This window comes from Humibacillus xanthopallidus, from assembly GCF_006717145.1.
Classification (GTDB): Bacteria; Actinomycetota; Actinomycetes; order Actinomycetales; family Dermatophilaceae; genus Humibacillus; species Humibacillus xanthopallidus.
This window is the reverse complement of record NZ_VFQF01000003.1, coordinates 1,137,445-1,194,988: the sequence shown is the minus strand read 5'-3', so window position 1 is coordinate 1,194,988 and position 57,544 is coordinate 1,137,445. Positions and strand designations below refer to the sequence as shown.

Annotated in this window: 50 protein-coding genes (2 of these 50 running past the window's edge); 21 read left to right on the top strand and 29 right to left on the bottom strand. The window is 71.7% G+C overall.

The genetic code is table 11. The features are described from left to right. From FHX52_RS23470 to FHX52_RS23455, 4 genes are all read right to left on the bottom strand, one after another. Nucleotides 1–480 carry the 5' portion of a ferritin gene (locus FHX52_RS23470; RefSeq protein ID WP_141824715.1) on the bottom strand. It extends 45 nt beyond the left edge of the window, so 480 of the gene's 525 nt are visible here — the first part of the coding sequence; it begins with the start codon at nucleotides 478–480; its stop codon lies off the left edge, out of view. A 175-nt stretch (nucleotides 481–655) separates the two neighbouring features. Next, complete coding sequence (locus FHX52_RS23465) at nucleotides 656–1,972, bottom strand: MFS transporter (protein WP_141824714.1); 1,317 nt, start codon at nucleotides 1,970–1,972, stop codon at nucleotides 656–658. Further along, complete coding sequence (locus tag FHX52_RS23460; RefSeq protein ID WP_141824713.1) at nucleotides 1,969–2,418, bottom strand: MarR family winged helix-turn-helix transcriptional regulator; 450 nt, start codon at nucleotides 2,416–2,418, stop codon at nucleotides 1,969–1,971. The genes FHX52_RS23465 and FHX52_RS23460 overlap by 4 nt, the downstream gene beginning before the upstream one ends. A gap of 188 nt (nucleotides 2,419–2,606) precedes the next feature. Then, nucleotides 2,607–4,121, bottom strand: a complete 1,515-nt coding sequence (locus FHX52_RS23455; RefSeq protein ID WP_141824712.1) for an NCS2 family permease — start codon at nucleotides 4,119–4,121, stop codon at nucleotides 2,607–2,609. 71 nt (nucleotides 4,122–4,192) lie between these two features. On the opposite strand from FHX52_RS23455, the gene FHX52_RS23450 reads away from it, so the two are divergent. Continuing rightward, on the top strand, nucleotides 4,193–4,456 hold the full coding sequence (locus FHX52_RS23450) for a DUF2530 domain-containing protein (protein ID WP_246070358.1): 264 nt from the start codon (nucleotides 4,193–4,195) through the stop codon (nucleotides 4,454–4,456). Between the two features lie 96 nt (nucleotides 4,457–4,552). Here FHX52_RS23450 and FHX52_RS23445 read toward each other — a convergent pair whose 3' ends face one another. After that, a complete protein-coding gene (locus FHX52_RS23445; RefSeq protein ID WP_246070357.1) occupies nucleotides 4,553–5,524 on the bottom strand; it encodes a DUF3027 domain-containing protein in 972 nt (323 codons plus the stop codon). After that, complete coding sequence (locus FHX52_RS23440; protein WP_141824711.1) at nucleotides 5,521–5,916, bottom strand: cold-shock protein; 396 nt, start codon at nucleotides 5,914–5,916, stop codon at nucleotides 5,521–5,523. The genes FHX52_RS23445 and FHX52_RS23440 overlap by 4 nt, the downstream gene beginning before the upstream one ends. A gap of 166 nt (nucleotides 5,917–6,082) precedes the next feature. Here FHX52_RS23440 and FHX52_RS23435 point away from each other — a divergent pair, with 166 nt between their 5' ends. From FHX52_RS23435 to FHX52_RS23415, 5 genes are all read left to right on the top strand, one after another. After that, nucleotides 6,083–7,324 carry a sensor histidine kinase gene (locus FHX52_RS23435; RefSeq protein WP_141824710.1) on the top strand — a complete coding sequence of 414 codons (1,242 nt, stop codon included), beginning with the start codon at nucleotides 6,083–6,085 and terminating at the stop codon, nucleotides 7,322–7,324. A gap of 16 nt (nucleotides 7,325–7,340) precedes the next feature. Beyond that, complete coding sequence (locus FHX52_RS23430) at nucleotides 7,341–8,015, top strand: response regulator transcription factor (protein ID WP_141824709.1); 675 nt, start codon at nucleotides 7,341–7,343, stop codon at nucleotides 8,013–8,015. Nucleotides 8,016–8,196: 181 nt separating this feature from the next. Further along, a complete protein-coding gene (locus FHX52_RS23425; protein ID WP_141824708.1) occupies nucleotides 8,197–9,117 on the top strand; it encodes an ABC transporter ATP-binding protein in 921 nt (306 codons plus the stop codon). Then, on the top strand, nucleotides 9,114–9,992 hold the full coding sequence (locus FHX52_RS23420; RefSeq protein ID WP_141824707.1) for an ABC transporter permease: 879 nt from the start codon (nucleotides 9,114–9,116) through the stop codon (nucleotides 9,990–9,992). The genes FHX52_RS23425 and FHX52_RS23420 overlap by 4 nt, the downstream gene beginning before the upstream one ends. Nucleotides 9,993–10,013: 21 nt before the next feature. Next, nucleotides 10,014–10,505, top strand: coding sequence for an SRPBCC family protein (locus tag FHX52_RS23415; protein ID WP_141824706.1), 492 nt, complete (start codon nucleotides 10,014–10,016; stop codon nucleotides 10,503–10,505). Here the strand turns inward: FHX52_RS23415 and FHX52_RS23410 are convergent. Continuing rightward, nucleotides 10,492–11,439, bottom strand: a complete 948-nt coding sequence (locus tag FHX52_RS23410) for an aldose 1-epimerase family protein (protein WP_141824705.1) — start codon at nucleotides 11,437–11,439, stop codon at nucleotides 10,492–10,494. The two genes, FHX52_RS23415 and FHX52_RS23410, sit on opposite strands and share 14 nt — an antisense overlap. Nucleotides 11,440–11,530: 91 nt before the next feature. Here FHX52_RS23410 and FHX52_RS23405 point away from each other — a divergent pair, with 91 nt between their 5' ends. Both FHX52_RS23405 and FHX52_RS23400 read left to right on the top strand, forming a co-directional pair. Next, on the top strand, nucleotides 11,531–13,942 hold the full coding sequence (locus FHX52_RS23405; RefSeq protein WP_141824704.1) for a helicase-associated domain-containing protein: 2,412 nt from the start codon (nucleotides 11,531–11,533) through the stop codon (nucleotides 13,940–13,942). A 6-nt stretch (nucleotides 13,943–13,948) separates the two neighbouring features. Beyond that, nucleotides 13,949–14,338: a DNA polymerase ligase N-terminal domain-containing protein gene (locus FHX52_RS23400; protein WP_141824703.1), complete on the top strand. Its 390-nt coding sequence runs from the start codon at nucleotides 13,949–13,951 to the stop codon at nucleotides 14,336–14,338. A gap of 8 nt (nucleotides 14,339–14,346) precedes the next feature. Here the strand turns inward: FHX52_RS23400 and FHX52_RS23395 are convergent, their stop codons facing one another. Further along, the gene (locus tag FHX52_RS23395; RefSeq protein ID WP_141824702.1) at nucleotides 14,347–15,279 is read right to left on the bottom strand and encodes a hydroxymethylglutaryl-CoA lyase; all 933 of its coding nucleotides are present in this window, start codon (nucleotides 15,277–15,279) and stop codon (nucleotides 14,347–14,349) included. 70 nt (nucleotides 15,280–15,349) lie between these two features. Between FHX52_RS23395 and FHX52_RS23390 the strand changes: the two genes are divergently transcribed. The 7 genes from FHX52_RS23390 (at nucleotide 15,350) to FHX52_RS23365 (ending at nucleotide 23,403) form a co-directional block, all read left to right on the top strand. Then, nucleotides 15,350–17,002 (top strand): DNA repair helicase XPB, encoded by a 1,653-nt coding sequence (locus FHX52_RS23390; protein ID WP_141824701.1) that lies wholly within the window; start codon nucleotides 15,350–15,352, stop codon nucleotides 17,000–17,002. Nucleotides 17,003–17,092: 90 nt separating this feature from the next. Then, a complete protein-coding gene (locus FHX52_RS24040; RefSeq protein ID WP_185747444.1) occupies nucleotides 17,093–17,269 on the top strand; it encodes a hypothetical protein in 177 nt (58 codons plus the stop codon). Between the two features lie 59 nt (nucleotides 17,270–17,328). Then, nucleotides 17,329–18,048: a response regulator transcription factor gene (locus tag FHX52_RS23385; protein WP_141824700.1), complete on the top strand. Its 720-nt coding sequence runs from the start codon at nucleotides 17,329–17,331 to the stop codon at nucleotides 18,046–18,048. A gap of 8 nt (nucleotides 18,049–18,056) precedes the next feature. After that, nucleotides 18,057–19,610: a sensor histidine kinase gene (locus FHX52_RS23380; protein ID WP_246070356.1), complete on the top strand. Its 1,554-nt coding sequence runs from the start codon at nucleotides 18,057–18,059 to the stop codon at nucleotides 19,608–19,610. Nucleotides 19,611–19,652: 42 nt separating this feature from the next. Then, nucleotides 19,653–20,927, top strand: coding sequence for a S1C family serine protease (locus FHX52_RS23375; RefSeq protein ID WP_141824699.1), 1,275 nt, complete (start codon nucleotides 19,653–19,655; stop codon nucleotides 20,925–20,927). Nucleotides 20,928–21,257: 330 nt separating this feature from the next. Then, nucleotides 21,258–22,748 (top strand): SDR family NAD(P)-dependent oxidoreductase, encoded by a 1,491-nt coding sequence (locus FHX52_RS23370; RefSeq protein WP_141824869.1) that lies wholly within the window; start codon nucleotides 21,258–21,260, stop codon nucleotides 22,746–22,748. A 232-nt stretch (nucleotides 22,749–22,980) separates the two neighbouring features. After that, nucleotides 22,981–23,403 (top strand): VOC family protein, encoded by a 423-nt coding sequence (locus FHX52_RS23365; protein ID WP_141824698.1) that lies wholly within the window; start codon nucleotides 22,981–22,983, stop codon nucleotides 23,401–23,403. 46 nt (nucleotides 23,404–23,449) lie between these two features. On the opposite strand, the gene FHX52_RS23360 is transcribed toward FHX52_RS23365, so the two are convergent. From FHX52_RS23360 to htpX, 4 genes are all read right to left on the bottom strand, one after another. After that, on the bottom strand, nucleotides 23,450–23,971 hold the full coding sequence (locus tag FHX52_RS23360; RefSeq protein WP_141824697.1) for a GNAT family N-acetyltransferase: 522 nt from the start codon (nucleotides 23,969–23,971) through the stop codon (nucleotides 23,450–23,452). Continuing rightward, complete coding sequence (locus FHX52_RS23355) at nucleotides 23,968–24,807, bottom strand: nucleotidyltransferase family protein (protein ID WP_141824696.1); 840 nt, start codon at nucleotides 24,805–24,807, stop codon at nucleotides 23,968–23,970. Before FHX52_RS23355 ends, FHX52_RS23360 begins: the two co-directional genes overlap by 4 nt. Before the next feature lie 5 nt (nucleotides 24,808–24,812). Beyond that, a complete protein-coding gene (pepN, locus tag FHX52_RS23350) occupies nucleotides 24,813–27,311 on the bottom strand; it encodes an aminopeptidase N (protein ID WP_141824695.1) in 2,499 nt (832 codons plus the stop codon). Between the two features lie 73 nt (nucleotides 27,312–27,384). Beyond that, nucleotides 27,385–28,257 (bottom strand): zinc metalloprotease HtpX, encoded by an 873-nt coding sequence (gene htpX, locus FHX52_RS23345; RefSeq protein WP_141824694.1) that lies wholly within the window; start codon nucleotides 28,255–28,257, stop codon nucleotides 27,385–27,387. Nucleotides 28,258–28,484: 227 nt separating this feature from the next. Between htpX and FHX52_RS23340 the strand changes: the two genes are divergently transcribed. Then, nucleotides 28,485–29,081, top strand: a complete 597-nt coding sequence (locus FHX52_RS23340) for a hypothetical protein (RefSeq protein ID WP_141824693.1) — start codon at nucleotides 28,485–28,487, stop codon at nucleotides 29,079–29,081. Between the two features lie 75 nt (nucleotides 29,082–29,156). On the opposite strand, the gene FHX52_RS23335 is transcribed toward FHX52_RS23340, so the two are convergent. From FHX52_RS23335 to FHX52_RS23290, 10 genes are all read right to left on the bottom strand, one after another. Continuing rightward, entirely contained in the window at nucleotides 29,157–30,806 is a 1,650-nt protein-coding gene (locus FHX52_RS23335; protein ID WP_246070355.1) for an NADH-quinone oxidoreductase subunit N, read from the bottom strand. After that, the gene (locus tag FHX52_RS23330; RefSeq protein WP_141824692.1) at nucleotides 30,806–32,419 is read right to left on the bottom strand and encodes a complex I subunit 4 family protein; all 1,614 of its coding nucleotides are present in this window, start codon (nucleotides 32,417–32,419) and stop codon (nucleotides 30,806–30,808) included. Before FHX52_RS23330 ends, FHX52_RS23335 begins: the two co-directional genes overlap by 1 nt. Then, nucleotides 32,410–34,356 carry an NADH-quinone oxidoreductase subunit 5 family protein gene (locus FHX52_RS23325; protein WP_141824691.1) on the bottom strand — a complete coding sequence of 649 codons (1,947 nt, stop codon included), beginning with the start codon at nucleotides 34,354–34,356 and terminating at the stop codon, nucleotides 32,410–32,412. The genes FHX52_RS23330 and FHX52_RS23325 overlap by 10 nt, the downstream gene beginning before the upstream one ends. Beyond that, nucleotides 34,353–34,733, bottom strand: coding sequence for an NADH-quinone oxidoreductase subunit NuoK (nuoK, locus tag FHX52_RS23320; RefSeq protein ID WP_221630691.1), 381 nt, complete (start codon nucleotides 34,731–34,733; stop codon nucleotides 34,353–34,355). The genes FHX52_RS23325 and nuoK overlap by 4 nt, the downstream gene beginning before the upstream one ends. Next, entirely contained in the window at nucleotides 34,730–35,281 is a 552-nt protein-coding gene (locus tag FHX52_RS23315; RefSeq protein ID WP_141824690.1) for an NADH-quinone oxidoreductase subunit J family protein, read from the bottom strand. The genes nuoK and FHX52_RS23315 overlap by 4 nt, the downstream gene beginning before the upstream one ends. Beyond that, nucleotides 35,278–36,051 carry a NuoI/complex I 23 kDa subunit family protein gene (locus FHX52_RS23310; RefSeq protein WP_246070354.1) on the bottom strand — a complete coding sequence of 258 codons (774 nt, stop codon included), beginning with the start codon at nucleotides 36,049–36,051 and terminating at the stop codon, nucleotides 35,278–35,280. Before FHX52_RS23310 ends, FHX52_RS23315 begins: the two co-directional genes overlap by 4 nt. A 400-nt stretch (nucleotides 36,052–36,451) precedes the next feature. Beyond that, nucleotides 36,452–37,411, bottom strand: coding sequence for an NADH-quinone oxidoreductase subunit NuoH (gene nuoH, locus FHX52_RS23305; protein ID WP_141824689.1), 960 nt, complete (start codon nucleotides 37,409–37,411; stop codon nucleotides 36,452–36,454). Further along, nucleotides 37,408–37,989, bottom strand: coding sequence for an NADH-quinone oxidoreductase subunit C (locus FHX52_RS23300; protein WP_141824688.1), 582 nt, complete (start codon nucleotides 37,987–37,989; stop codon nucleotides 37,408–37,410). Before FHX52_RS23300 ends, nuoH begins: the two co-directional genes overlap by 4 nt. Then, on the bottom strand, nucleotides 37,986–38,639 hold the full coding sequence (locus FHX52_RS23295; protein ID WP_342777990.1) for an NADH-quinone oxidoreductase subunit B: 654 nt from the start codon (nucleotides 38,637–38,639) through the stop codon (nucleotides 37,986–37,988). The genes FHX52_RS23300 and FHX52_RS23295 overlap by 4 nt, the downstream gene beginning before the upstream one ends. Then, a complete protein-coding gene (locus tag FHX52_RS23290) occupies nucleotides 38,639–38,998 on the bottom strand; it encodes an NADH-quinone oxidoreductase subunit A (RefSeq protein WP_141824687.1) in 360 nt (119 codons plus the stop codon). Before FHX52_RS23290 ends, FHX52_RS23295 begins: the two co-directional genes overlap by 1 nt. Before the next feature lie 189 nt (nucleotides 38,999–39,187). Between FHX52_RS23290 and FHX52_RS23285 the strand changes: the two genes are divergently transcribed. From FHX52_RS23285 to rarD, 3 genes are all read left to right on the top strand, one after another. Then, on the top strand, nucleotides 39,188–41,086 hold the full coding sequence (locus tag FHX52_RS23285) for a 2-oxoacid:acceptor oxidoreductase subunit alpha (RefSeq protein ID WP_141824686.1): 1,899 nt from the start codon (nucleotides 39,188–39,190) through the stop codon (nucleotides 41,084–41,086). 8 nt (nucleotides 41,087–41,094) lie between these two features. Beyond that, nucleotides 41,095–42,198, top strand: coding sequence for a 2-oxoacid:ferredoxin oxidoreductase subunit beta (locus FHX52_RS23280; RefSeq protein ID WP_425460128.1), 1,104 nt, complete (start codon nucleotides 41,095–41,097; stop codon nucleotides 42,196–42,198). Nucleotides 42,199–42,281: 83 nt separating this feature from the next. Continuing rightward, a complete protein-coding gene (gene rarD / locus FHX52_RS23275) occupies nucleotides 42,282–43,229 on the top strand; it encodes an EamA family transporter RarD (protein ID WP_141824864.1) in 948 nt (315 codons plus the stop codon). Between the two features lie 99 nt (nucleotides 43,230–43,328). On the opposite strand, the gene FHX52_RS23270 is transcribed toward rarD, so the two are convergent. Beyond that, nucleotides 43,329–45,071 (bottom strand): sialidase family protein, encoded by a 1,743-nt coding sequence (locus FHX52_RS23270; protein WP_141824685.1) that lies wholly within the window; start codon nucleotides 45,069–45,071, stop codon nucleotides 43,329–43,331. A 173-nt stretch (nucleotides 45,072–45,244) separates the two neighbouring features. Here FHX52_RS23270 and FHX52_RS23265 point away from each other — a divergent pair, with 173 nt between their 5' ends. Further along, entirely contained in the window at nucleotides 45,245–46,741 is a 1,497-nt protein-coding gene (locus FHX52_RS23265) for an MFS transporter (RefSeq protein WP_141824684.1), read from the top strand. 8 nt (nucleotides 46,742–46,749) lie between these two features. Beyond that, nucleotides 46,750–48,159, top strand: coding sequence for a class II fumarate hydratase (locus FHX52_RS23260; protein ID WP_141824683.1), 1,410 nt, complete (start codon nucleotides 46,750–46,752; stop codon nucleotides 48,157–48,159). A gap of 198 nt (nucleotides 48,160–48,357) precedes the next feature. Here the strand turns inward: FHX52_RS23260 and FHX52_RS23255 are convergent, their stop codons facing one another. The 6 genes from FHX52_RS23255 to nuoL form a co-directional block, all read right to left on the bottom strand. Beyond that, nucleotides 48,358–49,674 (bottom strand): D-arabinono-1,4-lactone oxidase, encoded by a 1,317-nt coding sequence (locus tag FHX52_RS23255; RefSeq protein WP_246070353.1) that lies wholly within the window; start codon nucleotides 49,672–49,674, stop codon nucleotides 48,358–48,360. A gap of 1 nt (nucleotide 49,675) precedes the next feature. Next, nucleotides 49,676–50,848 (bottom strand): alanine racemase, encoded by a 1,173-nt coding sequence (locus FHX52_RS23250; RefSeq protein ID WP_141824681.1) that lies wholly within the window; start codon nucleotides 50,846–50,848, stop codon nucleotides 49,676–49,678. A 452-nt stretch (nucleotides 50,849–51,300) separates the two neighbouring features. Further along, complete coding sequence (locus FHX52_RS23245; protein WP_141824680.1) at nucleotides 51,301–52,311, bottom strand: polyprenyl synthetase family protein; 1,011 nt, start codon at nucleotides 52,309–52,311, stop codon at nucleotides 51,301–51,303. 34 nt (nucleotides 52,312–52,345) lie between these two features. Beyond that, the gene (gene nuoN, locus FHX52_RS23240; RefSeq protein ID WP_281288051.1) at nucleotides 52,346–53,965 is read right to left on the bottom strand and encodes an NADH-quinone oxidoreductase subunit NuoN; all 1,620 of its coding nucleotides are present in this window, start codon (nucleotides 53,963–53,965) and stop codon (nucleotides 52,346–52,348) included. Next, nucleotides 53,962–55,569 (bottom strand): NADH-quinone oxidoreductase subunit M, encoded by a 1,608-nt coding sequence (locus FHX52_RS23235; RefSeq protein ID WP_141824862.1) that lies wholly within the window; start codon nucleotides 55,567–55,569, stop codon nucleotides 53,962–53,964. Before FHX52_RS23235 ends, nuoN begins: the two co-directional genes overlap by 4 nt. A gap of 8 nt (nucleotides 55,570–55,577) precedes the next feature. Next, nucleotides 55,578–57,544, bottom strand: the 3' portion of a protein-coding gene (nuoL, locus tag FHX52_RS23230) for an NADH-quinone oxidoreductase subunit L (RefSeq protein ID WP_141824679.1). It continues 43 nt past the right edge of the window; the window shows 1,967 of its 2,010 coding nt (coding positions 44–2,010); the start codon falls outside the window, past its right edge; it ends in the stop codon at nucleotides 55,578–55,580.

Sequence of the window (57,544 nt, the reverse complement as noted above, 5' to 3'; positions counted from 1 at the left end):
GCGCGACTCGCGAAGGACGTACTCCTCGATGTTCTCGATGTCGTCTCGGTTGCGCTCGACGACGGTCAGCAGGTCGCTCATCGAGCTGATCTCCTCGACCTGCTCCTTGATGAACCACTGCATGAACTGGTCGGAGGCGAAGTCGTGCTCCTCGCGGGCGACGGCGGTCAGCGCGTTGATCTGGTCGCTGACGCGCCGCTCCTGCTCGAGGGCGAGGCGGACCGGCTCGACGACGTCGGCGAAGTCGTTGATCGGGGCCGGGGCGCCGGGGATGGCGACCTTGGAGTCGGTGTCGAGGAGGTACTGCACCATCATCATGGCGTGGTCGCGCTCCTCGAGCGCCTGCCGGTAGAAGAGCGAGGCCATCTGCGGCATGGTCAGGTCGTCATAGTGGACGGCGATGGCGACGTACTGGTGGTGGGCGGCGTACTCGTGGCCGATCTGCTCGTTGAGCAGGTCGACGAACCTCTGGGCGGCCATGGTCGTGGCTCCTCCGCGCTGGTCGGGGCGGCGTGTGCTGCTGTGCGCGGCCCATCCTAGGTCGGCGACGTCGCGGGCGACCGCACCGTTCAGCGCTGGACGACAGCCGCGACGACGGCGATGAGGACGAGCAGGGCGAGCGCGGCCACCGTCACCCGGTGGCGGAACTTGAAGCTCACCGCAGGGCCTCCGCCGTCGCGCGGGCCGCCGGCACGGGCGCAGCCTCGGCGACGGGCTGCGGCGCGACCTGGATGCGCAGTCGAGGGCTGCGCCGGGTCTGGAAGGTCACGGCCACATTCTGCCGACGCGCGACCCAGACGGCCACCGCCGCCAGGCTGAGCCCGACCGCGACGGTGCCGATGCCGATCGTCCAGCGCGGGCCCCACACGTCGCCGATCCAGCCGATGACGGGCGCTCCGACGGGAGTGCCGCCCATGAAGATCGCCATGTACAGCGCCATGACGCGCCCGCGCATGACCGGGTCGACGCTGATCTGGACCATGGCGTTGGCCGTCGTCAGGGCGGTCAGCGCGGCGAGGCCGGTCGGCACGAGGTAGATCGCGAAGAGCAGGTAGCTCGGAGCGGTGGCGAGCAGCGCCGTCGAGACCGTGAAGCCGGCGAGGGCGACGAGCAGGACGCGCATCCGGGGGCGGGCGCGGCGGGCCGAGAGGAGCGCCGCCGTCAGCGAGCCGACGGCCATGATCGACCCGAGCAGGCCGTACTCCCCCGCGCCCTTGTCGAAGACCTTCGTCGCCATGAGGGCCATCGTCAGCTGGAAGTTCATGCCGAAGGTGCCGAGGACGAAGACGAGGAACATCACGAGGATGAGGTCAGGGCGGCCCTTGACGTAGCGCAGGCCGTCGCGGATCTGGCCCTTGCCGCGCGCTCGCGGCGACGGGGTGAGCTCGGAGGTGCGCAGGCGCAGGAGCGCGAGCAGCACGAAGAGGAAGGTGGCGGCGTTGATGAAGAGCGCGGGCGCGATGCCGAAGGCCGCGATGACGAGGCCGGCGACGCCGGGGCCGATGAGCCGGCCGAGGTTGAACGACGCGCTGTTGAGGGCGACCGCGTTGGGCAGGTGGTCGCGGTCGACCATCTCGGAGACGAAGGTCTGCCGCGCGGGGTTGTCGACCGCCGTCGCGATGCCCTGGATGAGGGCGAGCGCATAGACGTGCCACAGCTCGACGACGCCGGTCGCGGTGAGCACCGCGAGCAGCAGCGCCGTGACGAGCAGGGCGGTCTGGGTCGCGAAGAGCAGCTGCCGCTTGGGCATGCGGTCGACGAGCATGCCCGCAAAGGGCGCGAGCACGAGGAAGGGCAGGAACTGCAGACCCGTGACGATGCCGAGCGCCGTCGCCGAGTGGTCGGTGAGGACCGTGAGGACGAGCCAGTCCTGGGCGACGCGGCCCATCCACGTGCCGACGTTGGAGACGATCGCGCCCGAGGCGTAGACGCGGTAGTTGCGGATCTCGAGCGACTGGAAGGTGGGGCTCATTCGCTCGCCACCTTGGCGAGCACGCCCGCAGCCCGACGGAGCAGGTCGCGCTCCTCGTCGGTGAGGCGGTCGAGCCGCGAGATCATCCACTCGTCACGGTGGCGCCGGACGCGGCGCAGGGCGCGCAGCCCCTCGGGGGTGAGGGAGAGGATGACCTGGCGTCCGTCGGTCGGGTCGTCGGCCCGCGCGACGTACCCGCGGTCGACGAGCGCACCGGTCGTGCGCTTCATGCTCGGCGCGGAGACGCGCTCGATCTCGGCGAGCTCGCTGTTGGTGCGGTGGGTGCCCTCGAGGCGGCAGAGCACCGAGAACTGGTGCGGGGCCATCTCACGGTCGGACTCGAAGCGAACGCGGCGCGAGATGCGCATGCACGCCAGTCGGATGTCGTTGGAGAGGGAGTTGAGCTCGGCGCGGCTGAACGGCGGGCTCGCGGTCTTGGTACGCATGCAGTGTCCTCAGATGTACGTTTCGTCGATAGTTACCCTAACTCATTACCTACGCTAACTATTTCCGCGCCCACCGCAAGACCCGTCCCCTGCGCTCCCTCGCTACCCGAAGAGCCCGGCCCTCCCTCGCCGGTATGCCGTGAGGCCCCTCCCAGCAGAAGGGGGCCTCACGGCATACGGGATCGGCGTCAGCCGGCGAGCAGCGACTCGAGCGGTGTCTTGACGAAGTAGAGGACGAAGAAGCCGGTGACGATCCACAGCAGCGGGTGGATGCGCGCCGCGTGGCCCTTGGCGATCTTGATGAGCACCCAGGCGATGAAGCCCGCCCCGATGCCGACGGTGATGTTGTAGGTGAACGGCATGAGCACGATCGTGAGGAACGCGGGCAGCGCGACCTCCATGTCGTTCCAGTCGATGTTGGTCAACTGGGTCATCATGAGGAAGCCGACGATGACGAGCGCCGGGGCCGCGGCCTCCGACGGGACGACCGCGAAGAGCGGCGCGAGGAACGTCGCGAGCAGGAAGAGCACGCCCGTGACGACCGACGCGAGGCCGGTGCGGGCGCCCTCCTCGACGCCCGAGGCCGATTCGATGTAGGACGTGTTGCTGCTGACGCCGCCGGCGCCACCCGCGATCGCCGCGACCGAGTCGACGACGAGGATGCGGTCGGTGTGCGGCGGGTTGCCGTCCTCGTCGAGCAGCTTGGCCTCGGTGCCGATGGCGACGACCGTGCCCATCGTGTCGAAGAAGTCGGCGAGCAGCAGCGAGAAGACGAAGAGCGACGCGGTGATGATGCCGAGCTTCTCGAAGGAGCCGAGCAGGCTGAACTGGCCGAGGATGCCGAGGTCGGGGGTGTTCGTGATCGAGCTCGGCAGGCTCGGCACCGTGAGGGCCCACGTGTCGGGGTTGGTGAGCGCGCCCTTGTCGTCGAAGACGCGCGGGCCGAGGTGGAAGATCGCCTCGAGGACCATCGCGAGGACCGTCGCGGCGACGATGCCGATGAGGATCGCGCCCTTGACCTTCTTGATGAGCAGCACGGCGATGAGGAAGACGCCGACGACGAAGACGAGCGTCGGCCACCCGTCGAGGCTGCCCCCGATGCCCAGCTCGCTCGGCACCGATCCCGGGGTCGTCGGGCGGCGCGCGAAGCCGGCGTCGATGACGCCGATGTAGGCGATGAACAGGCCGATGCCGACCGAGATGGCGACCTTGAGCGTCGCCGGGATCGCCCGGAAGACCGCCTTGCGGAAGCCGGTCAGCACGAGCACGAGGATGATGACGCCCTCGATGACGACGAGACCCATGAGGTCGGCGAAGGTGATCTTGTCGGAGGAGTGGGTGATGACCATGCCCGTGATGAGGCCGTTGATGCCGAGGCCCGCAGCCAGGGCGATCGGGAAGTTCGCCACGAGGCCCATGAGGATCGACATGACGCCGGCCACCACGGCCGTTCCGACGGCGACGAGCAGCTTGCTCTGCGTCAGGTCGGTCGTGCCGCCGATCATCGTGCCCGAGCCGTCGACGACGCCGGAGAGGATGATCGGGTTGAGCACGATGATGTAGGCCATCGTGAAGAAGGTGACGAGGCCGCCGCGGATCTCGCGCGAGACGTTGGACCCGCGCTCGGTGATCTTGAAGAAGCGGTCCAGGCCGTTGGTGGTGGGTTCCGCCGTGGTGGGCGGAATGCGTGTTTCGGTCGACATGGCGGTCACCCTAACGGGGGCGCAGCGCACGCGTGTGCCGGCGTCCGCCCGCACTGTCTAGGCTGTCCACCGTGACCGACGACCCCCGACCGGAGCCTCCCGCGCGCGGCATCCCGATCGACCGCATCCGGCCGCTGCACGTGCCGATGCTGCGGGTCGTCGAGGTCGGGCTCGCCTGCTGGCTCGTCGCCCTCGTCGTCACCCTCGTCGTTCCGGCGCTGCACGACGGCGACCGCGACTGGTGGCCGTGGGCCTGCGTCGCCGGTCTCGTCCTCGGCGCGATGGGCTGGGCCTACCTGCGCCGCGGGCGCGGCAACGCGCGCGACGCCGCCTGAGCGGTCAGGTCGCGGTCACCGTCGACGAGCCGGTATGCCGCCCCGCCGGGTGTCGCTTCGCGCGGCCGTCGCGGTGTCCGTCCGTCGCCGTGCTGCTCAGTCGGTGACCGGGTCGTCGGACCCGTGCTGCTCCTCCACCGGCGCCTCGGGCTGCCCCTCGGCATCTGCCTCGGCGACGACCTCGGACTCGAGTCCGGCGTCGGCAACGACCTCGGACTCGGCAACCTCGGCAACCTCGGCGGCCTCGGGCACCGCCTCGGCATCTGCCTCGGCAACGACCTCGGGCTGCTCGCGCACCTCGACGGCCTCGAGGTCGACGGCGAACTCGTCGACGATCGGTTCACCGATCGAGAGGGACTCGGGCTGGTCGGCGTCGGTCTCGGAGTGCGCACCACAGCCGTGGTCGAGCGAGATGACCCGCCCGTCGGAGGGGCTCCACTCGTTGGCGCAGACGCCGAAGGTCGACCGCAGCGCCCCCGCCATCGGCAGGAAGTAGCCGCACGACGAGCAGCGGGCCGTGGCCTTGGCCGACACGTCGGAGGTGGGTCCGCCCTCGCCGTCGTACCACCGGCTGGCGGCGGCCTCGCGGCCCTCCGCCGACAGCACGCGGGGGCGTCCGAGACCGAGCTCGAAGAAGGCCATCTGGTCGACGTCCTCGTCGCCGGTCGCCTCGAAGCCGGCCTCGAGGTAGGGGTCGACCTCACGGAAGGGCAGCACGTCGCCGGCGCCGAGGTCTCCGGGAGCCAGCCGGTCGGCATACGGCAGCCACTCGGGCGCGAGGAGCGCGTCGGGGCCGGGGAGCAGGTTGGTCTCGGAGACGGTGGCGACCTTGCCGCGGGGCACGCGGGCGACCGTGACGCCCCAGCGCCAGCCCTGGTAGCCCGCCGAGAGGCACGCGAACCAGTGCATGGCGAGGCGCTCCTCGAGGGGCTCCATGCCGAGGTGGTCGCCGACGGTGCCGGGCTCGGCGATGGTCACGAGGACCTCGCGGGCGAGGTCGACGGCACCGGCGAGGACGGCGTCGGGAGCACCCGTGCGCGAACGGGTCGTCGCGGCGGCCACGGTCACGCGTCCAGCTGGTCGGCGAGGCCGCGCAGCGCGCGGGCGACGTTGGAGCCGAGCTTCTTGTCGGGGTAGTGCCCCCTGCGCAGGCCCTCGGAGACACCGTCGAGCAGCTGGACGACGTCCTCGATGATGACGACCATCTCGTCGGCGGGCTTGCGGTCGCGCTCGCGGCGGCCTGCGGTGACGGACCCGACGGGGTCGAGGACGCGGACCTGGAGGGCCTGGGCGCCCTTGCGGCCCTCGACGATGCCGAACTCGACCCGCGCACCCTTCTTCAGGCTCGTGACACCCTCGGGAAGGGCGTTCGCGTGCAGGAAGACGTCGGTGCCGTCGTCGTCGGAGATGAATCCGAAGCCCTTGTCCACGTCGTAGAACCTGACCTTGCCAGTCGGCACAGTCCACCTCGTTGCTCGTCGCGGGTCGACCCTCCGTGGGCACGACCCGATGGCGCTCCTTGCGCTCCCCTCCAGACTAACGGCTGGGGGCAACCTCGATTTCCGCGTCCGGAGCAGCTGCGTCGCGCGCCCGGCCCAGGGCGACCGCGACGGCTATCGTCATGACGTGAGGACCGGCCTGCGCGGGTGGATGGAGCGCCATCCGCGCTGGGTCGACGCGTTCATCGCCGCGGCGATCTTCGCCGCCTCGCTGGCCTCGGTCCCCGCCACGCCCGAGGGCCAGGGCATCAGCCTCGGACCGCCGACCCCCGAGTCGGTCGTGCTGCTCGTCATCGGCTGCGGCGCCCTGCTCTGGCGCCGGACCCACCCTGCAGCGGTGTGGCTCGTCTCCCTCGCGGCGACGCTCGCCCCGCTGCTCACCGGCTCGGTCGGGCGGGGGCTCCCGGCCACCGTGGCAGCGCTCTATGCCCTGGCTGCCTACGGCACGCGGCGTCTCGCCGTCATCGGTGCGGTGGTGACCATGCTGTCCGCACTGGTCCTCGTCGGCCGGGCCAACGTGCTGTCGGCAACCGACCCGGTGAGCTACGCCGTCGTCGCCTGGTGTGGCATGGCCGCCGCGCTGGGCGACGCCGTACGGAGCAACCGCGCCGTGCTCGCGGCCGCGATCGACCGCGCCCGGAGGGCTGAGGGGAGCCGCGACGAGGAGGCCCAGCGACGGGTCGCCGAGGAGCGGCTGCGCATCTCGCGTGACCTGCACGACGTCGTCGCCCACCACATCGCCGTCGTGAACGTGCAGGCCGGCGTCGCCGAGCACCTCGCGGGGTCCGACCCCGAACGGGCCGTCGAGGCCATCCGCCAGGTGCGGGCCGCGAGCAGCCAGGCACTCGCCGAGATGGGCGACCTCGTCGGGCTGCTGCGCACCACCGAGGACGGGCCGGACCTCGAGCCGGCGCCGGGCCCGGACGACCTTCCCCGGCTCGTCGACGGCCTCCGGGAGGCTGGCGCGACCATCAGGTGGCGGCACTCGGGACCTGACCTCGCCGTCGCCCCGGCCGCTGAGCTGCACCTCTACCGGGTCGTTCAGGAGGCCCTGACGAACGCCGCCCGTCACGGCTCCGGCCCCATCGAGCTCGTGACCCGTCAGGACACCGACCACCTCGAGGTCGAGGTCTGCAACCGGGTCGCCGTGCCCGGTGGCGACGCCGCCGTCTCGGATGAGAAGGACGAAGACGGCGCACGCACCGGTCACGGGCTCATCGGCATGCGTGAACGCGTCTCGCTCGTGGGCGGAGAGCTCGAGGCCGGACCCACCCCGGGCGGCCACTTCACCGTGCGGGTGCGCCTCCCGAGCGGCATCCCTGCGCGTGGCGAGCCCACTGCCGGCGCGACCCGCCCGGTGAGCACATGAAGGGCCCGGTGACCGCGTGACCATCTCCGTGCTCGTCGTCGACGACCAGGCCCTCATCCGGGCCGGCTTCTCGGCCATCATCGACTCCGAGCCCGACCTCGTCGTCGTCGGCGAGGCAGCCACGGGCCGGGAGGCGGTCGACCGGGCCAGAGCCCTGCGGCCCGACGTCGTCCTCATGGACATCCGCATGCCCGAGCTCGACGGGCTGCACGCCACCGAGCAGATCACCTCGGAACCGGAGCTGTCTGCCGTGCACGTGCTCGTGCTGACCACCTTCGAGGCGGACGAGAACGTGCTCGCGGCACTACGGGCCGGGGCTGCCGGCTTCCTCGGCAAGGACGTCGGCCCCACCGGGCTGATCGAGGCCATCCGCACCGTGGCCGCCGGGGACTCCCTGCTGTCGCCCCGGGCCACCCGGAGCCTCATCGCGCGCTACCTGTCGACGCCGATGGAGGCCTCTGCCACGGTCAGCGACCGCCGACTCGACTCCCTGACCGAACGCGAGCGCGAGGTCGTCGTGCTCGTCGGCCGCGGCCTCAGCAACGAGCAGATCGCCGCGACTCTCTTCGTCTCGCCCTTCACGGCCAAGACCCACGTCAACCGGGCCATGACCAAGGTCGGCGCCCGCGACCGCGCCCAGCTCGTCGTCATCGCCTACCAGACCGGGCTCGTGCGCGCCGGGGACCTCTGAGCCCTCGTTGCCGGCCCGGGCGGCACCCGCCGCTCGCTCACGTCACGCTCGAGCGGTCGGCGGCCGGACGGCATACCGCAGCCGTGGTAGTCGGAGGATGCCGCGGTGGGGCGACGCGGTCGACCCCCCTCGTCGGCGACGGTGGAGGGGTGAGAAGACACCCCTCCCCCAGGAGCACCCGATGATCGAGGTCGAGCAGCTCGTCAAGCGCTACGGCACCACCACGGCAGTCGACGGCATGACCTTCACCGTGCGGCCCGGCCGGGTCACCGGCTTCCTCGGCCCCAACGGCGCCGGCAAGTCCACGACGATGCGCGTCATCCTCGGCCTCGACCGGCCCACCTCGGGTCGGGCGCTCGTCGACGGCAGGCCGTATGCCGACTCCCCCGCGCCCATTGCCCACGTCGGTGCGCTGCTCGACGGCAAGGCCTTCGACAAGACACGCTCGGCCCGCAACCACCTGCGTGCGGTGGGCGCCACCGTCGGCGTCGGCACGCGCCGCGTCGACGACGTGCTCGACCTCGTCGGGCTCACCGACGTCGCCGGCAAGGCCGCGGGCTCGTTTTCGCTCGGCATGGGCCAGCGCCTCGGCATCGCCACGGCCCTGCTCGCCGACCCCCCGGTCGTCATGCTCGACGAACCGGTCAACGGGCTCGACCCCGACGGCATCAAGTGGATCCGGGCCCTGGCCCGCCAGCTTGCGGCCGAGGGTCGCACCGTCTTCATCTCCTCGCACCTCATGACCGAGATGGAGCTGACCGCCGACCACCTCATCATCGTCGGCCACGGCAAGGTCATCACCGACCAGCCGATGACCGACTTCATCGACCAGGCCTCGGGCGAGCGGGTCGAGGTGGCCGCTCCGCGGGTGGCGGACCTCGCCCGGGCCATCGCCGGGCCCGGGGTCGAGATCTCGGCCGCCGAGGAGGGCGTCATCGAGGTGCGCGGCCTCAGCGCCGCCCGCATCGGCGAGGTCGCCGCCGAGTCCGGCATCGTGCTGCACCAGCTCGCCACCCGCCGCCTCTCCCTCGAGGAGGCCTTCATGACACTGACCGACGACGCCGTGGAGTTCCACGGCCACACCGAGAGGACCTCGGCATGAGCACCGACACCGCCAGCGACGCCAGCACCTCCGATGGGCTCGTCGCCGAGGCGCCTGCGCCACGTGCTGCGTCCGCCGGCTACCGCATGACCTGGACTCGGGTCGTCCACTCGGAGTGGATCCGCTTCGTGACGGTGCGCGCCAACCTCTGGACCCTGGCCTCGATCGTCGTCGTCATGGTCGGCATCGGGCTCATCGCTGCCGGCACGTCCACCGGCTCGGTCAGCGCGCCCGGGCCAGCCGGCGGAGGACCTGGCCTCAGCGGCACCGACCCGCTGACCATCGTGCTCGCCGGCCAGACGCTCGCCGTGCTGGTCATCGGCGTGCTGGGCGTGCTGGTCGGGGTGCGGGAGTACGGCAGCGGCATGGTGCGCACCACGATGGCAGCGGTGCCCCGTCGGCTGCCGGTCCTCGCCGCCCGCATCGTCGTCTTCGTCGCCGTCACTGGGGTCGTCGTGCTCGTCTCGACGCTCGGCGCCTACCTCGGCGGCACCGCCGTCCTCGACAACGGCAACGCTGCCACGGCGGACTGGTCGGACCCCGGCGTGCCCCGTGCCGTGCTCGGCACCGCCGCCTACCTCGTCGGCATCGGCGTCATCGGCATCTGCCTCGGTCTGCTGACCCGCAGCATCGGCTTCGGCGTGGGTTCGCTGATCGGGCTCATTCTCGTGGTGCCGGGCTTCGCGTCGCTGCTGCTGCCCGACGACTGGAAGGACGCCGTGGGTTACCTTCCGTCGCAGGCGGGTTCGGCATTCACGACGGTCGTCGCCCGCGACAACCTGCTCAGCCCGGGCACGGGGGCGGTCGTCTACGCGGTGTGGCTCGTCGCAGCGGTCGTGGCAGCAGGCGTGGCGCTGCGTCGCCGCGACGTCTGACGTGCACTCGTAGGGTGGGGCATGGCCACTGCCCTGCACCTCGAGTCGTCGCGCGCCATCCCCGTCAAGGTCGAGGCGGCGTTCGACCACCTGCTCCCCCACCCGCTCACCGAGCTCATGTCGCGCCGCTACGGGCCCCTGCCTCCGATCCGGGAGGTGCGCGACCAGGCCGGCACGTGGGGCGAGGTCGGACAGACGCGCACCATCGTGCTCACCGACGGCGGCACGATGCGCGAGCAGCTGACCGAGGTCGTGCGGCCGCACCACTTCGCCTACCGGCTCACCGACATCACCGGTCCGCTGCGTCCGCTCGTCAGCGGGGTCGAGGGGCGCTGGGCCTTCGCGCCCGTCGGCACGGGCGTGCTCGTCACGTGGTCGTGGGTCCTACACCCCACGTCGGGGTATGCCGCCCGCGTCCTGCCGCTCGTCGGCCGGCTGTGGCGCGGCTACGCCCGGCAGGCCCTCGAGGAGACCTCTGACGTGCTCGTGGCAGGCGCGGTCAGTCCGGGGTGATGCCCCAGGTGCCGGTCCACTCGTCGCCGGGCTCGAGCACGACGAGCGACTCGGTCGAGTTGAAGGCGTCTGCCGGGCACGACATCGGCTCGACGGCGACCCCGGGGACCCCCTTCTGGTCGCGGGCGATCGCGGTGAAGACCTGGAGCCACCCGAACGACTCGTCGGCCCACAGGGTCACCGTGCGGTCGGCCGACGCGACGGTGCAGCGCCACATCCCGTCGGCGTCCCGCGCGACATCGGTGTAGGCGGTGTCGAGGTCGTGCGCGCCGACCCGGTGGCGCTCGAGGAAGTCGTAGTCGCTGCCGGGCACCGGGTGGCGCCCGACCGGCAGCAGCCGGTCGTCGACCTCGACCCACTCGCGGGCCGGGATGCGCACCTCGATGTCGTCGAGGGGCGTGTCACCCGTCGCGAGGTAGGGGTGGGCGCCGTAGCCGAAGGGGGCCGGGGCGGGGCCGACGTTGCGGGCGGCCGTCGTGACGGTGAGGCCCGAGTCGTCGAGGGCGTAGGTCGTGCGCAGGTCGAGGAAGTGCTCCCAGCCGGGCTGCGGGTGCAGGCGGTAGCCCACGGTCAGCCACGAGTCCTCCATCTCGACGAGCTCCCACAGCGCCCAGCGGACGAGACCGTGGCTCGCGTTGCGCAGCGGTACCTCGGTGAGCGGCAGCTGCTGCTCCGTGCCCGCGAAGGTGTAGCGACCGTCTCGGATGCGGTTGGGCCAGGGCATGAGCTGCTGGCCCCGCCCGGACGCGCACCGCTCCTGCGCCGCGTAGCCGGCGACGAGGTCCACGCCGTCGCGGGTCAGCGTGCGCAGGCCGCCACCGACCTCGACCACGGTCGCCTCGAACGGGCCGTGGCCGATGACCCACTGCTGGCCGGTGGGCAGGGCGGCCTCGGGGTCGGAGGCCCCGGTCAGCTCGGGGTGCAGGGCGCTCATGGCGCCCACGGTATCGGCCGTCGCTGCACGCGGCAGGGCCACGACAGCATTCAGGCACGGCGCGTCGCGCCGGGGCCAGTAGGTTGGAGGGATGGCCACCTCGAGCCGCAGCCGGGCCGACGACATCCGCGCGCGCACCGACGCGCAGCTCGTCGACCTCGTGCTCGCCCGCCCCGACCTCGCGAGGCCCTCGCCGGCTGACCTCACGAGCCTCGCCGCGCGCGCGGGCACGAGGGCCAGCGTCCAGCGGGCGGTCGAGGCGCTCGACCGCGGCCACCTGCAGGTGCTCGAGGCGCTCGTCGTCGCGGGCGACGGCGCCTCGGTGACCGACCTCGCGACGCTGCTCGGCGGGGCCGACGAGGCCGTCGTCGCCTCGCACCTCGGCGACCTGTGGACCGCCGCGCTCGTCTGGCGGGCCGGCGACGGCGAGCACGTCGTGCGCACCGTGCCCGAGGTCTTCGGCTCGTCCATCTCCGGCCTCGGGGCGCCGCTGGCCGAGCTGCGGCCCGACCTCGCCTCGCGCGTGCCGACCGCCGAGGAGCTGCGGGCGACGCTCGCCGAGGCCCCCGACGACTCCCGGGCGATGCTCGAGAAGATGACGTGGGGGCCCGCCCTCGGTGTGCTGCCGACCGGCTCCGCCGGGCGCACCACGGCCCGCTGGCTCATCGAGCACCACCTCCTGCTGCCCGTGTCGGTCGACCGCGTGGCGCTGCCGCGCGAGGTCGGCCTCGTGCTCCGCGAGGGGCGGCTGCACCGCACACCGGAGCTCGAGCCGCCCGCCCTCGACTCGCGGGGCGCCTCGCTCGTCGACGCAGCGGCCGGTGGCTCGGCCAGCGAGCTGCTGACGCAGGTCGACGAGCTCGCCGCGATGTGGGGCGCCGACCCGCCTCGCGTGCTGCGCGCCGGCGGCGTCGCGGTGCGCGACCTGCGCCTCACGCAGCAGCGGCTCGACGTCACGGCCGAGCGCACCGCCTTCGTCGTCGAGGTGGCGTATGCCGCCGGGCTCGTCGCCGACGACGGCGAGATCGTGCCCGTCTGGGCCCCCACGGCCGAGATCGACGACTGGCCCTCGGTCGACGCCGGGGAGCGCTGGGCGACGCTCGCCCTCGCCTGGGCCGGCTCGACGCGGGCACCGCACCTCGTCGGTCGGCGCTCCACCGGCACCGGCCCGGCCAACGTGCTCGGGCCCGACGTGCAGTGGCCCGCGATCCGCGGCGTGCGTCGCGACGTCCTGCGCGAGCTGGCCACGCTCGACCCGGGGCAGGCGCCCGACGCCAGCTCGCTGCGCGACCGGCTCGCCTGGCGCCGCCCGAGCCGGTCGGCCGCGGTGCTCGGCGAGGCCGTCGAGGCGGTGCTGCGCGAGGCGGAGTGGCTCGGCGTCACCGGTCGCGGCGCCCTCTCGGAGGCAGGCCGAGCGCTCGTCGACACCGCCTTCCCCGCCACCCCGTCCCCGATTCGAGGTGATCGCGGGGGCACTGTCGGTGGCGGCATCACCTCGAACCGCGGGGGGCCGGTCGCGCGTCGAGGTGATGGCGGCAGCACCGTCGGTGGCGCGATCACCTCGAACGGGCAGACGCGCGGGGAGGCCCTCCACGCGGTGGCAGCCGCGATGTCAGCGCACCTGCCGGCCCCCGTCGACCACGTGCTCGTGCAGGCCGACCTCACCGCCGTCGCGCCCGGGCCCCTCATCGGGTCGCTCGGGGCCTTCATGCGCCTCGCGGCCGACGTCGAGTCGCGTGGTGGCGCGACCGTCTACCGCTTCACCCCCGAGTCGGTGCGCCGCGCGCTCGACGCCGGCTGGACCTCGGCGGAGGTGATCGAGACCGTGCGCCGGTCGAGCCGGACGCCCGTGCCCCAGCCGCTCGAGTACCTCGTGTCGGACGTCGCGCGGCGGCACGGGCAGACGCGCATCGGCGGCGCGGCGGCATACATCCGCTCCGACGACGAGGCGGTGCTCGACACGATGCTCGCCTCGCGCGACCTCGCCGCGCTGCAGCTGCGGCGGCTCGCGCCGACGGTGCTCGTGTCGTCGGCCGACCCACGAGTGCTCATCGACCTGCTCCGCGAGCATGGTTTCGCACCGGTGCACGAGGGCCGCGACGGCACCGTCGTGCACGCCGAGGCCCCCAAGCGGCGGGCAGGCACGCGGCGTCGCGGGCCCGCACCCGTCGTGTCACCGGTCGACCTCGAGACGACGCGCGGCCTCGTGGAGTCGCTCCGCGCGGCAGAGGCGACCGCCGCCGACCGGCGCGCCGAGCACGACCAGCGCTCCGGGCCGAGCATCCCCGCGACCGACCCCGTCGTCACGCTCGCCCTGCTGCGTGACGCCGTCGCCGAGCACCACGGCGTGTGGATCGGGCTGTCCGACCAGGTGGGCATCACGACGCGGCACCTCATCCACCCCGAGCGGGTCGAGGGTGGCCGGGTCTGGGCCAAGGACGACGCCGGACACGAGCGCACCTTCTCGGTCCACCGCATCACCGGCGCCACGCTCGAGGGCTGAGCGACGGTGGCACCGGGAAGAGACGACGGCGAGCTCGGGCGCGGGGGCCACCGGCCGGCATACGTCCTCCACGACCACCGCAAGCCGCGGCCCCACTTCGACCTGCGGCTCGAGGAGGACGGCGTGCTGCGCTCGTGGGCGGTGCCCAAGGGGCTGCCGACGTCGAGCCGCCACGACCGCCTCGCCGTCGCGGTCGACGACCACGCGATGGACCACCTCGGCTTCACCGACGAGCACAAGTCGATCGCCGACACCGGCTGGTGGGAGGAGGAGTCGCGCGACGACCACCGGGTCGTCCTCGTGCTCCACGGCCGCACCGGCTCGCGGCGCTACGCGCTGATCCGCACCGACCGCGACTGGCTGCTGCACCTGACCAAGGACCAGCCCTCCGGCTGACGAGCGGGTCAGGCGCCGGCGAGGGCACGCACGACGTTGCTCGGCGACGGGCGGCCGAGCTGGCCGGCCATCCAGACCGACGTCTCGACGAGCGCGTCGAGGTCGACCCCGGTCTCGACGCCCGCACCGTGCAGGGCCCAGACGAGGTCCTCGGTGGCGAGGTTGCCGGTGGCCGACTTCGCGTAGGGGCAGCCGCCGAGCCCGCCGGCCGCCGCGTCGACGACCGACACCCCGTCGCGCAGGGCCGCCATCGTGTTGGCGAGCGCCTGGCCGTAGGTGTCGTGGAAGTGCACGGCGACACGGTCGGTGCCGATGCCGCGCGCGCCGAGCGCCTCGAGAAGCCGGTGCACGTGCCCGGTCGTGCCGACGCCGATCGTGTCGCCGAGGCTCAGCTCGTGGCAGCCGAGGTCCATGAGCTGCTCGGCCGTGTCGACGACCTGATCGACCGGCACCGGCCCCTCCCACGGGTCGCCGAAGCACATCGAGACGTAGGCACGCACCCACATGCCGCCCGCGAGCGCGCGCTCCACGACCGGCGCGAACATCGCGAACTGCTCGGTCACCGACCGGTTGAGGTTCTTCTGCGCGAAGGTCTCGGTGGCCGAGCCGAAGATCGCGATCGCCTGCACGCCCAGCTCCTGCGCGCGGTCGAGCCCGCGCTCGTTGGGCACGAGAGCGGGTCGCCGGCGGCCCAGCCCGTCAGGCCCCAGACCGGCCAGCACGTCCTCGGCGTCGCCCATCTGCGGCACCCACCTCGCCGGCACGAACGACGTCGTCTCGATCGTGCCGAGCCCCGCCGCCTCGAGCCGCCGGATGAACTCGACCTTCGTCGCGGCCGGCACGATCGTCTTCTCGTTCTGCAGCCCGTCGCGCGGACCGACCTCGTAGATCGTCACCTTCGGGGGCAGCCCCGTCGCCGCCTCCACCTGTGGGGATCGCATGCACCCATACTGTCAGGCGTGACCTCGCCCCTCGGGAACACCCGCACGCCTCGCACGGTTGGACGAGTCGATGAATGACGGACCCCTGATCGTCCAGAGCGACAAGACCCTCCTCCTCGAGGTCGACCACCCGAAGGCCGAGGCCGCACGCCGCGCCATCGCGCCGTTCGCCGAGCTCGAGCGCGCCCCCGAGCACGTCCACACCTACCGGATCACGCCGCTCGGCCTGTGGAACGCGCGCGCCGCCGGGCACGACGCCGAGCAGGTCGTCGACGCCCTCATGACCCACAGCAGGTATGCCGTCCCGCACGCCCTGCTCGTCGACGTGGCCGACACGATGGACCGTTACGGACGGCTCACCCTCGAGAAGGAGGGCCTCGCGGACTCCGCCGAGGGCACCCGCCTCGTGCTGCGCACCACCGACCGCCCCGTGCTCGAAGAGGTCCTGCGGCACAAGAAGATCCGCCCCCTCGTCGGCGAGCGACTCGACGACCTTGCCGTCGTCGTGCACCCGAGCGAGCGCGGCACGCTCAAGCAGGAGCTGCTCAAGGTCGGCTGGCCAGCGGAGGACCTCGCCGGCTACGTCGACGGCGAGGCGCACCCCATCGACCTCCAGCAGGACGGCTGGCACCTGCGGCCCTACCAGCAGCACGCCGTCGACGGCTTCTGGCACGGCGGCTCCGGCGTCGTCGTGCTGCCCTGCGGCGCCGGCAAGACCCTCGTGGGCGCCGGCGCGATGGCGGCGGCCAAGGCGACGACCCTCATCCTCGTCACCAACACCGTGAGCGCGCGGCAGTGGAAGGACGAGCTGCTGAAGCGCACCACCCTGACCGAGGACGAGATCGGCGAGTACTCCGGCGCCCGCAAGGAGATCCGCCCCGTCACCATCGCGACCTACCAGGTGCTGACGACCCGGCGGAAGGGCGTCTACACCCACCTCGACCTGCTCGACGCGCGCGACTGGGGCCTCGTCGTCTACGACGAGGTGCACCTCCTGCCCGCGCCGATCTTCCGCATGACCGCAGACCTGCAGGCGCGCCGCCGGCTCGGCCTCACCGCGACCCTCGTGCGCGAGGACGGCCGCGAGGCCGACGTCTTCAGCCTCATCGGCCCCAAGCGCTTCGACGCCCCGTGGAAGGACATCGAGGCGCAGGGCTACATCGCTCCCGCCGACTGCGTCGAGGTGCGGGTCAGCCTCCCCGAGGGCCAACGCCTCGCGTATGCCGTGAGCGAGCCCGAGGAGCGCTACCGCCTCGCGTCGTGCTCCGACGCGAAGCTGCCGGTCATCGAGAAGCTCGCCCTGCGGCATACCGGGGAGCCGACGCTCGTCATCGGGCAGTACCTCGACCAGCTGCACGAGGTGGCCGAGCGCCTCGGCGCCGACGTCATCACCGGCGAGACGACGGTGCGCGAGCGCCAGCGGCTCTACGACGCGTTCCGCACCGGCGAGATCACGACGCTCGTCGTCAGCAAGGTCGCGAACTTCTCCATCGACCTGCCCGAGGCGAGCGTCGCGATCCAGATCAGCGGCACCTTCGGCTCGCGGCAGGAGGAGGCGCAGCGCCTCGGACGCGTGCTGCGCCCCAAGGGCGACGGGCGCACGGCGCACTTCTACACGATCGTCTCGCGCGACACGGTCGACGCGGACTTCGCCGCGCACCGCCAGCGCTTCCTCGCCGAGCAGGGCTACGCCTACCGGATCGTCGACGCCGACGACCTCTGAGCGCGGAGCCGCGAGCGGGCGACCGCGACCGCTGTCTCACCCTGCGACGCGATTAGGTCAGGACAGCCTTACCTAATTAGCATCGTCGCCGTGGGCAAGCTCAAGGCGAAGGACATCGGCCGCATCAAGCCGAAGTCGAAGTGCTGCAAGAAGAGCACGAGGTGCGTCAAGTGCCCCGTGGTCCTCCACCGACTCGGCAAGCAGGACTGCGGGTCGATGTGCAAGAAGGACTTCCAGAAGGTGCTCGACAAGGCGCGCAAGCGCTGACCGAGTCTCGTCGCTCACGTTCTCAGGAATCTCCCAGCAAACTTGCGGAGACTGACGACGTGGAGACCCAGACGCCCGCCCCAGAGGCACGGCTGCTCGTCGTCGAGGACGAGCCCAACATTCGCGAGCTGCTCGCAACCTCGCTCCGGTTCGCCGGCTTCGAGGTGGAGACCGCCGGTGACGGCGCCACCGCCCTGGCCCTCGCCGAGGAGGGCGAGCCCGACCTCGTCGTGCTCGACGTCATGCTCCCCGACGTCGACGGCTTCGAGGTGACCCGTCGGCTGCGCGACCGCGGTCGTCAGCAGCCCATCGTCTTCGTCACGGCGCGCGACGCCACGGGCGACAAGATCGCCGGCCTCACGGTCGGCGGCGACGACTACGTGACCAAGCCCTTCAGCCTCGAAGAGGTCATCGCACGCATCCGGGCCGTCCTGCGCCGCACCCGCGGCGGCGCCGACGAGGGTTCGACGCTGCGCTTCCACGACCTCGAGCTCAACGAGGACTCGCACGAGGTGCGCCGGGGCGGCCGGGTCATCGACCTGTCGCCGACGGAGTTCAAGCTGCTGCGCTACCTGCTGCTCAACCCCAACCGGGTGCTGTCCAAGCTGCAGATCCTCGACCACGTCTGGGACTACGACTTCCGCGGCGAGTCCGGCATCGTCGAGTCCTACATCTCCTACCTGCGGCGCAAGATCGACGCCGACGGGCCCTCGCTCATCCACACGAAGCGTGGCGTGGGCTACGTTCTGCGGGTGCCGCCCGAGCTGACCACCGTCTGAGCGGCGCCGTGGCGTCGACGAGCACGCGAGGGGTGCGCGCCCTCCCCCGCCGGATGCGGGCGCTGCCCCTGCGGTGGCGCCTGCTCGGCGTGGCCCTCGGCCTCATCGCCGTCGCGCTCGCGCTGACGACCCTCGTCGTCTCCGTGCTGCTCACGCGCTACCTCATGGGCCAGACGGAGCAGGAGCTCAAGGTGTATGCCGCGAGCATCGCCAGCATCACGAGCGACGAGACGACCGAGCTCGGCAACGTCAAGCCGCGCCTGCCCACGGGCTTCACCGTGCGCACCATCCACCTCGAGGACGGCACCGTCGAGTCGATCGGCGAGGCTCTCGTCGAGCCGCACCCGGCCGCCATCCCCTCGCTCACGGCGTCCGACCCGCGCGTCAAGAGCGGCACGACGTTCACGGTCGGCTCGCAGGGCGGCGACGGCCAGTGGCTCGCCCTCGCCCAGCTCGACTCCGCGCACAAGCACATCCAGGTCGTCGCGCTGCCGCTGCGCCAGCTCGACCGCACCGTGACCCAGTTCCTCTGGTATGCCGCGGCCATCGGCGCCATCGCCCTGCTCGCCTGCGCCGCGCTGGGCTGGTTCCTCATCGGTCGCACCTTCCGGCCGCTCACGCGCATCGAGGACACCGCCGCCGGCATCGCCGCCGGTGACCTCACCCGCCGCGTCGACGTGCCGGAGACCGACGACGAGGTCGCCTCGCTCTCTCGATCGCTCAACCAGATGCTGGCCCGGATCGAGCACAGCTTCACGGTGCGTCAGGCCAACGAGGCACGGATGCGCCGCTTCATCGCCGATGCCTCGCACGAGCTGCGCACCCCGCTCGCCGCCGTCAGCGGCTACGCCGAGCTCTACCGCCAGGGCGCGCTGCCCTCGTCCGAGGCCGTGGCCGGGGCGATGGGCCGCATCGAGAGCGAGAGCCACCGGATGAGCGGCCTCGTCGAGGACCTCCTCACCCTGGCCCGCCTCGACGGTGAGCGCCCGCTCGAGCTGCAGACCGTAGACCTCGCCGTCCTCGCCGCCGACGCAGCCCAGGACGCCCGCACCATCGACGCGAACCGCCCGTTCACGGCGACCGGCATCCGGGGACCGATCGAGCCGACCGAGCTCATCGCCGACGAGCGGCAGCTGCGGCAGGTCGTCACCAACCTCGTCACCAATGCCCGGGTGCACACCCCGGCGGGCACCCCGGTCGAGATCCTCGTCGGCCCGGTCCCGGGCAGCTCCCCCGCCCGGGTGGCGCTGCACGTGCGCGACCACGGCCCCGGCATCCCCGCGGCCGACCGGCAGAACGTCTTCGAGCGCTTCTACCGCGCCGACTGGTCGCGCAGCCGCAAGGGCGGCGGCGGCAGCGGGCTGGGCCTCGCCATCGTCGAGGCCATCGTGGCCTCGCACGGCGGCGACGTCCGGGTCGACGACACCCCGGGTGGCGGCGCGACGATCATCGTCGAGCTACCGGTCCAGCCGGCGCCGTCCGACAACGGCACGCCCCTCCCGCAGGCTGCACAGTCAGTTCATAGGAAGGCCACATCGCTGTCAAAAGCTCCCCGGGTGTGATGGATGCAAGAGCCCGGAAGACCCACAGCAGGAGGAGCAGCCATGAGCATGGCAACGGAACCCACGCAGCAGATCCCGACTGCTGCCGAGTACTACCAGCAGGGCGCGCCCATGCCACCTGCTCCCCCGACGCCGCCCGCCGGGCAGAGCTTCCAGAAGCAGGAGCCCCCGCGTCGCGAGCGCCGCGGCTTCGCCGGGACCGCCGGCGTGGCCCTGCTCGCCGCGGTCCTCGCCAGCGGCGGCACGTATGCCGTCACGCAGCTCACCGAGAACCCCACCGCGACCACGACGGCCTCGACGACGACCCAGAACCAGGGCTCGTCACCCACCGTCATCCAGGGCAGCGCCACGGCTCCCGACTGGACCGCCGTCGCCAAGGCCGTCTCGCCCAGCGTCGTCAGCATCGACGTGACGACGCAGCAGGGCTCCGGCGCGGGCTCCGGCGTCATCCTCGACACCAACGGTCACGTGCTGACCAACAACCACGTCGTCGGCGACGCCACGGGCAACGGTGCGATCAGCGTCACCCTCGCCGACGGGCGCACCTACGGCGCCACCATCGTCGGCACCGACCCGTCGACCGACCTCGCCGTCATCAAGCTGACCTCGGCCCCGAGCGACCTCACGCCGATCAGCCTCGGCGACAGCTCGATCCTCAAGGTCGGCGACCCGGTCATGGCCGTCGGCAACCCGCTCGGCCTCTCCGGCACCGTCACCACGGGCATCGTGTCGGCCCTCAACCGACCGGTCAGCACGAGCGAGGCCAGCCCCTCGCCCAACGGCTCGACCTCGAGCGACAGCGTCGTGACCAACGCCATCCAGACCTCGGCCGCGATCAACCCCGGCAACTCCGGTGGCGCCCTCGTCAACGCCAAGGGCGAGCTCGTCGGCATCAACAGCGCCATCGCCTCGCTGGGCGCGGCGCAGGGCACCCAGGGCGGCAACATCGGCATCGGCTTCGCGATCCCCGTCAAGGAGGCCAAATCGATCTCGCAGCAGCTGATCAAGACCGGGCAGGCCGAGCACGCCTTCCTCGGTGTCAGCGCCAAGGACACGACGGTCAAGGACGGCTCCGCCCAGCGCGCCGGGGCCCAGGTCGCGGCGGTCAACAGCGGCACGCCGGCCGCCAACGCCGGCATCAAGACCGGTGACGTCATCATCGCCGTCAACGGCCAGCCGGTCGACTCCTCGACGGCCCTCGTCGCCCAGATCCGGGCCATGACGGCCGGAGACAAGGCGACGGTCACCCTGATCCGCGACGGCGTCCGCCAGGACGTGCAGGTCACCCTCGCGGTCAAGCCCGCCACCTCCAACTGACGACCGTCTGACGACCGTCTGACCACCGACTGACCGTCAACCGACCGGACTCCTGCGTCCGGGGTGCCGAATCCCCTGTGCGGCATCCCGGACCGCAGGCCGCTCGCGGCAGCTGCAACCGCCGCGACCGCGCCGCCGCCACCCCTCGTCCCGAGCGAGCGTGTGGCGGCGGCGTTCGCGCGTTCGGGGCCGGAGCCTGCGACCGCGTACGCTCTCCCGGTGAGTGACCCGCAGGAGACCGGCCCCGTGCACGACCCCGTGCTGGACCCGACGCTCGACCCCGTGGACGACCCGACGCTCGACCCGACGTTCGACACCCCGCTCGACCCGATGGCGACCCCGCGCCTCGACCCGGCCGACGTCGCCACCGCGGTGCGCGTGCTCGACCTCGCTCCGCGGCTCGACATCGACGACCCGGACTTCGAGACCTTGAAGCGCGCGGCGTCCCTGCTCTACAAGCGGCTGAAGAAGGACCGGCGCAACGCGAAGACGTGGGCCGAGCGCAAGGCTGACCGCCAGGTCATCGAGTCGACCGCCACGGGGTCGCCGATGCGCATCGACGACGAGACCCGCGGCATACCGCTCGTCTCGAACGCGAAGGGCGCCTACGCCGGCGAGCTCGTCAACGCCCGCGGGTGCTACATCTGCAAGGCCGACTACACGCTCGTCGACGCGTTCTACCACTGGCTCTGCCCGGACTGCGCGGCCCGGTCGCACGCCAAGCGTGACCAGCGCACCGACCTCACCGGCAAGCGCGCGCTTCTCACCGGCGGCCGGGCCAAGATCGGCATGTACATCGCCCTGCGGCTGCTCCGCGACGGGGCACACACGACGATCACGACCCGCTTCCCCAAGGACGCGATGCGCCGCTTCTCGGCGATGGACGACAGCGCCGACTGGATCCACCGGCTCAAGATCGTCGGCATCGACCTGCGCGACCCCACCCAGGTCGTCGCCCTCGCCGACGAGGTGAGCGCCGCCGGCCCGCTCGACATCCTCATCAACAACGCGGCCCAGACGGTGCGCCGCTCCCCCGGCGCCTACAGCAACCTCGTCGAGCTCGAGTCCGCCCCGTTGCCCGACGGTGTGGCCCTGCCCGAGATGGTGACCTTCGACCGGATCAGCGAGGCGCACCCCGCCTCGATCGCGGGCGCGCTCGAGACCCACGCCGTGGCGCACCACGACGGCGAGTCGGTCGAGCACGCCGTCGCGGCCCAGACCGCGGCGTCCATGACGGCGCTTGCGCTCTCGGCCGGCAACGCGAGCCTCGAGGCACACCGCGCCGGAACCGCTGTCGACGCGGGCGGCCTGCTGCCGGACCTCCAGCGCACGAACTCGTGGACGCAGAAGGTCGAGGAGGTCGACCCGCTAGAGCTGCTCGAGGTGCAGCTGTGCAACTCGACGGCGCCGTTCATCCTCGTCTCCCAGCTGCGGCCGGCCATGCGAGCGGCGGTGGCGGCGGGGGCTCGGCGTGCCTATGTCGTCAACGTCTCGGCGATGGAGGGCCAGTTCTCGCGGCGCTACAAGGGCCCCGGCCACCCGCACACCAACATGGCCAAGGCCGCCCTCAACATGCTGACCCGGACGAGCGCGGGCGAGATGTTCGAGTCCGACCGCATCCTCATGACGGCCGTCGACACCGGCTGGATCACCGACGAGCGTCCGCACGACGAGAAGCTGCGGATCGCCGCCGAGGGCTGGCACGCGCCCCTCGACCTCGTCGACGGAGCCGCTCGCGTCTACGACCCCATCGTCCGCGGGGAGGCCGGCGATGACCTCTACGGCTGCTTCGTCAAGGACTACGAGCCCAGCCCCTGGTGACCCGACCCGGGCCATCCCAGACCTGTCGCGCGCTTCCTCTGCGTTGCGTCAGCCCGCGACTCAGCTGCAGCCACCCCCCAGTCCCGCCGCGCGTGGGCTGCGAACTGCGTCAGTCCGCGACTCAACACAGAGGAGAGCCAGAGGTCTCCGACGCGCGGGCGTATGCCGTTGCCCGTCGTATGCCGTTGCCCGTCGTATGCCGTTGCCCACGCGTGCGGCGTAGCGTCCAGTCATGATCACCGCCGTTCACAACCTCATCTACTCCGACGACGCCGCGGCCACGCGCGCGTTCTTCCGCGACGTGCTGCGGTGGCCCTTCGTCGCCGACGGCGGCTCCACCCAGGGTGAGGCCGCCGGCGCTGAGGCGTGGCTCATCTTCGGCACCGGTCCGAGCGAGGTCGGCGTCCACCCCACGCGCGGACCCGAGGGCTCCGGGTGGACCGCTCCGCGGCACCATGCGATGTCGTTGATGTGTGACGACATCGTCTCGACGATGGCAGAGCTCGCTTCTCGCGGAGCCACGTTCGCCGCGGAGCCCGTCGACCGGGGCTTCGGGCTCTGCGTCATGCTCGAGGTGCCGGGGGCGGACGAGATCATGCTCTACGAACCTCGCCACACGACGGCCTTCGACGCGGCCTTCGACCCGCCCGCGTGACGCCCGGCCCGTCTGCAGGTCCCGTCCCTGCCTGCGGCTGGCGGCTTCACAGGTCCTTGGCGTACCAGACCTCGGCGTAGAACGCGTCGGAGAAGGGTGGCACCTCGACCCACCCGTGGCGCAGGTAGAGAGCGCGCGCCTCCTCGAGGTCGAGCCTCGTGTCGAGCCGCATCGCCGTAACGCCCCACACCCGGGCGACATCCTCGACGCAGAGCAGCAGGCTGCCGCCGAGCCCCGCCCGCCGCAGCTCGGGTCGGACGTAGAGCCGTCGCAGCTCCGCAACTCGCGCACCGGTGTCGTCGCGGAGGCGCCGGAGACCGACGCAGCCGACGAGGGCGGTCTCGTCGTCGGCACGGCGGGCCACGATGAACTCACCCGTCGGCGGCGCGAGGTCGTCGCTGCGCATCTGTGGGAAGCCGGTCTCGATCTCCTCCGGAGTGGAGTCCCGCCCCTCGCGCAGCCGGTAGTAGCGGTCGCTCACCTCGACGTAGTAGTCGTGCAGGAGCGCCTCGCACGCCGGGTTGTTCACGTCGGCGAGCTCGATGACCCAGGAGCCGGCCTCCGTCACGGGACCCGCGCGCCATCCGCCGGCGGGTCGGTCAGCGCGACGCCGTCGGCGATGACCTCCGTCATCAGGGCGATGAGGTCACGGCGACGACGGTCGGGCTCGGCGGCATACGTCGACGGGTCGTCGGGACGCTCCCGCACGCGCAGCGCCTCCTCGACGAGCTCGCGGTGCTGGGGGTAGGCCTTGATCGCCCAGCGGCCGGCACCCGACTTGGACGTCGGGTGCCCCGTGACGAGCAGGTGCACGAGCCGGGGCGCGCCCAGCCCGCCCCACTCGGCCGCCTGCGGCAGCGACGCCTCGCGCGGGTGGTGGTGCATCGCCTCAAGCTGCATCCGCCAGTACGTGTCGAGGTTCTCGCGCGTCGCGCGGTGCAGTGCGACATCGTCGCTCCAGATCTCGAGATCACGAAGCTCCTTGCCGCACAACGTGATCCCGTGGTCGCGCAGCTCTCGCCAGGTGATGTCCGTGACGTCTGCGTGGGTGCCGACGTCGAACCACTGGTGCAGCACGCCCGGCCCCTCGGGCACATCCTGGGGGCGGCCGGCGAGGTCGGTCTCGAGCAGGTAGAAGCCGTCGTAGGCAGGCTCCGGCCACCGCCGTTCGAGCTCTGCGTGCACCTGTCGCAGCGCCTCGATCTCGTCCTCGGTGGGGCGCCGGCTCACGACCGCGACGAAGTCGATGTCGCTCCCGGCGACGAACTCGCCACCGAAACCGATCGAGCCGTGCAGGTGCAGACCCTCGAGCAGCCCGGGCAGCCGCTGCCCGAGGAGCTCGGCATGGGCCGCGGTCACGCTCTGCACGACCTCGGGCAGCTCGTCGCGGCCGGGCGCGGTCACGACCATCAGACGGCGGCGCCGAAGGTCGCCCGCGACGCGAGGGCCTCGCGCAGCTCCGCGTCTGCGTCGACGAGCGAGCGGCGCACGGCCGGCGTGAGGTCGTCTCGCTCGAGGGTGCGCGCGCTGAGGCCCGCGGTCTCGTCGGCGAAGACCTTCGGGAAGGCGACGAGCACGACGCGTGAGAGGGCGTCCTCGCCGACCCACTCGGCCATGGCCGGCACGTCGGTGAAGTAGCGGGGCACGTAGTCCGCCACGAGCGCGTCGTCGGGGGCGTTCCAGAAGCCGCGGGCGAGGTGCACCATCTCGTAGTTCGACCGGCCGTGCCGGCCAGTGAGCTGCTGCCACGCCCAGTCCTTGGCCTCCGGGTCGGGCAGCGAGGCGCGGCACATCAGCGCGTTGAGACCGCCTTGGAGCGTGTCGTCCTTGGCCCGGTAGGACTCGACCCCGGCGACGTCGACGAGTCCGCGGGCGGCGAGGTTGCGCACGACGATCCAGCGGAAGTCGCCGTCGTCCTGCAGTCCGTCGGGCAGGGAGTCGCCGTCGGCCCACGCGCGCAGCAGGGCCTCGTCGTCGCTCGCCCCGGCGACGAGTCGGGCGGCGGCGAGCGACTCGGTGCTGCCCGCCGGCGCCGTGCCGAGCAGCGCCCGACCGCTCGCCGCAAGGCGGGCGAGGGAGTCGGCCTGACGCGCCCGCGGCACGAAGTAGGGCACGATGCGGTGCTCGGAGTAGGCCGAGACCCGGGTGAGGATCGAGGAGTTGGTCTCCTTGGGCCAGGCTGCCTCGACGACGTCGAGGAAGGCGTCCGGCGACACCGTGGCTCCGTGCACGCCGTCGATGAGGGCGCTCCAGACCACCGCTCGCGCCTGCTGGTCCGGCACGAGCGGGAGCTGGCCCGGCAGGGCGGCGAGGGTGCTGTCGGACAGCTGGACCCGGGCCCACGTGAGGTCGCTCGCGTTGGGCACGACGACGGCAGGCTCGGGGGCGCCCTGCAACCCGTCGAGCGCGGTCTCGGACGCCGTGACGGTCGTCGTCACCCGCGCCACCTCGACCCCGTCGGTCCAGCCCGCCACGTCGAAGGTGTGCGGCCGGTCGGCCGGTCGGTCCGCCGGCGTCTCACGGACGGCGACAGCGGAGTGGATGACGCCGCCCTGCTCCTCGAGCCGCACCGACAGGGTGTCGCGGTCGGCCGTCAGAAGCCACGCCCGCGACCACGCCCCGAGGTCGGTGCCGCTGGCTGCCTCGATCGCGCCGAGGAAGTCCGCGAGGGTGCCGTTGGCATACGACTTGTCGGTGAGGTAGGCCCGCACCCCGGCGATGAACTGGTCGTCGCCGACGTGGGCGATGAGCTGGCGCAGGGCAGCCGCGCCCTTGGCGTAGGAGATGCCGTCGAAGTTCTGCAGCGCGCTCTGGGCATCGAGCGCCTCGACGCCGGCGACCGGGTGGGTCGAGGGTGAACGTTCGGCGCCGTAGCCCCAGACCTTGCGCACGATCGAGGAGTCGACCCAGGCATCGGCATACTCCGTCGCCTCGACGAGGCAGCGGTGGCTCATGTACTCCGCGAAGGACTCGTTGAGCCAGAGGTCGTCCCACCACTTCATCGTCACGAGGTCGCCGAACCACATGTGCGACATCTCGTGGCTCACCGTGTTGGCGCGCGTCAACAGCTCGTCACGTGTGGCCGACCCGCGGTAGAGGTACTGGTCGCGGAACGTCACGCAGCCCGGGTTCTCCATCGCTCCGGCGTTGAACTCCGGCACGAAGACCTGGTGGTACTCCCCGAACGGGTAACGGATGCCGAACAGCCCGTGGAAGTAGTCGAACGACCGCTTCGTCACGTCGAAGATCTCGGCCGCGTGCCGCTCCAGCGGCTCACGCAGCGACGCCCGCGCGTGCAGGCCGAGCGGTATGCCGTCGTGCTCGTCGTGCACGGAGACGTAGGGCCCGGCGCAGACCGTCACGAAGTAGGTGGCGAGGGGCTTGGTCGTCGCGAGGTGCCAGGTGCCGGCCTCGGTGCGGGTCGCCGCGCCGTTGCCGACGACGGTCCACTCGAGCGGCGCGCGGACGACGACGTCGTAGGGAGCCTTGAGGTCGGGCTGGTCGAAGCAGGCGTAGACACTCGGCGCGGCGTCGAGGAAGAGGTGCCCGTAGACGTAGTCGCGCTGGTCGGCGGGGTCCGTCGCCCGGTGCAGGCCCTGGCCGTCGTGGCTGTAGGCCATCGTCGCTGCGACGACGAGCTCGTTCTCGGCCGCGAGGCCGGTCAGCGGCAGGCGCCCGTCGACGACGGCGGTGGGGTCGAGGTCGGCGCCGTTGAGGCTGACCGTCTCGACGGAGCGGGCCTTGAGGTCGACCCAGGTGTCGGCACCCGGGGCGCTGCACGCGAAGCGGACGGTCGTGAGCGAGCCGAAGACCTCCGCGCCTTGGTCGAGGTCGAGCTCGACGGCATACGACGTGACGGTGAGCAGGGCTGCCCGCTCGCGGGCTTCGGCCAGGGTGAGACTGCGCATGGGGGCGAGCCTGCCAGATGGAGGGCAGGGACGGCGCGTGGGTTGCTCCCGGGGCACCCTGCGCCGTGCCGGCTCAGCGCGGCAGCTGCCCGCCCGCCATGCTCTCGAGGCGCGCGATGCGCTGGTCCATCGGCGGGTGCGTCGAGAGGAACCGCGTGACGTCCTGCGCCCGGAACGGGCTCGCGATCATCATGTGGCTGGCGTTGACGACGTCCTGCGAGGGCGCGAGCGGCGCTCGCGCGACCCCGGACTCGAGCTTGCGCAGGGCCGAGGCGAGGGCGAGCGGGTCGCCCGTGAGGCGGGCGCCGTCCTCGTCGGCGTCGTACTCGCGGGTGCGGCTGATCGCCATCTGGATCGTCATGGCAGCAAGAGGCGCCAGCAGGCTCATCGCGAGGAGGGCGAGCGGGTTGGGGCGGTTCTCGTCGGACCCGCCGCCGAAGATGCTCGTGAACATCAGCATCTGCCCGATCGAGGTGATGACACCGGCGATGGCGGCCGCGACCGAGCTCGTGAGGATGTCGCGGTTGTAGACGTGCATGAGCTCGTGGCCGAGCACGCCGCGCAGCTCGCGCTCGTCGAGCAGGCCGAGGATGCCCTCGGTGCAGCAGACGGCGGCGTTCTGCGGGTTGCGGCCCGTGGCGAAGGCGTTGGGGGCCGGCGTCGGGCTGATGTAGAGGCGCGGCATCGGCTTGCCCGCCGCGGTCGAGAGCTCGCGGACGATTCGGTACATCGTCGGCGCCTGTGCCTCGGACACGGGGTAGGCGTGCATGGCGCGGATCGCGAGCTTGTCGCTGTTCCAGTAGCCGTAGAAGGTGGTCGCCACACCGATGAGGGCGAAGATCCAGATGTAGCGGCCACCACCGACGAGGGCTCCGACGCCGAGCAGGAGGGCCCAGATGCCGCCGAAGAGCGCGGCCGTCTTGAGCCCGTTGAAGTGGTTGTGCATAGCCGGTGAACGAGCGGGTGGGGGTGCATGTTCCCACTGGACGCCCGCCGCAGGCGCGCTGGATGCCGGCTGGAGGCTCACTGTGGCAGCACTGTGTCCCAGGCCTGCACGGGCTGTGACTGAGATCTCGCCCGCGAACCGTTGAACAGGCAACTCATCTACTACGTGTAGTAGTAGTTTGGGCGTCGTTGGGGAAACCGACACCCTTCCGATGAAAGAAGCGAACGATGCGCAAGACACTCGACACGTTGATCTCCTGGACCGGCTTCATCATGGCCGCGGTCCTCCTCGTGGCCGGCGGGCTGCTGATCTACGCCAGCAACTTCGTCGCCAACAACGTGCAGGAGCAGCTGAGCCAGCAGAACATCAAGATGCCGGCCGCGGCCGCCCTCGAGACGCAGGCGCAGAAGGACGCGCTCCTGCAGTACGCCGGCCAGCCGATGGAGAACGGCAACCAGGCCAAGGCCTTCGCCGACCACTACATCCTCGTCCACATGAACACGCAGTCGAACAACAAGACCTACTCCGAGGTCTCGAGCGAGTACATGAAGGCGGCCAAGGACCCCAACGCCGACCCGAAGACGGTGGCCGCCCTCGGTGAGCTGCGCCAGAGCCTCTTCATGGGCAACACCCTGCGCGGCCTGCTCCTCAACGCTTATGCGTTCGGCACCATGGGCACGATCGCCCTGTATGCCGGCATCGCCGCCCTCATCGCGGCAGCCCTGCTCCTCGTGCTCGCCGTGCTCGGCCTGCGCCACGCCAAGAAGGCCGACGACGACGCCGTCGCCGCCACCGCTGCCCCGCAGCCGGTGCCCACGACCTGATCGCGCGCAGGACTGTCGAGCGTCGCTCGACCGCTGACGGCCCCGAGGCTCCCACGCCCCGGGGCCGTCGGCGTGTCAGCCGAGCAGGCGCAGGAGCAGGTCCGGTTGCACGCTGACGACGACGAGCACCGCCGCGGCGACGACGAGACCGGCGAGCGCGACGCGCCGCTGCTCCGTGGCGAGGGTGGCCGCAGTCGTCGCGGTGACCGGAAGGGCCTCGTCCGCGCTCGTCGGCTCGGGCGCCGTGATGACGCCGCGCAGCCACCGGAGGTAGACCGCGACCCCGATCACGGCGTTGACGGCCGCGACGACGGCGAGCCACACCCACCCCTCGGCGATGACGGGCCGCAGCGCGACGACCTTGCCGACGAGGCCGATGATGCCGGGCGGCAGGCCGGCGAGGGAGGTCAGGGCAAGAACGAGCGCACCCGCCCGCCACGGCTTGCGGTGCCAGAGCCCGTCGTATGCCGTGAGGTCGCGTCCGTCGGGCCGCTCCCGCAGGGTGACGGCGACGACGGCGAAGGCCACGAGCGTGCCGATGACGTAGGCGAGCAGGTAGGTCGCGCTCGCCCCGATGCCGAGCGCCGACACGCTGACGAGCGGCATGACGACCCAACCGGCCTGTGCCACGGTCGACCAGGCGAGCAGGCGCACGACGTCGTCCTGGCGCAGGGCCATGAGGTTGCCCAGGGTCATGCTGAGCGCGGCGAGCACCCCGATGGTGATGAGGGCGGGAGTGCCCAGGGCCGCGACGGCTCGCAGCACGACGAGCAGGGCCGCGAGCGCCGCCACCTTCGAGACGGTGGCGAGGAAGGCGGCGATCGGGGTGGACGCGCCGGAGTAGGCCGTCGGCGTCCAGGCGTGGAAGGGCACGAGCGAGAGCTTGAAGCCGACGCCCGCGAGGAGCAGCACGACCCCGAGCGACAGCACGCCGGCCGACACCGACGGCCAGGCGACGACGGTCGCGCCGGCGGCACCGGACATGGTGGTGGCCGTCTCGCCGGGTCCCAGCGGCGCATAGCTGAACCAGCCGACGCCCTGGGCCCGCCCCGACGACAGGGCGGCGTCCGGCGTGAGGAAGGGGCTCCCGGTCGCGGCGAACCACAGGGCCACTCCCAGCACGAGCAGCGCGAAGGAGACGAGCGAGGTCACGAGCAGCTGGGTCGCCCCGGCCACCGCGGAGCGCCGGCCCGACAGCGCGACGAGGGCGATGACGGGCAGCGTCGCGAGCTCGAGGGCGACCAGCCAGGTGCCGACGTCGCGGCTGGCGGCGACGACGACGGTGCCGGTGAGGGCGGCGAGCAGCAGGACGGCCTCGACCGGCTCGCTCGTCGCGTCGGCGGGCCGGCGCCGGCTCGCACCGGGCCAGGCGAGCGCGATGCAGACGGCTGCGGCGAGGGCCGCGGCCAGCTGGAGGGTCGACGTGAGCGCGTCGGCCTGCCAGAGGCAGGTCTGCGGCAGGTCGGCGGCGACCGCCCCCGCGGCACCGGACGCACCGGACGCACCGGCGGCAGCGGAGATGCAGAACGTCGATCGGGCGGACCCTCCGCCCAGACCGAGGCCGGGGATCGTGGCGACGACGGTGGCGATCGACGCGACCCCCGCGATGGCATAGGGGACACGGCGCAGACGGGGCACGACGAGGTCGGCGACGAGCACGAGCACGAGCCCGGCGATCGGCACCAGGGCCGGCCAGAGCACGGCGACGTCGACAGAGACGCTCATCAGGGCAGCACCCCCGCTCCGGTGATGAGTCGGACCGCGTCGGGGCCCGACACCCCGAGGAGCAGCTGGGGCAGGACCCCGAGCACGACGACGGCGACGGCGAGCGTCAGCACGACGGCCCACCGGGCGCCGCGCGCGTCGACGACGGCCCCACCGGCGGACGCCACACCCTCAGCCGCCACCCCCTCGGCCGGCGCCCCTACGGTCGGCGCCCCTGTGGTCGACGCCCTCCCTGCCTCGCCCGCGGCGGTGCTCGAGGCGGGCACCTCGGCAGCCGCGCCGCTCGCCTCTCCCGACCACACGAGCCGGGCGACGCGCAGGGAGTAGGCCGCCGCGAGCGCGAGCCCGACGGCGCCGAGGACGACGCACACGCGCAGGAGCGCGACGGGGCGGTCGGGCGCAGGCGACCAGGCGGCATACAGGGCAAGGAACTCACCCCAGAAGCTGACGAGGCCCGGCAGCCCGAGCGCGGCCGCGAGGCCGACGAGCAGCACGACCCCGAGGCGAGGGGACGTGTCGCGCAGACCGGCTCGCACCGTGCTGAGGTCGGCCGAGCCCCACTGCTCCTTGAGGTCGCCGACGACGAAGAAGAGCAGGGCGGCGACGACGCCGTGGGCGATGTTGCCGAGCAGCGCGGCCTGCAGCCCGGTGTCGCTGCCTGACGCGAGGGCGAGCACGACGAAGCCCATGTGCGCGACGGAGCTGTAGGCGATGAGCCGCTTGAGGTCTCGCTCGACGAGGCACGCGAGCCCTCCCCAGAGGATGCCGACGACGCCGAGGATCGCGAGCACGGGGCTCAGCGCGGCGAGACCGTTGGGCACGGTCGCGACGACGAGCCGGACGATGCCGTAGGTGCCCATCTTGAGCAGCACCGCCGCGAGCAGCACCGAGCCGGCCGTCGGCGCGACGGTGTGCGCGGGCGGCAGCCACGTGTGGACGGGCCAGAGCGGCACCTTGATGCCGAGGCCGAGCAGGAGCATCCCGGCGATCGCCGTCTCGAGCGAGCGCGAGATGCCGTCGCCGTGCAGGCGCGCGAGCTCCGTGAGGTCGGAGGTGCCCTGGTGGTGCACGAGGAAGAGGATGCCGACGAGCATGAGCGTCGACCCGAGCACCGTGAAGAGCACGAAGCGCCCCGCCGCGTCGGAGCGCCGCTCGTCGGGCACGTGGTCGTCGCCGAAGCTGCGGATGAGCACCCACATCGGCACGAGCACGACCTCGAAGGCGATGAAGAAGAGGATCGCGTCGCGGGCGAGGAAGGTCGCGAGGGCACCGGTCTCGACAAGCAGGATGCAGCCGAGGAAGGTTGAGCCCGAGCCGCCCGCGGGGAAGCGTCCGGCGAGCGTGTGCACGACGACCGCGACAGTCAGCAGGGCAGTGAGGATCACGAGTGCCGCCGAGATCCCGTCGACCCCGAAGTGCCAGCGGATGCCGAGCGAGCGGATCCACGGCGCGTCGATCTCGTGGCGCCCCGTGACGACGACGACGGCGAGCAGCGCCGTGAGCACCGTTGTGCCGAGGGCGATTCCGCGTTCGACACGTGACTCGTCGCCGGGGATCGCGATGAGTGCGACCGCACCGAGGAGAGGCAGCAGGAGCATGAGGGTCAGCGCCATGCCGTCACCCCCAGCACCGCGATGACGACGACACCGGCGAGCAGGGCGAGCAGGCTGAGCGACGGCACCCCGCGATGGCTGCGCTCCCCCACCCGCCCGAGCCCGCGAGCCGCGACCACGGTCGCGCGCGGGTAGGCATCGACGACGTCGCGGTCGAGCGCGACGACGAGGCGCGCGACCGCCGTGACCGCCCGGCCCACGCCGACGTATGCCGTGTCGGCGCCGAAGCCGCGCACCGCACGGTCGCGCACGTGGCTTGGAACCCGGTCGGCGACGTCGTGCCGGCCGCGGTCGCTGAGGGTCCACACGGCATACGCCGCACCGACGACGAGCAGCAGGGAGAGCAGCGCCGAGACGATGCCGGGTTTGAGGGCGCCGGTGAGGCTGAAGAGCAGCAGCGTTCCGAAGACGGTGAGGGCTGCGAGCGTGGCCACGGCGAGCGCGGCGGAGAGGGTGATCGGCGCGTGGCCATGGGCGTGGACGCGCTCCACCTCGGCGTCGTCGGCACTGTCGGCGGCCGTGACGACGGCGAGGTCCTCCTCGGCGACGACGACGGCCTCGGGGACGTCGCTGCCGGTCGCGGCGTTCGGAGAGCCACCGCTCTGGGGCTCGGCTGCCGCGAGGGGCGTGTCGAGCAGCAGCCAGGCCCGGGCACAGTAGGTGGCGGTCAGCACGACCGTGACGAAGAGGGCGACGACCACGAGCCAGGCGCGTGCTCCGCCACCACCGGTCGCACCCTCGATGGAGGTCTCGATGACGCTGTCCTTGGTGAAGAAGCCGATGAGCGGTGGCACGCCGGCGAGCGCGGCGAGGCCCAGGCCGATCGACCAGCGCAGCGCTCCCGTGCCGTGCAGCCGCCCACGTAGGGCGGCGAGGGCGGTCGCCCCGGCGAGCACGGAGAGCCAGCCCGCGCCGAGGAAGAGCAAGGCCTTGAAGAAGGCGTGCGCGACGAGGTGTCCGATCGCCGGGGCGAAGCCGATGTCGGGCGGCGCCGCGGCGAGGGCTGCGAGCATGATCGCGATCTGGCTGAGGGTCGAGTAGGCGAGCATCCGCTTGAGGTCGGTCTGCGCGAAGGCGAGCAGGGCGGCATACACCATCGTCGCGGAGGCGAGGACGGCCAGCAGGGTGCGGGCGCCGTCGTGGCTCGCATAGAGCGAGAAGAGCCGGGCGATGACGTAGCTGCCGGCGGCCACCATCGTCGCGGCGTGGATGAGCGCGGAGGCGGGTGTCGGACCCTCCATCGCGTCGGGGAGCCAGTCGTGGAAGGGGATGAGACCCGACTTGCCGGCGACGCCGATGATGACGCCGACGAGCCCGACGGTGAGCGCGGTGTCGTGGCCGCTCGCCGTGAGCACGGTGATGAGGTCGGTGCTGCCGGCGCGCACGGCGAGCGCGACGAGCCCGACGACCATGCCGATGTCGGCCACGCGCGTGACGATGAAGGCCTTGTAGGCCGCGCGGCGGGCCTCGGGACGCTGGCTGTCGTGGCCGATGAGCAGCCACGAGCACCAGCCCATGATCTCCCAGCCGACGAGGATGAGCACGAGGTCGGAGGCCTGGACGAGCAGGAGCATGCCGGTCGCGAAGAGCGAGACGGTGGCGGCGAACTGGCCGTAGCGCGGGTCGTCGCGGAGGTACCAGGCGGTGAAGACCTGGATGGCGAGCACGACGACCGCCACAGCGAGCGCGACGAGGCCCGAGAGCCGGTCGGACAGCAGGTGGAGCGGCACCTGGAGCGCACCGGTCGAGAGACGGCCGATGCTCTCGATGTCGGCCGTGCGCGCCGGGGCCACCCACTGGATGAACGCGAGCACGGCGACGTAGGCCGACATGCCGATCGCGATGCCGGCCGCCAGCAGGCGCTGGCGGCGCGCGAGCAGTCCGGCGAGCGCGGCGAGGGCGGGCAGCACGACGATCATCCGCACGATCCAGCTCATGAGCGCACCTCTCCCCGGAGGTCGGGCTCTGGCTCTGGGTCGGGCTGTGGATCGGGCTCGGGCTCGGGCTCGTCGGTGAGGTCTGGCACCGCCGTGAGGTCGATAGCACCGGTCGTGCGGAAGAGGACGAGCACGACGGCCAGCGCGACACAGATCTCGGCTGCAGCGATCGTGATGACGAAGAGCGTCAGCACCGGGCCGGCGGCGAACGGCGCCCCGGTGCGTGAACCCGCCGTGACGAGAAGGAGGTTCGCGGCGTTGAGGATGAGCTCGACGCCGATGAGGACGAGCACGGCGTTGCGCCGGGCGAGCACGCCGTAGACGCCGATGCCGGCGAGCAGCGCGGCGAGCGCCGCGGGCAGCTGGAGGTGGATCACCGGCGCACCTCGCCGCGGGCCGTGACGGTCTCGTCCTCGCTGCGCAGGACGAGCCGCGACACGGCGAAGGCACCGATGAGCGCGACGAGCAGCAGTACCGAGAGCAGCTCGAAGGGCCAGACCCACGTGCCGAAGACCGCCTGGGCGATCGCGGGTGTGCCACCGGGGGCGCCCCCGTCGAGCTCGACGGTGACGCCGGAGAAGAGCGGCAGCAGGAGCGCCGCGAGCAGGACCGTCGTCGCAGCCCCCAGCAGCGCGCCGACGACGCGCTGCCAGGCAGGCGTGTCGATCTCGGCGTGCGGGCCGATCGGGGCGCGAGTCAGCATCAGGGCGAAGAGGACGAGCACCACGATGGCGCCGACATAGACGAGCAGCTGCACGAGGCCGACGAGCTCCTGCCCGAGGACGAGGTAGCAGCCGGCGAGGCTGCCGAGCGAGACGAGCAGCCACAGCGCCGAGTGGACGACGTGCTTCGTCGTCACCGACAGCAGCGCCGAGAGCGCCGTGATCGCGCCGACCGCGGCGAAGACGATGTCGCGGGTCGTCACTCGGGCTCCCGCGGGTCGGTCGTCGGCAGCACCTGCGTCTGGTCGGAGGGCTCACGGATCACGGGCAGCCGCTTCGTCTCCGGGACGGAAGCCGCCGCGGGAGCCTCGGGTGCCGCGGGAGCCTCGGGCGCCTTGGCCGGCGGCTCAGTTGTCTCGGTCGATGACTCCGGTGTCACAGCAGGCGTCGGCGCGTCGGCTCGCGCCGGACGCACCCGTGCGGGTCGGGCGGCGGCCGATGCCGATCCCCCTGCTCCGCCAGCTCCTCGGGCGGGCTTGGCTGCGGCAGCGACCTCGGCGGGCTCGGCGCTGCCGGGGTCGAGCGCGACCGGAGGCGGCACGGTCGCCATCCAGGCCCCGAGCCGGTCCTTCTCGTGAAGCAGGTCGCGGATGTCGAGCTCGGCGTACTCGAACTCCGGGCTCCAGTGCAGGGCGTCGAAGGGGCACACCTCGATGCAGATGCCGCAGTACATGCAGAGCGAGAAGTCGATGGCGAAACGATCGAGGACGTTGCGCTGACGAGCCCGCCCGCCGGGGGTGCTCGGGGGCACCTCCTCCTTGTGGGAGTCGATGTAGATGCACCAGTCGGGGCACTCGCGCGCGCAGAGCATGCACGAGGTGCAGTTCTCCTCGGTGAGCGCGATGACGCCCCGCGAGCGTGAGGGCAGCGCCGGTGACACGTCGGGGTACTCCGCCGTGTGGGCGTGGCGGGTCAGCGAGCGAGCGGTCGTCGCCATGCCCTTGAGGAGTCCGGGAAGGATGCCGTCAGCCATCGCGAGTCACCCCCTTCCACGTCGAAAGGCCAAAACCTGCCGCTTCCCACCAGTCGAGAGGCCACTTCTGGTCGCCTCCCACCAGTCGAGAGGCCAAAACCTGCCGCCTCCCACCAGTCGAGAGGCCACTTCTGGTCGCCCCCCACCAGTCGAGAGGCCAAAACCTGCCGCCTCCCACCAGTCGAGAGGCCACTTCTGGTCGCCCCGCACCAGTCGAGAGGCCACTTGTTGCCGCATACCGAATGTTGGCCAACTGTGGCCACTCGACCTGGCGGGAGCGGCAAATGGTGGCCACTCGACGTGGGGAGGACGGCAAACCGTGGCCACTCGACGTGGGGAGGGCGACGAGAAGTGGCCACTCGACTGGGGTGGGCGGCAGATTGTGGCCACTCGACGGGGGTCATGAGGTCATCACCACGCCTACCGCCGTGAGGGCGAGCTGGAGGAGGGCGATCGGCACGAGCCAGACCCAGGCCAGTCGCTGCAGCTGGTCCTCGCGCATGCGCGGCCATGACACGCGCATCCAGATCATGAGGACGGCGACCGCGAAGCCCTTGAGCAGCGTCCACAGCCACCCGAGCCACGCCTCGAAGGGCCCCGCCCACCCTCCGAGGAAGAGCACGGCGAAGAGCAGCGACATGACGACGATGCCGGCGTACTCGGCGAGGAGGAAGAAGGCGAAGCGCAGACCGGAGTACTCCGTGTAGGGCCCGAAGACGATCTCGCTGTCGGCGACCGGCATGTCGAAGGGCGGCCGCTGCAGCTCCGCGAGCGCCGCGACGAGGAAGACGAACGCACCCGGTGCCTGCCAGAGCAGCCACCACGGCGACCACGCCTCGGCGATGCCCACGAGCGAGAGGGTGCCGGCGGCCAGGGCGACGGACGCCACGGCCAGCACCATCGGCAGCTCGTAGGACACGAGCTGCGCCGCCGCGCGCATGCCGCCGAGGAGGGAGTACTTGTTGGCCGAGGCCCAACCGGCCATGAGCGTGCCGATGATGCCGACCCCGATGACGGCGAGGACGAGCACGACGCTCGCGTCGACCGTGGCACCGACGACGGTCGGCGAGAGCGGGATGACGGAGAGCGCCACGAGGTAGGGGATGAGGGCGACGGCCGGTGCGAGGCGGAAGACGCCCCGGTCGGCGCGCGCCGGGAGGATGTCCTCCTTCTGGACGAACTTCACCCCGTCGGCGACGAGCTGGGCCCAGCCGTGGAAGCCACCGGCATACATCGGCCCGAGGCGGCCCTGCATGTGGGCCATCACCTTGTGCTCGGTCTGCCCGATGAGCAGCGGCAGGCTGAGGAAGGCGGCGAGCACGGCGACCGCGCGCACGACGGCCTCCAGCCACGGGCTCACGTCGACTCCTCGGAGGACACCTGCGCGGCCGACGACGAGGTCGCCGAGGGCGCCGCGCGCGGACCCCAGTCGGGCCCGGGGACACCCGGCGCCTGCACCCGCCGGCGGCCGGGAGCCCGGGCGCTCTCGTGGCCCTCGCCCGGCTCCTTGCCACCGGGCCACGGCTTCGACGCCCGCGCCGCGAGCACGAAGGACTTGCGCAGCGGCGTGCCCTCGAAGCCCTCGGGGAGCAGCAGCGGCCGCAGCCCCCGCCCGGTGCCGTCGTCGAAGCCGTCGAAGTCGAGGCCGAACATCTCGTGCGTCTCGCGCTCGTGCCAGGCCGCCCCGGCGAAGACCGGCGTCAGCGACGGCACCGCCACCCCGTCAACGGCCCGCGTGCGCAGCAGCACCGAGCGCAGGTCGCCCACTCGCGACGGGTCGACGAGGTGGCACACGACGTCGAAGCCGGGGCCCTCGTCCGCGTCGGTCTGGTCGACGGCGGTGAGGAAGTCGAAGAACGCGTAGCCGTCCTCACGCAGCGCGAGGACGGTGGACGACCACTCCCCGAAGGGCACGTCGCGCACGTCGGTGACCTTCAACGGCCACCCCCCTCGCCGGCCTGCGGTATGCGTGTCGTGGCGGCGTGGCGCCCAGCGGGGGCACCGCGTTGCAGGAGGGGGCGACGGACGTCACCGGCGCTGCCGACCCGGGAGCCGGCATACCGGCCCTTGATGCGCTGGGCGCTCACCCGCTCGCTCGCGATCTGCTCCTGGAGGCGGATGATCCCGTGCAGGAGCGCCTCGGGGCGCGGCGGGCACCCGGGCACGTAGACGTCGACCGGGATGATCTGGTCGACCCCCTTCGTCACCGAGTAGGAGTCCCAGTAGGGGCCGCCGGAGTTGGAGCAGGCGCCGAAGGAGATGACGTACTTCGGCTCGGGCATCTGGTCGTAGAGGCGGCGGATCGCCGGAGCCATCTTGTCGGTGACGGTGCCGGAGACGACCATGAGGTCGGCCTGCCGCGGGCCCGGCGCGAAGGGGATGACGCCGAGGCGCATGAAGTCGTGGCGGCCCATCGAGGCGGCGATGAACTCGATGGCGCAGCAGGCGAGCCCGAAGTTGAAGACCCACAGCGAGTAGCGGCGCCCCCAGTTGAGCACGACCTTGATCGGCTTCGGCGCGTGCGCGCTGACGGGACCGACGGAGATGTCGGGAGGCCGCACCGACGGCATCGGCAGGTCGACGCCCATCACACCCACCTCAGCAGGCCGCGGCGGGCGGCGTGGGCCAGGCCGAGCACGATGACACCGATGAAGATGCCCATCTCGACGAGGCTGGCCCGCCCGAGGTCAGCAGAGCGGAGGACCGTCGCCCACGGGAAGAGGTAGATGGCGTCGACGGCGAAGATGACGTAGAGGAAGCTGAAGACGAAGTAGCGCACCTTCGTCTGCGCCCAGCCGACCCCGACGGGGTCGACGCCCGACTCGTAGGTCGTCAGCTTGGCGGCCCAGGGGGCCCGTGGCGCGAGGAGCCGGCGGGCCGCCATCGCGGCCACGAAGAGCAGGACACCCGCCCCGACCACTGCTCCGACGACGAGGTACCCGGCCATGCCGGTCAGCCTAGCCAGATCACGCGGCCCTGTGCCGCCCGCGGATTGCCGTGTCCACGAGGTGGCAGCCTCCCGAACACGCGTCCGACCACGAACTAGCATGGAATCGTCCGGCGCACCAGAGCGTTGGGTCCGGTATCTCCGCCGGCAGACGGCTACCGCAGCAACAACCCGAGGACGTCGCAGCGCATGAGCACGAAACTGGTCCAGAAGCTCGATCGCGTGGTCATCCGATTCGCCGGCGACTCCGGCGACGGCATGCAGCTGACCGGTGACCGCTTCACCTCGGAGACGGCCCTGCTCGGCAACGACCTCTCGACGCTGCCCAACTTCCCCGCCGAGATCCGGGCGCCCCAGGGCACGCTGCCCGGCGTCTCGAGCTTCCAGCTGCACTTCGCCGACCACGACGTGCTCACCCCGGGCGATGCCCCCGACGTGCTCGTCGCGATGAACCCCGCGGCGCTGCGCGCCAACCTCGCCGACCTGCCGCGCGGCGCGAGCATCATCGTCAACACCGACGAGTTCTCCAAGCGCAACCTCGCCAAGGTCGGGTATGGCGTGAGCCCCCTCGAGGACGGGTCGCTCGAGGCGTGGCACGTGCACCCCGTCGCGATCACCTCGATCGCCGTCGAGGCCCTCGCCTCCTTCACCGAGCTCACCCGCAAGGAGAAGGAGCGCGCCAAGAACATGTTCGCGCTCGGCCTCCTGTCGTGGCTCTACACGCGCCCGACCGAGGGCACCGAGTCCTTCCTCAAGAGCAAGTTCGCCGACCGCCCCGAGATCCTCGAGGCGAACCTCGCGGCCCTGCGGGCCGGCTACAACTACGGCGAGACGACCGAGGACTTCGCGGTTTCCTACGAGGTCGCGCCGGCGACGATGCGCGAGGGCACCTACCGCAACGTGACGGGCAACGTCGCGCTGTCGCTCGGGCTCGTCGCGGCCGCCCACCGGGCCGGGCTGCCGCTCTTCCTCGGCTCCTACCCGATCACACCCGCCTCCGACATCCTGCACACCCTCGCCGGCCTCAAGCGCTACGGCGTGGCGACGATGCAGGCCGAGGACGAAATCGCCGGTGTCGGCGCGGCCCTCGGCGCCTCCTTCGGCGGGGCGCTCGGCGTGACGACGACCAGTGGCCCCGGCCTCGCGCTCAAGGCCGAGACGATCGGCCTCGCGGTGTCGCTCGAGCTGCCGCTCGTCGTCTGCGACATCCAGCGCGGTGGCCCCTCGACGGGCCTGCCGACCAAGACCGAGCAGGCCGACCTCCTGCAGGCCCTCTTCGGCCGCAACGGTGAGTCGCCCGTCGCGGTCGTCGCACCGTCGACGCCGTCCGACTGCTTCGACATCGCCGTCGAGGCGGTGCGCATCGCGACGACCTACCGCACGCCGGTCATCGTCCTGTCCGACGGCTACCTCGCCAACGGCTCGGAGCCGTGGCGGCTGCCGCGCACGGCCGAGCTGCCCGACATCGCCGTGGAGTTCGAGACCGAGCCCAACGCCGTCGACGCCAAGGGCGAGCCGGTCTTCCACCCCTACCTGCGCGACCCCGAGACCCTCGCCCGTCCGTGGGCCGTACCCGGCACCCCCGGTCTCGAGCACCGCGTCGGCGGCATCGAGAAGGCCGACGTCACGGGCAACATCTCCTACGACCCCGACAACCACGACCACATGACGCGGCTGCGCCAGGCCAAGATCGACGGCATCGCCGACACGATCGCGTCCCTCGCCGTCGACGACCCGACGGGCGACGCCGAGGTGCTCGTGCTCGGTTGGGGCTCGACCTACGGCCCCATCGCCGCCGGCGTCCGGCAGGCCCGGGCCCGTGGGGGTCGGGTGGCCCAGGCGCACCTGCGCCACCTCAACCCGTTCCCCGCCAACACCGGCGAGGTGCTGCGCGGCTTCCAACGCGTCATCGTGCCCGAGATGAACCTCGGCCAGCTCTCGATGCTCCTGCGTGCGAAGTACCTCGTCGACGTCGAGTCGCACACGTCGGTGCGCGGGCTGCCCTTCCAGGCAGGCGATCTCGCGGATGTCATCAGCGCCGCCGTGGCGTCCGTCTCGCACGCGCCCCTGAAGGAGGCCGCCAAGTGACCACCGACCTGCCCGTCGACCTCGGTATGCCGTCCGGCTCGGGCTCCGTGTCCGTCGACTCCCAGGGCGCAGCGACCGGCACCACGGGTGTGCCCCGCCTTGCGGACGGCACCGCGCTCACGAAGAAGGACTTCACCTCCGACCAGGAGGTGCGCTGGTGCCCGGGGTGCGGCGACTACGCGATCCTCGCCGCCGTCCAGGGCTTCCTGCCCGAGCTCGGGCTCAAGCGCGAGAACATCGTCTTCGTCTCGGGCATCGGCTGCAGCTCGCGCTTCCCGTACTACCTCGACACCTACGGCATGCACTCGATCCACGGCCGGGCACCGGCGATCGCGACCGGCCTCGCGGCCACCCGCGAGGACCTCTCGGTCTGGGTCGTCACCGGTGACGGCGACGCCCTCTCGATCGGTGGCAACCACCTCATCCACGCCCTGCGGCGCAACGTCAACCTCAAGATCCTGCTCTTCAACAACGAGATCTACGGCCTGACGAAGGGGCAGTACTCCCCCACCTCGCACGTCGGGCAGGTCACGAAGTCGAGCCCGCTCGGCTCGCTCGACCGGCCCTTCAACCCCGTGTCGCTCGCGCTGGGGGCCGAGGCGAGCTTCGTCGCGCGCACCATGGACTCCGACCGCCAGCACCTGACGTCGGTGCTTCGCGCGGCGGCCGAGCACCGTGGGTCGGCGCTCGTCGAGATCTACCAGAACTGCCCGATCTTCAACGACGGCGTCTTCGACGTGCTCAAGGACCGCACCGAGGCGGCCGCGCGCATCCTGCACCTGACCGCCAGCGAGGAGGTCGCGGCGGGTGACACCGTCGTCGTGCGCGACGACCAGGGCGTCATGACCGTGACCCCGCGTGGTGAGGCCGACCCGGCTCGCATCGTCGTGCACGACCCGGGCGCCGACGACCCGTCGGCCGCGTTCGCCCTCTCGCGCCTCGACTCCCCCGACCTCGGCCACGTGCCGATGGGGATCTTCCGCAACGTGAGCCGCCCCACCTACGACGACTCGCTGCGTGAGCAGATCGCCTCCGCCCGCACGGGCGCGGTCACCGACGCCGACATCGACGCCCTCCTCGCCGGCCGGGACACCTGGACCGTGGGGGCGTGAGCTCCCGCGACACGAGGGCAGCCGGCGACACCCGAGGCGACACCCGAGCCGTCGCCGACCTCGGCGGCCCGGTCGGCGCGGACCTGGTCGGCGGTGCCACGCCACCGCACGAGGTCAGGCGCGGGGTGCTGCTGGGCTTCGCGGCATACGGCATCTGGGGGCTCTTCCCGCTCTACTTCGACGCGCTCAAGCCCGCCGGACCATGGGAGATCCTCGCCAACCGGATCCTCTGGACGATGCTCTTCTGCGCGCTCGTGCTGCTCGTGCGACGCGACTTCGACTGGGTCGGCCCCCTGCTGCGCCGCCCGAGGCTGCTGGCCGGAACGGCCGTCGCCGCGGTCCTCATCGCGATCAACTGGGTCGTCTACGTCGCGGCGGTGACGTCGGGCAACACGTCGGAGGCGGCGCTCGGCTACTTCCTCAACCCGCTCGTCACGGTCGCGCTCGGCGTCGTCGTGCTCGGCGAGCGCCTCCGCCGGCTCCAGTGGGTCGCGGTCGGCATCGGCGTCGCCGCGGGCATCTACCTGGCGGTCACGGGCGGCCGGGTGCCGTGGATCGCCTTGACCCTCGCCCTGTCGTTCGCGCTCTACGGGCTGACGAAGAAGAAGGTCGGGGTCAGCCTCGAGGCGCTGCACGGCCTCACGGTCGAGACCGTCGTGCTCGCGCCGGTCGCGGTCGTCGCGCTGCTCGTCGTCGGCAGGCAGGGTGGGCTCGCCTTCGGAGAGCACGGCGCGTGGCACACGAGCCTGCTCGTCCTGTCGGGCGTCGTCACCGCGCTGCCGCTGCTCTGCTTCGCCGCTGCGGCCCGGCGGATCCCACTCGTCACGATCGGGCTCATCCAGTTCATCACGCCGGTCATGCAGCTGCTCTGCGCCGTCCTGCTGCTCGGAGAGCACATGCCCGCGGAGCGCTGGGTCGGCTTCGGCTTCGTGTGGCTCGCGCTCATCGTGCTGACGATCGACTCCCTCGGCAGCCTGCGCGCCAACCGCGCCGCCCAGCGCGACCTGCCGGTCAACGACTGCCCGAGCTGAGCCTCCGGGGCCAAGGCCCCAGCACGGACGAGACGTCGTGCGCCTGCCCGGGCAGCCCTGCCGCATACGGCTGCTGCCCGGGCACGCGCACCTCACGGGTCAGGGAGTCGTGGGGTCGGCCCACATGCCTCCCCGGATGTCGCTGTTGCCGAAGGTCGACGGGCACGAGCCGATGACGTCCGGTGGGGCCGTCGGCGACGACGTGTAGAGCGACGCGCGGTAGTTGTCGATCGCCGTGCAGTGCTCCGCGTGCGACGCGTCGTTCCACACGCCGACGACGCCGTCCCGCGTGGCGCTCGCGTAGACGTAGTCACCGAGGAACTCCGCGGTGAGCCCGTTCTGGCTCGTGCCGCGCGGGTCCCCGACGGCGCTGCGGTCGAGCGAGGTCCACCCACTCGGTATGCCGCCCACGACGTTGGCGTGCCACAGCTGGCCCACGAGCCCGCGGACGGTGCTCGTGTCGTTGCGGTAGGGCGTCGTGAAGGCGTTGTCCACGACATAGAGGTCCTTGCCGTCGGGCGAGAGCGCCGGTGCGGTGTACACGGGCCGGTCTCCTGTCGGCAGATCGAGGGCTTTCGGAGGGGACCACGAGGCGCCGCCGTCGGTCGAGCTCGTCCACAGCAGCTTCTCGTTGTCGAGTCCGTCAGTGCCATCCGCCCAGGTCATGACGATCTGGTCGGTGGCATCGGTGCCGGAGGGGGCACCGTTGGCGATGTCCACGCTCGGGCCGGCGGCCAGGTCGACGCGGGCGCCGGCGATGCCGTCCATGGTGGGGCGTCCGAGCACGGGGTCCGTGACGCCCGGGCTCGTCCTGTCAGCCACGGTCTGCGGGCCCTTCCAGTGGGCGCCGCCGTCCGTGGAGCGGTACATGAGCTGGAGCTGCTGGCCACCCCGCAGGCCCTGGCCGAAGACATAGACGTTGCCCGCGCTGTCGGTGCGGATCGTGCAGCCGTCGGCCTGCTGGTTGATGCCGTTGTCAGACGCCGGCCCGACCTGCTTGGTCGTCCACGTCGCTCCGCCGTCGGACGATCGGGCGACGACGAGCGGGGTGGGGAGGGCGTTTCCGCGGCTGTTGCTCACGAACGAGGCCCAGCAGACGTAGACGTTGCCGAAGAACCTGCTCGACGCGGCGTTGTCGGCCCACACCTGCTCCTTGTCGGAGAAGGTCGTCGACGACTGCTTCGAGATGAGGACCGGGGCCTTCCACGCCGAGGCGTCGCCGCCGGCGGCGGCACGCGCGTTGTCCGTCGTCGAGACCGCGATCGCCTCGAAGCCCTTGAACGCGGGGGAGGTCGGGAAGTTCGAGGTCAGGTTGGCGTAGTAGAGGCGTGACCCGTTGCCCCACGAGAACGACCCGTCGGACCCGGGTCGCGGCCCGAAGGCCACCGCCGGGTCACCGTCGGAGACGAGGCCGTTCTCGGCGTACTTCGGCAGGGTGCCGATGGGGCCCGTCGTGGGAGCACATGCGGCGGGGCCGATGCAGCTGCGCGCCGTGAATCCCTGGTAGGTCGGTTGGGTCCAGCTCGAGCCCCCGGTGAACGAGAAGTAGACGCCCGAGACACCGACTCCGTCGGTGAAGGGGCACGTGGTCGGGTCGCCGGCCGCGCAGGACTCCTCGTCGATCTCGTCGTTGGCGCCGGACACGACGACGCTCGGCTCGTGGGCGTCGATGGCGACGGCCGGCTCGTTCTGCTTGTTCTGCGAGAACGGGGTGGGCGGACTGGCGACGTTGACAAGGACGTCCGACGGTGGTGGTGGCGGTGAGGCCAGGGCTGCCGCAGACCCGGTCAGCGCCAGCGCGGCGCTCGCCAGGACTGCGGGCAGGATTCGGGGGTGACCCATGACTCCTCCTTTGGATGGACGTGGAGGTCGTCGGCGCGCGTGCGCGTTGGCGGCCACTTCTCAGGGTCCGCCTATCCGGTGCCGAAGGGCACCCCGAGGACCCCACGTATTTCGACGAATCTCCGCAGGGTCGCTCGGGCCGGTGGCCGCGAGTCGCGTGACAGACTGCGCGGGTGAGCGACCTCAGCCTCGCTTCTCGCGCCGGGCGGCTCGTCGTCACCGCAGCCGTGCTCGGCTCGGGGATGGTGATGCTCGACGGCACCGTCGTCAACGTCGCCCTCGTCCGCGTCGGGGCTGAGCTCGGCGCGAGCATGGCTGACCTCCAGTGGATCACCAACGGCTACCTCCTGGCCCTCGCGTCGCTCATCCTGCTCGGAGGCTCGCTCGGCGACCGCTTCGGGCGGCGGCGGGTATTCGTCATCGGGGTCATCTGGTTCACCGCGGCGTCCGTGGCCTGTGGCCTGGCCCAGTCCCCGGGGCAGCTCGTCGTGGCTCGGGTGCTGCAAGGGGTCGGCGGTGCGCTGCTGACTCCCGGCAGCCTCGCCCTCCTCCAGGCGAGCTTCCGACGCGAGGACCGCGCGGCAGCCATCGGCGCCTGGTCGGGGCTCGGCGGCGTGGCCGCAGCCATCGGCCCGTTCGTCGGCGGCTGGCTCGTCGAGTACGCGTCCTGGCGGTGGGCCTTCCTGCTCAACGTGCCGATCGGCATCGCCACCGTGTGGGTGGCGCAGGTGGCGGTGCCGGAGAGTCGTGACGACCTCGCGTCCGACCAGTTCGACGTCGTCGGAGCGCTGCTCGCCACGGCAGCCCTCGGGCTGACGACCTTCGCGCTCATCGAGCACGCCTCGCTCGGCGCCGGTCTCGCCCTCGTCGTCGCCGGTCTCGGAGTGGCAGCAGCCGCGGGCTTCGTCGCGGTCGAGCGGGCCAGCACCCACCCGCTCGTGCCGCTCGACCTCTTCTCCTCGCGCCAGTTCAGCGCCGCCAACGCGATGACCCTTCTCGTGTATGCCGCCCTCGGCGCCCTCTTCTTCTTCCTCAGCCTCCAGCTGCAGACGGTGCTCGGCTGGGGACCCCTCCCGGCCGGGGTCGCGACCCTGCCGATCACCGTCCTCATGCTCCTGCTCGCCGCAAGGGGCGGTCGGCTCGCCGCGCGCATCGGCCCGCGGCTGCCGATGACGCTCGGCCCGCTCGTCTGCGCGGCCGGCGCCGCACTGTTGGCCGGCGTCGACGCCGACTCGAGCTACTGGACGGGCGTGCTGCCCGGCGTCACGGTCTTCGGCCTCGGCCTCACGCTGCTCGTCGCCCCCCTCACCGCCACGGTCCTCGACGCCGCCCCCGACCGGTATGCCGGTGTGGCCAGTGGCGTCAACAACGCCGTCGCGCGCGCAGGGAGCCTGCTCGCGGTCGCCGCACTGCCGGCCGTCCTGGGGCTCACGGGCGAGGACTACGCCCAGCCGGCGGCCTTCTCCGCCGCCTACACGTCGGCGATGTGGATCTGCTCCGGGATGCTCGCCACCGGCGGCGCCCTGTCGTGGCTGCTCATCCGCAACCCGATCGCGCAGGCCGCCCCGCGGGTGGCGCCGGCCCCAGCCGGCTGGTCGTGCGCCGGTGCGGAGGGATGCCCCGGGCATGCCATGGCCCATGCAGCCGAGCCGGAGCCGGAGCGCGCATGATGGGGGGCATGAGCGACACGGAGCCGGACGTCCGCATCGAGCACGACTCGATGGGCGACGTGGAGGTCCCGGCGGCGGCCCTGTGGGGCGCCCAGACGGCTCGAGCCGTCGAGAACTTCCCGATCAGCGGTCAGCCCGTGCCGGCTGAGGTCGTGCACGCGCTCGCCCTCCTCAAGGCCGCGGCCGCCGAGGTCAACGCCGAGCTCGGCATCGTCGACGGCCGCCGCGCCGCGGCGATAGCGGCCGCCGCCCGCGAGGTGGCTGCCGGACGGCACGACGGCGAGTTCCCGGTCGACGTCTTCCAGACCGGCTCTGGCACGTCGACCAACATGAACCTCAACGAGGTGCTCGCGCGGATCGCCCACCTCGGCACCGGCGTCGACGTCCACCCCAACGACCACGTCAACGCCGGTCAGTCGAGCAACGACACCTTCCCGAGCGCGCTGCGCATCGCCGCGACCCTCGGGGCGGTCCGCGAGCTCGCGCCCGCGCTCGACCACCTCGCCGCCGCGCTCGGACGCAAGCAGGACGAGTTCGCCGACGTCGTCAAGGCCGGGCGCACCCACCTCATGGACGCCGTGCCCGTCACGTTGGGGCAGGAGTTCGGTGGCTACCGGCGCCAGGTCGAGCTCGGTGCCGCTCGAGTCCGTTCGGCGGCCGAGGCGACGGCAGAGCTGCCCCTCGGCGGCACCGCGGCCGGCACCGGGCTGAACGCCGCGCCGGGCTTCGCCGCGGCCGTCATCGCCAAGGTCGCCGAGGCGACGGGCCTCCCTCTGCGCGAGGCGGCCGACCACTTCGAGGCCCAGTCGGCCCAGGATGCCGTCGTCGAGCTTTCCGGCGCCCTCAAGGTCGTGGCCGTCAGCCTGACGAAGATCTGCAACGACCTGCGCTGGATGAGCTCCGGGCCGAGAACCGGCCTCGGCGAGATCCACCTGCCCGACCTGCAGCCGGGGTCGAGCATCATGCCCGGAAAGGTCAACCCGGTCGTCCCCGAGGCGACCCTGATGGTGTGCGCGCAGGTCATCGGCAACGACGTCACCGTCACGATGGCCGGGGCCGCCGGCAACTTCGAGCTCAACGTCATGCTGCCGGTCATCGCGAAGAACGTCCTCGAGTCGATCCGCCTCATGACGAGCACGAGCCGGCTGCTCGCCGACCGCTGCGTCGACGGGATCACTGCCGACGTCGAGCACGCTCGTGCCCTCGCCGAGGGATCACCCTCGATCGTCACCCCGCTCAACCGCTACATCGGCTACGAGGCGGCTGCGGCCGTCGTCAAGCAGGCGGTCGCCGAGCGGCGCAGTGTCCGAGAGGTCGTCATCGAACGGGGGCACGTCGCCGACGGGCAGCTGACCGAGGAGCAGCTCGACGAGGCCCTCGACGTGCTCGCCATGGCCCGCCCCCGCCGGGAGCAGTGACCGTCCGCTGGACATACCGACGGCTCCCCCGCTGACTCCCCCGTCGGCTCACTGGGGCGGGCTCCCCTGGCCGGTCCGCTCTGCGTTGAGCCGGCCCGTGACTCACGTCGTGACTGCGTCTCCACGCGACTCAGTACAGAGGGGCTGGGAGCGAGGCGACGGCATACGGAGGTGGTGGCATGCAGCCGCTGACCGCGATCAGCCGAGCACGCGCTCCAGGTAGGGGTTGCCGAAGCGCCGCTCGGGGTCGACCCGGTCTCGCACGGCCACGAAGTCGTCGAAGCGCGGGTAGCTCTTGCGCAGGTAGTCCGCCCCGCGGGTGTGCATCTTGCCCCAGTGCGGCCGTCCCCCGTTGGCGGTGGCGATCGCCTCGAAGGCGTCGAAGTAGCCGCCCCGCTGCTGCCGGTGGTAGCGGTGTACCGCGATGTAGGCGCTCTCGCGCTCGTAGGCGGTCGAGAGCCAGACGTCGTCGGCGGCGGCCACCCGGCACTCGACCGGGAAGGAGATGCGCTCGTCGTGCCGGTCGATCCAGTCGCGCAGCTCGAGCAGGACGTCACGCAGGGCGTGCCGCGGGAAGGCCCACTCCGACTCCGTGAAGCGCACGTCGCGGGCGGTGACGAAGACGCGGTGCGACGCGTCGGTGAAGCTGCGCTCGCTGAGCGCGCGCGACGCGAGGGCGTTGATGCCCTTCGTCGCCCGGGGCAGGCGCGTGGCGATGCGGTTGGTCACCTCGAAGAGGCGGTTGGACAGCAGGTCGTCGTCGAGCCGCTCACGCCACGCGGGCAGCGGCTTCGCGGGAGTCCCGGCCGGCACGCGGTTGTTGCGCTTCGTCAGGGTGCGGTCCGTGTGCGGGAACCAGTAGAACTCGAAGTGGTCGTTGTCCTGCGCCGCGTCGTCGACGTGCTCGAGGAGCGAGTGCAGCGGCTCCGGCCTCTCGACCGCGTGGAGCAGGAATGCGGGGACGACGGCCAGCGTCAGCTCGGTGACGATGCCGAGCGCGCCGAGGCCGAGGCGGGCCGCCTGGAAGAGCTCCGGGTCCTGGGTCGGCGAGCAGGCGGCGACCGACCCGTCGGCGAGCACGAGACGCACCGCGCGGATGCCGGCGGAGAGCCCGGTGAGGCGCAGCCCGGTGCCGTGGGTGCCGGTGCCGGTGGCTCCGGCGATGCTTTGGCGGTCGATGTCGCCGAGGTTGGGCAACGCATACCCGAAGGCGGCGAGCTCCTCGTTGAGCACGTGCAACGGTGTGCCGGCGCGGACCGTCGCCTCGCCGCGCGTGGCGTCGATCGACGTGACCCCGCTCAAGGCGCCGAGGCGCAGCTGGAGCCCGTCGGTGACGGCGACGCCGGTGAAGGAGTGACCGGCCCCGATCGCCTTGACGCGCAGGCCCCGTGCCGCGGCGGCGCGCACCTCGTCGACGACCTCGGCCTCGTTGCGCGGTGTCGCGACCCGCACGAGCCGCGTCGACTCGGTGCCGGCCCAGTTGCTCCACTCGACCCGCCGGACGGCTGGTGTCACGTCACCCAAAGCACTGCCCTTCTCCACGGTAGGTCGCGGCTCGCCCGACGACCTCATCGCCCGCCACGAGGACGAACTCCCTGAAGCGTTCGGCCAGCTCGCCCGCCTTGGCGTGGCGGAACCATATCCGATCGCCCAGAGAGAGCGCGTCGGCGGCGGCTCCCTTGAGGGGTGTCTGGACCTCGCCCGTCCCCTCGGTGCGCACGAGCTCGAGGCCCTGCTCGTCGAGCGGCGCGGGCACCCGCGACCACCCGGGCGGCCCCGAGGCGATGTAGCCGCCGCTGTATGCCGTGACGAAGCCCTCCGCCGGCCGGCGCACGACGGGCGTGCCGAAGAAGGCGGCGGGCTGGAGCACGAGGCCGTCGTAGCCGTCGAAGAGCGTCGGTGCGTAGAGGCCCGACCCTGCAGCCAGCTCGGTTAGGCACGGGTCGAGACCCGTGACGTGCAGGCTCCCGGTGCCCCCGCCATTGACGAAGTCGAGGTCCGTGAACGCCCTTGCCGCAGAGACGATCTCGGCCCGGCGAGCCAGCAGCTCGCGGTGCGAGCGGGCCTTGACCTGCCGCACGGCGGGCGACGAGTCAGGCAGGCCGGCGATCTGTGCGTCGTAGAACATCAGGCCGGCGACGACGAGCCCGCGCTCCTGGGCCCGGCGGATGATGGCCTCGACCTGCTGCGGGGTGCGCGTCGGCGAGCGACGCACGCCGAGGTGGGCGGGGCCGATGCGCAGCGACGAGTCGACGTCGACGGCCACGCGCAGCCCTGAGTGCCCCTCGACGTGGCGGGCGATGAAGTCGACGTGCTCGATGCTGTCGACCATGACGGCGACCGCGGCCGTCAGCGCCGGGTCGGCGGCGAGCTCCGTCAGGGCCGGCACGTCGACGCTGGGGTAGGCCACCATGAGGTTGTCGTGCCCCGCCCTGGCCCACCACAGCGCCTCCGGCACCGCGTAGCACATGAGGCCCGCGAAGCCGTCGTGGCCCAGCGCGCGCTCGATGGGGGGCCTGCTGCGCAGCGACTTCGTCGCGATGCGGATCGGCAGCCCGTGCGCCCGGCCCACGAGGGTGGCGGCATTGGCGTCGAAGGCGTCGAGGTCGACGACGGCGAGCGGCGCGGGCAGGTCGCGCGTCGCGCTCGACAGGCGCGCGGCAACGGGCGCAGGCAGGCGGCGAGACATGGATCGCACCCTACTGCCCAGTTCGAAAGCGCAGACCCCATCCCCCCAAAGAGCGACCAGCCTCCTCCACCAATCGAAAGAGCAGTTCGTCGTGGGGCGAATGCTCTCTCGACCGGTCGAGAGCCCTTCACCAATCGAGAGAGCAGTTCGTCGGCCGTGGGGAACCCGACGAACTGCTCTCTCGATTGCCGTATGCCGCCCAGAGGCCCGGGCCTGCGTGGGCCGACGAAGTGCTCTCTCGATTTGTTGTATGCCGTCTTGACCCGGCATCCGCGCGCACGCGGGCTCCCCCACCGGTCGAGATCCCTCGACCAATCGAGAGAGCACTTCGTCGGCTGTGGGGGCCCGACGAACTGCGCTCTCGATTGCCGTATGCCGCCCAGAGGCCCGGGCCCGCGTGGGCCGACGAAGTGCTCTCTCGATTGTGCGGGTGGGGGTGCGCTGTCGGTTGGTCAGCCGACGCGGTCGACGACCGAGAGGGCGAGGGCCTGCAGGGCGCTCTTCGCGTCACTCGGCGGCAGCGGGTCGAGCAGGGCCCGAGCAGCGCGCGCGACGGCATACGTCTCCTCGCGGGCCTGCGCGAGCGCAGGGTGCACCCGCAGGAGGGCCAGTGCCTCGGCAACGCCGTCGTCATCGGCCGACAGGTCGGCGTGGAGCAGCTCGAGCAGCCGCGCGTCGGCCGGGTCGGTCGACTCCTTGGCCCGCAGCACGGCGAGCGTGTCGACGCCCTCGCGCAGGTCGGTGCCGGGGGTCTTGCCCGTCTCCTCCGCGTCGGACGCGATGTCGATGAGGTCGTCGGCGAGCTGGAAGGCGATGCCGACCTTCTCGCCGTAGTCGCGCATGAGCATCGCCGTCGACTCGTCACCGCCGGAGAACATCACGCCGTAGCGGCCTGCGGTGGCGATGAGCACGCCCGTCTTGTCGGCGAGCACGTCGAGGTAGTAGCCGACCGGGTCGACCTCGTCGCTCGGCGGGCGGTCGTCGCGGATCTGACCCGAGCACAGCCGGACGAAGGTCTGCGCCTGGATCAGCACAGCCTCGGCGCCCAGCCCCGCGACGAGCTCCGACGCCTTGCCGAAGAGCAGGTCGCCCACGAGGATCGCCGTCGAGTTGCCGTAGGCGACGTTGGCCGCGGGCACGCCCCGACGCAGCTGCGCCTCGTCCATGACGTCGTCGTGGTAGAGCGAGGCGAGGTGGGTCAGCTCCACACCCGCGGCAGCGCGCACGACGTCGTCGTTGATGCCACCGGTCAGCTCGGCGGCGAGCAGCGTCAGCAGGGGCCGGAAGCGCTTGCCGCCGGCCGCGACGAGGTGGCCCGACGCCTTGGCGATGAACGGGTCGTCGTGGTCGACGACCTCACGCAGCAGGGCGTCGACCCGGTCGAGGCCGTCGCTGAGCCGCGCCGCGAGCTCAGGCGTGGCGCCGGGGATCGAGAGGACCGGTGGGGTCGCGTGCGGCGTCATCGAACCCCGGTGCGCGGCCGCCTGCTCGCCACCGTCACCGGACGAACTGCGAGGCACGGTCAGCGAGGTCGAGCAGCGAGGCCGGCACGACACCGAGCGCGAGGGTGGTCAGGGTGCCGATGGCGATCGAGAACGTCGTCATGGCCGAGGGCGTGACGACCTCGACCTTCTCCGCCGGAGCCTCGCTGAAGAACATCAGCACGATGACGCGGGCGTAGACGAAGACCGTGATCGCGCTGCAGAGCACACCGACGACGGCGAGCACGGTGCCGGTGGCACCCGAGCCGACAGCCGCGGAGAAGACCGCGAACTTCGACACGAAGCCCGACGTCAGCGGGATGCCGGCGAAGGCGAGCATGAGGAACGCGAAAGCCGAGGCCGCGACGGGGTGAGCCTTGCCGAGGCCGGCCCACTGCGAGAGGTGCGTCGCCTCGGCGCCGTTCTGGCGGACGAGCGAGACGATGGCGAAGGCGGCGATCGTCGAGAAGCCGTAGGCGACGATGTAGAAGAGCACCGCCCCCACACCGGTCCGGTCGAAGGCGAGCACGCCGACGAGGATGAAGCCCGCGTGCGCGATCGAGGAGTAGGCGAGCAGTCGCTTCATGTCGGTCTGCGTCACCGACAGCACCGACCCGACGACCATCGTCAACAGTGCCACGATGACGAGGGCATTGCTCCACTCCCAGCGGGCCGTGTCGAGCCCGACGTAGGCGAGGCGCAGGATCGCGCCGAAGGCAGCCGCCTTGGTGCAGGCCGCCATGAAGCCGGTGACCGGCGTCGGGGCGCCCTGGTAGACGTCGGGCGTCCACGCGTGGAACGGCACGGCGCCCACCTTGAAGAGCAGGCCGACGAAGACGAGGAAGGCACCCGGCAGGAGCAGCCCGTTCATCGCGAGCGGCGCCGTGCTGATGGCCGAAGACAGGTCACCGAAGTAGACCGACCCGGCGTAGCCGTAGAGCAGGGCCGTGCCGAAGAGGAAGAAGGCCGAGCTGAACGCACCGAGCAGGAAGTACTTGAGCGAGGCCTCCTGCGAGAGCAGGCGACGACGCCGGGCCAGGCCGGTGAGGATGTAGAGCGGCAGCGAGAGCACCTCGAGCGCGACGAACATGCCGATGAGGTCGTTCGTCGTCGGGAAGAGCATCATGCCGAAGATCGCGAAGACCGTCAGCGGGAAGACCTCGGAGGTGAGGGCTCCCGCGCGGGTCGCCGCGGTCTCGACGGGCGAGCCGGGAGTCGATGCACCGCTCGGCGTGAAGGCGTCGGGTCCGACGCCGCCGAAGCGCTCCGCCATGGTCAGCACGCCGAGGATGCCCATGAGCAGGATCGCGCCCTGCAGGAACAGGGCCGGACCGTCGATGGCCAGCGCGAAGAGCGACCGGTTGGTCGACCCGTCGGACAGACCCATCGTCAGGCCGAGGTTGCTGCTCGCCCAGAAGATCGACACCGCCGCGGCGAGGAGACCGCCGACCGCCACGCTCACCTGGACCCGGTGGCGACGCTCGCGTGGCATGAACGCCTCGACGAGCACGCCGATGAGGGCCGTGACGAACACGATGAACAGCGGCATCACCGCGACGTAGTTGACCTCGGACGCCTGGAACGCGGCCGGTAGCGTCGACAGGTTCGACAGGGCCGGCAGAACGGCGGCGGTCACTTCGAGCTCCCTTCGGCCACGGTGCCGGCCGGGTTGAGGGACGGAATCGCTTGCTGGACGTGCGACAGGGTCTTGTCGACCGCCGGGTTGATGAAGGTCAGCGCGATGTTCGGCAGGAACCCGAGGACGACGAAGGCCGCGATGAGCGGAGCCGCCACGAGCTTGTCGCGCGTCGTGAGGTCACGCACCGTCGTGCCACCCGACGACTTGCGCCAGTGGTCATCCACCGTGACACCGTCGGCCACGAGCTCCTCCGGCTTCGGGCCGGTCATGACCCGCTTGAACATCAGCAGGATGTAGAGCGCGGCGAGGATGATGCCGGAGGTCGCGATGACCGTGGCGACGGGCTGCGTCGAGAACGACCCGACGAGCACGAGGAACTCCGAGACGAAGCTCGAGAGGCCCGGCAGCGCGAGGCCCGACAGGCCCGCGATGAGGAAGATCCCCGCGAGGGCCGGCGTGACCCGCTGCCACCCGCCGTAGTCGCCGATGCGCTTGCTGTTGCTGTTGTGTCGCCTCACGAGCATCGCCGCGAAGAGGAACAGCGCCGCCGTCGAGAACCCGTGGTTGACCATGTAGAGCGTGGAGCCCCCCTGGCCGACGGAGGTGAAGGCGAAGATGCCGAGCACGATGAAGCCGAAGTGGCTGACCGAGGTGTAGGAGATGAGCCGCATCATGTCGGTCTGGCCGATCGCGAGCAGCGCCCCGTAGATCACGGAGATGACGGCGAGCACGACGACCACGGGGGTCGCCCACTGGCTCGCCTCGGGGAAGAGCTGCAGGCAGAAGCGGATCATCCCGAACGTGCCGACCTTGTCGAGCACGCCGACGAGCAGCGTCGCCGTGGCCGGCGTGGACTCGGTGGCGGCGTCGGGCAGCCAGGTGTGGAAGGGCACCATCGGCGCCTTGACCGCGAAGGCGAGGAAGAAGCCGACGAAGAGCAGGCGCTCGGTCGTCGGGTCGATGGACAGACCCGTCAGCCGCTCGATGAGGAAGCCGTCGGTGCCGCCCGGGCCCTGGAGGTAGAGGGCGATGACGGCGACGAGCATGACGAGGCCACCGGCGAGCGAGAAGAGGAGGAACTTCATCGCGGCGTACTGCCTGCGCGCACCACCGAAGCGGCCGATGAGGAAGTAGACCGGGATGAGCATCGCCTCGAAGAAGACGTAGAACAGGAAGACGTCGGTCGCGGCGAAGACCCCCACCATGAAGGTCTCGAGCACGAGCAGCAGGGCGAAGTAGGTCTTCGCACGCTGACCCCCGCGGGGGCCCGCCTCCTCCGGCACGTCGTGCCAGGCCGCCAGCAGGCAGATCGGCGTCAGCACGAGCGCCATGAGGATGAGCACGAGGGCGATCCCGTCGACGCCGAGCGCGTAGCTCACGCCGAACTGCGGGATCCACGAGTGCTGCTCACCGAGCTGGAACTGCGCGCTCGAGCTCCGGTCGAACTGCGTCGCGGCGATGATGCCGACGACGAGCGTCACGATCGAGAAGCCGAGAGCCATCCGCTTGGCGGTCTCTGCGCTCCCCGGCACGAAGGCGACGAGCAGCGCGCCGACGAGCGGGATGAGGCCGAGGATCGTCAGCCAGGGGACGGTGGACATTGCGGTCATCAGGACATCACCCAAAGAGCACCGAGGATGGCGACGACGCCGGCGAGCATCGTCAGGGCATAGGAGCGGGCAAAACCGTTCTGCAGCTTGCGCAGGCGGGACGAGGCCCCGCCCACGAGGGCTGCGAGGCCGCCGGCGGCGCCGTCGACCCCCTTGCTGTCGGCGAAGACGAGCGAGCGCGTCAGGTGGATGCCGGGTCGCATGAGGAGGGCCTCGTTGACCTGGTCCTGGTAGAGGTCGCGCCGGGCCGCCTGCGTCATGAGGTTGCCCGCGGGCGCCGTCACCGGCACGTCGTCGCGCCAGTAGCGCATCCAGGCGAGCGCGGCTCCGCCGGCGACGAGCAGCAACGTCAGGACCAGGAGCACCGGCACCGGGATGACGGGGTGGGCACCCTCGGGCTCGGCGCCGGTGACCGGCTCGAGCCAGGTGGTGAACCACCCGGTCGGGCCGAGGATGAGGCCGAGGAAGGCCGACCCGATCGCGAGGATGATCATCGGCACCGTCATGAGCTTGCCCGACTCGTGCGGGTGCACGTCGTCGGTCCAGCGCTTCTTGCCCTGGAAGGTCATGAAGAACAGTCGCGACATGTAGAAGGCCGTGATGCCTGCACCGATGAGGGCGGCGCCGCCGAAGACCCAGGGCCGCCAGCCCTCGCCGATGAACGCGGCCTCGATGATCTTGTCCTTGGACCAGAAGCCCGAGAACGGCGGCACACCGAGGATCGCGAGCCAGCCGATCGCGAAGGTGGCCCAGGTGATCTTCATGGCTCCGGAGAGCCCGCCGAAGCGGCGCATGTCGACCTGGTCGTTCATGCCGTGCATGACCGACCCGGCCCCGAGGAACATCCCGGCCTTGAAGAAGCCGTGCATGAGCAGGTGGAAGATCGCGAACGCGTAGCCGACCGGTCCGAGACCGGCCGCGAGCATCATGTAGCCGATCTGGCTCATCGTCGAGGCCGCGAGGGCCTTCTTGATGTCGTCCTTGGCGCAACCGACGACGGCCCCGAAGAGCAGGGTGATCGCACCGACGATGACGACGACGAGCTGGGCGGTCGGGGCGGCCTCGAAGATCGGCGCCGAGCGCACGACGAGGTAGACACCGGCCGTGACCATGGTCGCCGCGTGGATGAGCGCCGAGACGGGCGTCGGGCCGGCCATGGCGTCACCGAGCCAGCTCTGCAGCGGGAACTGCGCCGACTTGCCGCAGGCACCGAGCAGGAGCATGAGGCCGATGGCCGTCATGAAGCCCTCGTTGGCGTTGCTGCCGGCCTCTCCGAGCACCGTCGTGAAGTCGACCGCGCCGAAGTGGAAGAACATGATGATGATCGCGATCGACAGCCCGAAGTCACCGACGCGGTTGGCGACGAAGGCCTTGTTGGCCGCGGTCGCGTAGGCGGGGTTCCAGTTCCAGAAGCCGATGAGCAGGTAGGACGCCAGACCGACGCCCTCCCAGCCGACGTAGAGGAGCAGGTAGCTGTTGGCCAGCACGAGCAGCAGCATCGCCGCGACGAAGAGGTTGAGGTAGGCGAAGAAGCGCCGCTTGTCGGGGTCGGAGTGGACGTGGCCGTTCTCGTCCTTGTGGTCCATGTACCCGAGTGAGTAGACGTGGATCAGCGAGCCGACGAAGGTGATGAGCAGCACGAAGGTGACCGAGAGCTGGTCGACGAGCAGCCCGGCGCTCAGCTTGAACGACCCGGCGGTGATCCAGTCGAAGAGGTTGACCTCCTGCGCGCGGTCCTCGGCGCCGCGGCCGAGCATCGCGATGAACACGAGCAGCCCGACGACGAAGGCGCCCCACGACAGGAGCGTCGCGAGCAGCGGCCCGAACTTGTTGGTGCGGCGGCCACCGAGCAGCAGCACCGCGGCGCCGAGCAGCGGCAGCGCGATGAGCAGCCAGGCGTATGCCGTGATGCCCGTTGCCGCGTGCGCTTCGCCTTCGTGCGTGGCGAGCCCGGCGGCATACGTGC

What these genes read in the sequence shown, in the direction of transcription:
- FHX52_RS23365 (WP_141824698.1), top strand. Translation starts at nt 22,981, where the DNA reads ATGATCACCGCCGTTCACAACCTCATCTACTCCGACGACGCCGCGGCC.
- FHX52_RS23395 (WP_141824702.1), bottom strand. Translation starts at nt 15,279, where the DNA reads ATGCGATCCCCACAGGTGGAGGCGGCGACGGGGCTGCCCCCGAAGGTG.
- FHX52_RS23235 (WP_141824862.1), bottom strand. Translation starts at nt 55,569, where the DNA reads ATGTCCACCGTCCCCTGGCTGACGATCCTCGGCCTCATCCCGCTCGTC.
- htpX (WP_141824694.1), bottom strand. Translation starts at nt 28,257, where the DNA reads ATGCACAACCACTTCAACGGGCTCAAGACGGCCGCGCTCTTCGGCGGC.
- FHX52_RS23370 (WP_141824869.1), top strand. Translation starts at nt 21,258, where the DNA reads ATGGCGACCCCGCGCCTCGACCCGGCCGACGTCGCCACCGCGGTGCGC.
- FHX52_RS23375 (WP_141824699.1), top strand. Translation starts at nt 19,653, where the DNA reads ATGAGCATGGCAACGGAACCCACGCAGCAGATCCCGACTGCTGCCGAG.
- FHX52_RS23295 (WP_342777990.1), bottom strand. Translation starts at nt 38,639, where the DNA reads ATGGGCGTCGACCTGCCGATGCCGTCGGTGCGGCCTCCCGACATCTCC.
- pepN (WP_141824695.1), bottom strand. Translation starts at nt 27,311, where the DNA reads ATGCGCAGTCTCACCCTGGCCGAAGCCCGCGAGCGGGCAGCCCTGCTC.
- FHX52_RS23425 (WP_141824708.1), top strand. Translation starts at nt 8,197, where the DNA reads ATGATCGAGGTCGAGCAGCTCGTCAAGCGCTACGGCACCACCACGGCA.
- FHX52_RS23390 (WP_141824701.1), top strand. Translation starts at nt 15,350, where the DNA reads ATGAATGACGGACCCCTGATCGTCCAGAGCGACAAGACCCTCCTCCTC.
- FHX52_RS23455 (WP_141824712.1), bottom strand. Translation starts at nt 4,121, where the DNA reads ATGTCGACCGAAACACGCATTCCGCCCACCACGGCGGAACCCACCACC.
- FHX52_RS23310 (WP_246070354.1), bottom strand. Translation starts at nt 36,051, where the DNA reads ATGGCTGACGGCATCCTTCCCGGACTCCTCAAGGGCATGGCGACGACC.
- FHX52_RS23335 (WP_246070355.1), bottom strand. Translation starts at nt 30,806, where the DNA reads ATGAGCGTCTCTGTCGACGTCGCCGTGCTCTGGCCGGCCCTGGTGCCG.
- FHX52_RS23420 (WP_141824707.1), top strand. Translation starts at nt 9,114, where the DNA reads ATGAGCACCGACACCGCCAGCGACGCCAGCACCTCCGATGGGCTCGTC.
- FHX52_RS23245 (WP_141824680.1), bottom strand. Translation starts at nt 52,311, where the DNA reads ATGACGCCGCACGCGACCCCACCGGTCCTCTCGATCCCCGGCGCCACG.
- FHX52_RS23325 (WP_141824691.1), bottom strand. Translation starts at nt 34,356, where the DNA reads ATGAGCTGGATCGTGCGGATGATCGTCGTGCTGCCCGCCCTCGCCGCG.
- FHX52_RS23330 (WP_141824692.1), bottom strand. Translation starts at nt 32,419, where the DNA reads ATGGCGCTGACCCTCATGCTCCTGCTGCCTCTCCTCGGTGCGGTCGCA.
- FHX52_RS23415 (WP_141824706.1), top strand. Translation starts at nt 10,014, where the DNA reads ATGGCCACTGCCCTGCACCTCGAGTCGTCGCGCGCCATCCCCGTCAAG.
- FHX52_RS23405 (WP_141824704.1), top strand. Translation starts at nt 11,531, where the DNA reads ATGGCCACCTCGAGCCGCAGCCGGGCCGACGACATCCGCGCGCGCACC.
- FHX52_RS23285 (WP_141824686.1), top strand. Translation starts at nt 39,188, where the DNA reads ATGAGCACGAAACTGGTCCAGAAGCTCGATCGCGTGGTCATCCGATTC.
- FHX52_RS23460 (WP_141824713.1), bottom strand. Translation starts at nt 2,418, where the DNA reads ATGCGTACCAAGACCGCGAGCCCGCCGTTCAGCCGCGCCGAGCTCAAC.
- FHX52_RS23290 (WP_141824687.1), bottom strand. Translation starts at nt 38,998, where the DNA reads ATGGCCGGGTACCTCGTCGTCGGAGCAGTGGTCGGGGCGGGTGTCCTG.
- FHX52_RS23270 (WP_141824685.1), bottom strand. Translation starts at nt 45,071, where the DNA reads ATGGGTCACCCCCGAATCCTGCCCGCAGTCCTGGCGAGCGCCGCGCTG.
- FHX52_RS23250 (WP_141824681.1), bottom strand. Translation starts at nt 50,848, where the DNA reads ATGTCTCGCCGCCTGCCTGCGCCCGTTGCCGCGCGCCTGTCGAGCGCG.
- FHX52_RS23340 (WP_141824693.1), top strand. Translation starts at nt 28,485, where the DNA reads ATGCGCAAGACACTCGACACGTTGATCTCCTGGACCGGCTTCATCATG.
- FHX52_RS23410 (WP_141824705.1), bottom strand. Translation starts at nt 11,439, where the DNA reads ATGAGCGCCCTGCACCCCGAGCTGACCGGGGCCTCCGACCCCGAGGCC.
- FHX52_RS23260 (WP_141824683.1), top strand. Translation starts at nt 46,750, where the DNA reads ATGAGCGACACGGAGCCGGACGTCCGCATCGAGCACGACTCGATGGGC.
- FHX52_RS23465 (WP_141824714.1), bottom strand. Translation starts at nt 1,972, where the DNA reads ATGAGCCCCACCTTCCAGTCGCTCGAGATCCGCAACTACCGCGTCTAC.